Source organism: Bacillus inaquosorum KCTC 13429 (genome assembly GCF_000332645.1).
Taxonomy (GTDB): Bacteria; Bacillota; Bacilli; order Bacillales; family Bacillaceae; genus Bacillus; species Bacillus inaquosorum.
Map to the genome: position 1 here is coordinate 173,015 of NZ_AMXN01000001.1, position 57,671 is coordinate 230,685.

55 protein-coding genes (2 of these 55 running past the window's edge) are annotated in these 57,671 nt (G+C 40.6%); 7 read left to right on the top strand and 48 right to left on the bottom strand.

Going from position 1 to position 57,671, the window contains the following annotated elements; genetic code table 11:
* The 3 genes from BSI_RS19835 to BSI_RS19825 form a co-directional block, all read left to right on the top strand.
* Window positions 1-1,000: the 3' portion of a PEP/pyruvate-binding domain-containing protein gene (locus tag BSI_RS19835; RefSeq protein ID WP_003235425.1), read on the top strand. The gene continues 1,496 nt to the left of window position 1, outside the view; the window shows 1,000 of its 2,496 coding nt (coding positions 1,497-2,496); its start codon lies off the left edge, out of view; it ends in the stop codon at window positions 998-1,000.
* A gap of 76 nt (window positions 1,001-1,076) precedes the next feature.
* Window positions 1,077-1,646 carry a TetR/AcrR family transcriptional regulator gene (locus BSI_RS19830; RefSeq protein WP_003235426.1) on the top strand — a complete coding sequence of 190 codons (570 nt, stop codon included), beginning with the start codon at window positions 1,077-1,079 and terminating at the stop codon, window positions 1,644-1,646.
* Between the two features lie 30 nt (window positions 1,647-1,676).
* On the top strand, window positions 1,677-3,011 hold the full coding sequence (locus tag BSI_RS19825) for an MFS transporter (protein ID WP_003235427.1): 1,335 nt from the start codon (window positions 1,677-1,679) through the stop codon (window positions 3,009-3,011).
* Between the two features lie 47 nt (window positions 3,012-3,058).
* On the opposite strand, the gene minJ is transcribed toward BSI_RS19825, so the two are convergent.
* The 30 genes from minJ to degS all read right to left on the bottom strand — a co-directional run bounded on the left by minJ (window position 3,059) and on the right by degS (window position 29,251).
* Window positions 3,059-4,255, bottom strand: a complete 1,197-nt coding sequence (gene minJ / locus BSI_RS19820; protein WP_003235428.1) for a cell division topological determinant MinJ — start codon at window positions 4,253-4,255, stop codon at window positions 3,059-3,061.
* 78 nt (window positions 4,256-4,333) lie between these two features.
* Window positions 4,334-4,687, bottom strand: coding sequence for a swarming motility protein SwrAA (swrA, locus tag BSI_RS19815; protein WP_015251121.1), 354 nt, complete (start codon window positions 4,685-4,687; stop codon window positions 4,334-4,336).
* Window positions 4,688-5,070: 383 nt separating this feature from the next.
* Window positions 5,071-6,513 carry a carboxy-terminal processing protease CtpB gene (gene ctpB / locus BSI_RS19810; protein WP_003235429.1) on the bottom strand — a complete coding sequence of 481 codons (1,443 nt, stop codon included), beginning with the start codon at window positions 6,511-6,513 and terminating at the stop codon, window positions 5,071-5,073.
* Between the two features lie 140 nt (window positions 6,514-6,653).
* Window positions 6,654-7,544: a permease-like cell division protein FtsX gene (gene ftsX, locus BSI_RS19805; protein ID WP_032731804.1), complete on the bottom strand. Its 891-nt coding sequence runs from the start codon at window positions 7,542-7,544 to the stop codon at window positions 6,654-6,656.
* A complete protein-coding gene (ftsE, locus tag BSI_RS19800; RefSeq protein ID WP_003235431.1) occupies window positions 7,537-8,223 on the bottom strand; it encodes a cell division ATP-binding protein FtsE in 687 nt (228 codons plus the stop codon). The genes ftsX and ftsE overlap by 8 nt, the downstream gene beginning before the upstream one ends.
* A gap of 234 nt (window positions 8,224-8,457) precedes the next feature.
* Complete coding sequence (cccB, locus tag BSI_RS19795; RefSeq protein ID WP_019259594.1) at window positions 8,458-8,796, bottom strand: cytochrome c551; 339 nt, start codon at window positions 8,794-8,796, stop codon at window positions 8,458-8,460.
* A gap of 48 nt (window positions 8,797-8,844) precedes the next feature.
* On the bottom strand, window positions 8,845-9,690 hold the full coding sequence (locus BSI_RS19790) for a YitT family protein (protein ID WP_019259595.1): 846 nt from the start codon (window positions 9,688-9,690) through the stop codon (window positions 8,845-8,847).
* Between the two features lie 165 nt (window positions 9,691-9,855).
* Window positions 9,856-10,957, bottom strand: a protein-coding gene (gene prfB, locus BSI_RS19785; protein WP_100206186.1) for a peptide chain release factor 2 whose coding sequence is annotated in 2 segments (ribosomal slippage) — window positions 9,856-10,884 and window positions 10,886-10,957 — 1,101 coding nt in all. Because the reading frame shifts where the segments join, the coding sequence is not laid out codon by codon here.
* 68 nt (window positions 10,958-11,025) lie between these two features.
* Window positions 11,026-13,551: a preprotein translocase subunit SecA gene (gene secA / locus BSI_RS19780; RefSeq protein WP_003235435.1), complete on the bottom strand. Its 2,526-nt coding sequence runs from the start codon at window positions 13,549-13,551 to the stop codon at window positions 11,026-11,028.
* 168 nt (window positions 13,552-13,719) lie between these two features.
* A complete protein-coding gene (gene hpf / locus BSI_RS19775; protein ID WP_003235436.1) occupies window positions 13,720-14,289 on the bottom strand; it encodes a ribosome hibernation-promoting factor, HPF/YfiA family in 570 nt (189 codons plus the stop codon).
* Between the two features lie 189 nt (window positions 14,290-14,478).
* Window positions 14,479-14,856, bottom strand: coding sequence for a DUF8042 domain-containing protein (locus BSI_RS19770; RefSeq protein ID WP_003235437.1), 378 nt, complete (start codon window positions 14,854-14,856; stop codon window positions 14,479-14,481).
* Between the two features lie 9 nt (window positions 14,857-14,865).
* Complete coding sequence (gene fliT, locus BSI_RS19765; RefSeq protein ID WP_003235438.1) at window positions 14,866-15,207, bottom strand: flagellar protein FliT; 342 nt, start codon at window positions 15,205-15,207, stop codon at window positions 14,866-14,868.
* Window positions 15,204-15,605 carry a flagellar export chaperone FliS gene (gene fliS / locus BSI_RS19760; protein ID WP_003235439.1) on the bottom strand — a complete coding sequence of 134 codons (402 nt, stop codon included), beginning with the start codon at window positions 15,603-15,605 and terminating at the stop codon, window positions 15,204-15,206. The genes fliT and fliS overlap by 4 nt, the downstream gene beginning before the upstream one ends.
* Before the next feature lie 21 nt (window positions 15,606-15,626).
* A complete protein-coding gene (locus tag BSI_RS19755; protein WP_003235440.1) occupies window positions 15,627-17,123 on the bottom strand; it encodes a flagellar hook-associated protein 2 in 1,497 nt (498 codons plus the stop codon).
* Between the two features lie 17 nt (window positions 17,124-17,140).
* A complete protein-coding gene (gene flaG / locus BSI_RS19750; RefSeq protein ID WP_003235441.1) occupies window positions 17,141-17,470 on the bottom strand; it encodes a flagellar protein FlaG in 330 nt (109 codons plus the stop codon).
* Window positions 17,471-17,713: 243 nt separating this feature from the next.
* On the bottom strand, window positions 17,714-18,625 hold the full coding sequence (gene hag / locus BSI_RS19745) for a flagellin Hag (protein ID WP_003235442.1): 912 nt from the start codon (window positions 18,623-18,625) through the stop codon (window positions 17,714-17,716).
* A gap of 143 nt (window positions 18,626-18,768) precedes the next feature.
* Complete coding sequence (gene csrA, locus BSI_RS19740; protein WP_003235443.1) at window positions 18,769-18,993, bottom strand: carbon storage regulator CsrA; 225 nt, start codon at window positions 18,991-18,993, stop codon at window positions 18,769-18,771.
* A complete protein-coding gene (gene fliW, locus BSI_RS19735; RefSeq protein WP_003235444.1) occupies window positions 18,987-19,418 on the bottom strand; it encodes a flagellar assembly protein FliW in 432 nt (143 codons plus the stop codon). Before fliW ends, csrA begins: the two co-directional genes overlap by 7 nt.
* 32 nt (window positions 19,419-19,450) lie before the next feature.
* Window positions 19,451-20,014 carry a DUF6470 family protein gene (locus tag BSI_RS19730; protein WP_003235445.1) on the bottom strand — a complete coding sequence of 188 codons (564 nt, stop codon included), beginning with the start codon at window positions 20,012-20,014 and terminating at the stop codon, window positions 19,451-19,453.
* A 46-nt stretch (window positions 20,015-20,060) separates the two neighbouring features.
* Window positions 20,061-20,957, bottom strand: a complete 897-nt coding sequence (gene flgL, locus BSI_RS19725; protein WP_003235447.1) for a flagellar hook-associated protein FlgL — start codon at window positions 20,955-20,957, stop codon at window positions 20,061-20,063.
* A 9-nt stretch (window positions 20,958-20,966) separates the two neighbouring features.
* Window positions 20,967-22,484 (bottom strand): flagellar hook-associated protein FlgK, encoded by a 1,518-nt coding sequence (gene flgK, locus BSI_RS19720; RefSeq protein ID WP_003235449.1) that lies wholly within the window; start codon window positions 22,482-22,484, stop codon window positions 20,967-20,969.
* A gap of 18 nt (window positions 22,485-22,502) precedes the next feature.
* Entirely contained in the window at window positions 22,503-22,985 is a 483-nt protein-coding gene (gene flgN / locus BSI_RS19715; RefSeq protein ID WP_003235451.1) for a flagellar protein FlgN, read from the bottom strand.
* Between the two features lie 15 nt (window positions 22,986-23,000).
* Window positions 23,001-23,267: a flagellar biosynthesis anti-sigma factor FlgM gene (gene flgM, locus BSI_RS19710; protein WP_003235453.1), complete on the bottom strand. Its 267-nt coding sequence runs from the start codon at window positions 23,265-23,267 to the stop codon at window positions 23,001-23,003.
* Window positions 23,268-23,346: 79 nt separating this feature from the next.
* The gene (locus BSI_RS19705; RefSeq protein WP_003235455.1) at window positions 23,347-23,766 is read right to left on the bottom strand and encodes a TIGR03826 family flagellar region protein; all 420 of its coding nucleotides are present in this window, start codon (window positions 23,764-23,766) and stop codon (window positions 23,347-23,349) included.
* Window positions 23,767-23,838: 72 nt separating this feature from the next.
* A complete protein-coding gene (locus BSI_RS19700; protein WP_003235457.1) occupies window positions 23,839-24,561 on the bottom strand; it encodes a ComF family protein in 723 nt (240 codons plus the stop codon).
* Window positions 24,525-24,821: a late competence protein ComFB gene (gene comFB / locus BSI_RS19695; RefSeq protein ID WP_003235460.1), complete on the bottom strand. Its 297-nt coding sequence runs from the start codon at window positions 24,819-24,821 to the stop codon at window positions 24,525-24,527. The genes BSI_RS19700 and comFB overlap by 37 nt, the downstream gene beginning before the upstream one ends.
* A gap of 67 nt (window positions 24,822-24,888) precedes the next feature.
* Entirely contained in the window at window positions 24,889-26,271 is a 1,383-nt protein-coding gene (comFA, locus tag BSI_RS19690; protein ID WP_032731806.1) for an ATP-dependent helicase ComFA, read from the bottom strand.
* Between the two features lie 107 nt (window positions 26,272-26,378).
* The gene (gene fakB / locus BSI_RS19685; protein WP_003235465.1) at window positions 26,379-27,224 is read right to left on the bottom strand and encodes a fatty acid kinase binding subunit FakB; all 846 of its coding nucleotides are present in this window, start codon (window positions 27,222-27,224) and stop codon (window positions 26,379-26,381) included.
* A 97-nt stretch (window positions 27,225-27,321) separates the two neighbouring features.
* The gene (degU, locus tag BSI_RS19680) at window positions 27,322-28,011 is read right to left on the bottom strand and encodes a two-component system response regulator DegU (RefSeq protein WP_003219701.1); all 690 of its coding nucleotides are present in this window, start codon (window positions 28,009-28,011) and stop codon (window positions 27,322-27,324) included.
* An 82-nt stretch (window positions 28,012-28,093) separates the two neighbouring features.
* Window positions 28,094-29,251, bottom strand: a complete 1,158-nt coding sequence (gene degS, locus BSI_RS19675; RefSeq protein WP_003235467.1) for a two-component sensor histidine kinase DegS — start codon at window positions 29,249-29,251, stop codon at window positions 28,094-28,096.
* Between the two features lie 217 nt (window positions 29,252-29,468).
* On the opposite strand from degS, the gene BSI_RS19670 reads away from it, so the two are divergent.
* Together BSI_RS19670 and BSI_RS19665 are read left to right on the top strand one after the other, a co-directional pair.
* Window positions 29,469-30,122 (top strand): YigZ family protein, encoded by a 654-nt coding sequence (locus BSI_RS19670; protein WP_003235469.1) that lies wholly within the window; start codon window positions 29,469-29,471, stop codon window positions 30,120-30,122.
* Window positions 30,122-31,279, top strand: a complete 1,158-nt coding sequence (locus tag BSI_RS19665; RefSeq protein WP_003235471.1) for an LCP family protein — start codon at window positions 30,122-30,124, stop codon at window positions 31,277-31,279. The genes BSI_RS19670 and BSI_RS19665 overlap by 1 nt, the downstream gene beginning before the upstream one ends.
* A 71-nt stretch (window positions 31,280-31,350) precedes the next feature.
* Here the strand turns inward: BSI_RS19665 and BSI_RS19660 are convergent, their stop codons facing one another.
* The 10 genes from BSI_RS19660 to tarQ form a co-directional block, all read right to left on the bottom strand.
* Window positions 31,351-32,427 (bottom strand): MraY family glycosyltransferase, encoded by a 1,077-nt coding sequence (locus tag BSI_RS19660; RefSeq protein WP_003235474.1) that lies wholly within the window; start codon window positions 32,425-32,427, stop codon window positions 31,351-31,353.
* A gap of 144 nt (window positions 32,428-32,571) precedes the next feature.
* A complete protein-coding gene (tuaH, locus tag BSI_RS19655) occupies window positions 32,572-33,765 on the bottom strand; it encodes a teichuronic acid biosynthesis protein TuaH (protein WP_003235476.1) in 1,194 nt (397 codons plus the stop codon).
* A 28-nt stretch (window positions 33,766-33,793) separates the two neighbouring features.
* Complete coding sequence (gene tuaG / locus BSI_RS19650; RefSeq protein WP_003235478.1) at window positions 33,794-34,552, bottom strand: teichuronic acid biosynthesis protein TuaG; 759 nt, start codon at window positions 34,550-34,552, stop codon at window positions 33,794-33,796.
* Between the two features lie 23 nt (window positions 34,553-34,575).
* The gene (gene tuaF, locus BSI_RS19645; RefSeq protein ID WP_003235479.1) at window positions 34,576-35,256 is read right to left on the bottom strand and encodes a teichuronic acid biosynthesis protein TuaF; all 681 of its coding nucleotides are present in this window, start codon (window positions 35,254-35,256) and stop codon (window positions 34,576-34,578) included.
* A 28-nt stretch (window positions 35,257-35,284) separates the two neighbouring features.
* Entirely contained in the window at window positions 35,285-36,751 is a 1,467-nt protein-coding gene (tuaE, locus tag BSI_RS19640) for a teichuronic acid biosynthesis protein TuaE (RefSeq protein WP_032731654.1), read from the bottom strand.
* An 85-nt stretch (window positions 36,752-36,836) separates the two neighbouring features.
* Complete coding sequence (gene tuaD / locus BSI_RS19635) at window positions 36,837-38,222, bottom strand: UDP-glucose 6-dehydrogenase TuaD (protein WP_080030784.1); 1,386 nt, start codon at window positions 38,220-38,222, stop codon at window positions 36,837-36,839.
* 61 nt (window positions 38,223-38,283) lie between these two features.
* Window positions 38,284-39,453: a teichuronic acid biosynthesis protein TuaC gene (gene tuaC / locus BSI_RS19630; RefSeq protein WP_003235489.1), complete on the bottom strand. Its 1,170-nt coding sequence runs from the start codon at window positions 39,451-39,453 to the stop codon at window positions 38,284-38,286.
* Window positions 39,450-40,901, bottom strand: a complete 1,452-nt coding sequence (gene tuaB / locus BSI_RS19625) for a teichuronic acid biosynthesis protein TuaB (RefSeq protein ID WP_032731808.1) — start codon at window positions 40,899-40,901, stop codon at window positions 39,450-39,452. The genes tuaC and tuaB overlap by 4 nt, the downstream gene beginning before the upstream one ends.
* A 55-nt stretch (window positions 40,902-40,956) precedes the next feature.
* Complete coding sequence (locus BSI_RS19620) at window positions 40,957-41,616, bottom strand: sugar transferase (RefSeq protein ID WP_003235493.1); 660 nt, start codon at window positions 41,614-41,616, stop codon at window positions 40,957-40,959.
* A 234-nt stretch (window positions 41,617-41,850) separates the two neighbouring features.
* Window positions 41,851-43,755 (bottom strand): (poly)ribitol-phosphate teichoic acid beta-D-glucosyltransferase TarQ, encoded by a 1,905-nt coding sequence (gene tarQ, locus BSI_RS19615; RefSeq protein ID WP_003235495.1) that lies wholly within the window; start codon window positions 43,753-43,755, stop codon window positions 41,851-41,853.
* Window positions 43,756-44,249: 494 nt separating this feature from the next.
* Here tarQ and tagU point away from each other — a divergent pair, with 494 nt between their 5' ends.
* Window positions 44,250-45,170, top strand: coding sequence for a polyisoprenyl-teichoic acid--peptidoglycan teichoic acid transferase TagU (gene tagU / locus BSI_RS19610; protein WP_003235497.1), 921 nt, complete (start codon window positions 44,250-44,252; stop codon window positions 45,168-45,170).
* Window positions 45,171-45,458: 288 nt separating this feature from the next.
* Here tagU and lytC read toward each other — a convergent pair whose 3' ends face one another.
* The 3 genes from lytC to wecB all read right to left on the bottom strand — a co-directional run bounded on the left by lytC (window position 45,459) and on the right by wecB (window position 48,908).
* On the bottom strand, window positions 45,459-46,949 hold the full coding sequence (gene lytC, locus BSI_RS19605; RefSeq protein ID WP_003235498.1) for an N-acetylmuramoyl-L-alanine amidase LytC: 1,491 nt from the start codon (window positions 46,947-46,949) through the stop codon (window positions 45,459-45,461).
* Between the two features lie 278 nt (window positions 46,950-47,227).
* Window positions 47,228-47,530, bottom strand: a complete 303-nt coding sequence (lytA, locus tag BSI_RS0120685) for an acidic lipoprotein LytA (protein ID WP_032731657.1) — start codon at window positions 47,528-47,530, stop codon at window positions 47,228-47,230.
* Between the two features lie 235 nt (window positions 47,531-47,765).
* Entirely contained in the window at window positions 47,766-48,908 is a 1,143-nt protein-coding gene (gene wecB, locus BSI_RS19600; RefSeq protein ID WP_003235500.1) for a non-hydrolyzing UDP-N-acetylglucosamine 2-epimerase, read from the bottom strand.
* Between the two features lie 203 nt (window positions 48,909-49,111).
* Between wecB and galU the strand changes: the two genes are divergently transcribed.
* Window positions 49,112-49,990 carry a UTP--glucose-1-phosphate uridylyltransferase GalU gene (galU, locus tag BSI_RS19595; RefSeq protein ID WP_029316912.1) on the top strand — a complete coding sequence of 293 codons (879 nt, stop codon included), beginning with the start codon at window positions 49,112-49,114 and terminating at the stop codon, window positions 49,988-49,990.
* 38 nt (window positions 49,991-50,028) lie between these two features.
* Here galU and tagH read toward each other — a convergent pair whose 3' ends face one another.
* The 5 genes from tagH to BSI_RS19570 all read right to left on the bottom strand — a co-directional run.
* Window positions 50,029-51,612, bottom strand: coding sequence for a teichoic acids export ABC transporter ATP-binding subunit TagH (gene tagH, locus BSI_RS19590; protein WP_003235504.1), 1,584 nt, complete (start codon window positions 51,610-51,612; stop codon window positions 50,029-50,031).
* A 19-nt stretch (window positions 51,613-51,631) separates the two neighbouring features.
* On the bottom strand, window positions 51,632-52,459 hold the full coding sequence (gene tagG, locus BSI_RS19585; RefSeq protein WP_003235506.1) for a teichoic acids export ABC transporter permease subunit TagG: 828 nt from the start codon (window positions 52,457-52,459) through the stop codon (window positions 51,632-51,634).
* Between the two features lie 174 nt (window positions 52,460-52,633).
* Complete coding sequence (gene ggaB, locus BSI_RS19580; protein WP_003235507.1) at window positions 52,634-55,336, bottom strand: poly(glucosyl N-acetylgalactosamine 1-phosphate) glucosyltransferase; 2,703 nt, start codon at window positions 55,334-55,336, stop codon at window positions 52,634-52,636.
* Between the two features lie 133 nt (window positions 55,337-55,469).
* Window positions 55,470-56,807, bottom strand: coding sequence for a glycosyltransferase family 2 protein (locus BSI_RS19575; RefSeq protein ID WP_003235510.1), 1,338 nt, complete (start codon window positions 56,805-56,807; stop codon window positions 55,470-55,472).
* 23 nt (window positions 56,808-56,830) lie between these two features.
* Window positions 56,831-57,671, bottom strand: partial view of a CDP-glycerol glycerophosphotransferase family protein gene (locus BSI_RS19570; protein ID WP_003235512.1) — the 3' portion only. It continues 344 nt past the right edge of the window; only the last 841 of its 1,185 coding nucleotides appear in the window; its start codon lies beyond the right edge, outside the window; the stop codon is at window positions 56,831-56,833.

The following is a 57,671-nucleotide window of genomic DNA, read 5'->3' on the forward strand; positions in this document are numbered from 1 at the left end:
GAATCTGCTGGCGATTTTTGAAAACAACAAGCCGGAACAGCTGCAGGAGAAATTGGAACAAACAGATGTGGGCAGACACTTCCTGAAGAACATTCATGAATTTTTACAGGAATACGGGTGGAGATCTGTTAAGAGCCATGACCTGATTGAACAGATCTGGGCAGAAAATCCGTATTTTGCACTGGCCAATATTCAAAATTATGTCCGCAATGGCTATCATTTTGACAACGAATTTCAGAAAACGAGAGAAAAACGAGAGAAATTATACAATGAGTTCTTGGAAAACATAGAAGATCCCGCTTTGCGTAAAGAATTTGACCGTTACTATCAGTGGACGCTGAGCGCTGCAAATATAAAGGATGATCACCACTTTTATATTGACGCCATGCTGGATGCCAAGGCAAGAATCTTTCTGCTGAAGGTAGGTGAACTTCTGGCGGACAGCGGTGTCATTCAGGATCGTGAAGACCTTTGGTTCTTATATGATGATGAAGTGGAAGACGCGCTTCTTCACCCTGTATCCCTGCAAAAAAAGGCTGAAAAACGCAGACAGGTCTTTCACGAATATGAGCTGGCCCAAGCCCCTGCCTATCTCGGCACTCCGACAAAAGAACAGCTCAAAGCTGCTGAAGAAATTGTCGGCGCTGTCATAGAGGATGAAAAAAACACGGAGAATCATATTTTTGGCATTGCGGCATCAAGCGGCATTGCAACAGGTCCGGTTAAAATCATTCGGGACGCCAGTGAATTTTCTCAATTCGCGCCTGGGAATGTCCTCGTTTGCAAAATGACCACTCCGCTATGGACCAGCCTGTTTCAAGACGCCAAAGCGATTATTACAGATACGGGCGGCATTTTGTCTCACGCTGCGATTATTGCTCGCGAATATGGCATTCCCGCCGTTCTCGGCACACGCACAGCAACAGAAAGACTTCAGGACGGAGACATCATCACTGTTGACGGAAGCAGCGGCAAAATCACAGTTGTCAGCCGGGCCTGATGCGTCCTGCCTCTTTCTTATACAAGCGGGGCAGGTGTATACTTGTCCTGCCAGTATATTCGTGAGGTGAAACGTATTGAGACCGACAAACAAGCGAATCCTTGACGCTGCCATGCAGCTGCTCGTCAAAAAAGGATATCGCGCAACGACTACAAAAGAAATCGCAGAAAAAGCAAATGTAAGTGAAGCGACGATTTTCAGGAATTTCAAAAACAAACAGGGACTAGTTGAGGCTTTGCTTTCTCAGCATCCTCCAAACAGAAGCAGCATTTTGGAACAAACAGAAGGCGATTTGTACAAAGACCTGCTTCATATCGGAACCTGTCTCTTGGAGGAGCTCGAACAAAGAAAAGATATGATTAAAATCAGCTTTCGTGAACCAGCCATGTTTCAGGATGTCATCAACCACGTAACTGAATATCCCCAATCTATGAAACAGCTATTGGTTGATTATCTCAAAACGATGGGCGAAAAAGGGGTTATTCAGACAGGAGATGAAGCGGAGCATGCCGACGTGTTCATGTCGATCATTTTCGGTTATTTTATTCACCGTCTCCATTTAGGAAACCGTGTGATTTCAATGCCCCAGGAAAAAATGCTGGAGCATAGCACCGCTCTATTTGTCAAAGGAATTTCTGCTGATTAACTCCTTGGCATAACAAAAAGGAGGATCCCAATGAGCTCAAGAAAAGAATGGGCGCTGATCGTCTCGCTATTATTGGGGGCCATCCTGGTTCCCATTAACTCAACGATGATCGCGGTCGCGCTCTCATCTATATCCCATACGTATAACGAGTCCATCGCAAGCATCACTTGGGTGGTTACCGTTTATTTAATCGTAATGGCAGTCACACAGCCAATTGCCGGAAAACTCGGTGACATGTACGGCAATAAAACAATGTACTTATGGGGCGTCGGCCTTTTTCTTATCGCATCCTTAGGCTGTGCACTCTCACCGAGCCTGGTGCTGTTGATTGTCTTTCGGGCATTGCAGGCTGTCGGCGGCGCACTGCTTACGCCAAACAGCATTGCCATTATCCGTCACGTTGTTTCTGAAAAACGCCTTCCGAAAGTGTTTGGATTTTTCGGACTTGGCGCAGGACTTGGGGCAGCACTCGGACCTTTCATCGGCTCTATGCTGATTGACAGCTTCAGCTGGCATTCAATTTTTTGGGTCAATATCCCGTTTCTCGCCATAACTTTATTTACGGCATTAACGATGTTCCCTCAATATAAAGAAAACAAATCTAACGCGCCGCTGGATATCATCGGCTCTCTCTTGCTTGCAGGCAGTATCGTTTCGATTATCCTGCTGACGAAAAATGAAGCTTCATGGGGCTATGCGGTATACAGTGTATTGATACTTCTTTTTGTCCCGCTTTTTTTCAGAAGAGAAAAGCGTACACAGCACCCAATTATTGACTTTACACTGTTTAAAAGCTCAACCTTTACAAATGCCAATCTATCAGTCTTATTAAGCAATCTGATGATGTATGCCGTCTTATTGATCATGCCGTTATTCATGACGAACCAATTTGGGCTTAATACGTCTAACAGCGGCATGGCGCTTTCTGTATTTTCGATCTTTATGTCGGCCAGCAACTGGGTGGGCGCACAGCTCCATCACAAATGGGGAGCAAAGAAAATCATTTTTCTTTCATTTGCGATGATGGCTGGAGCGAATCTATTATTTTTGTTCTTAAGCAGCTCTCACTCGGTCTTATTCCTGATGATTTCTCTCATCCTGGGAGGGCTCGCATCCGGAGTCGGACTGACCAGCATGCAGGTATCGTCCCTTGCCACAGTAGACCCCGGCATGTCAGGAGTCGCGTCCGGCATTTTCTCGACCTTCCGTTATTTCGGAAGCATCATTTCATCAGCCTTAATCGGCCTGATTTCAGGATATCACACCCTATTTATGATTCTCTTTGCTGTATCCATCATTGGCGTTTTTGTTTCATTGGGCATCAAATCTGATGAAACCGCACGAATGGAAAAAAACTCAGCGTAACACAAAACAGCCCGGCACCACATCTTCTTGCGGTGCCGGGCTGTCTTTTATGATCCGGACAAAGCGGCTGCTTCGTCTTCACGGTCATCCTTTACGAAAAGGATACCCAATTCATGGTGTTCTCCCTCATACGAAGCTCGCTGATCAAAGCGAATTTCTCCATTCAAACCGATAATTTCAAGCTTTACATATGCACGGTTATGCTGGAGTGCTTCATAAAAATCAGATACGTTCTTAACAGGTATGCCATTGACTTTCGTAATGACTTCCCCGATTTTCAATTCCAGGTCCTCAGCTGGCGTATTTGGTATAATACCAAGCACCATTAAGCCCTGATCACGTTTCGAGAAATAAAACGGAGCCGCGTTATCATTCACCCTTTGCTTAATGGATAGAAAAATACGTCCTAATACAGCCACACAGACGGCTGCACCCGCAAGCGGCGTCCACAGTAAGCTTGCTGCACCGAGAGCTGTGACGACAAGGCCGAGAATACAAACGCGTTTCGCTGTGATCCTTATGCTCGTTTCAGGCAGCGATCCCTGCACCCTTTGCCCGAATCCGACAAAGTAAGGAATCCATAGAAAATGAAATGACCCGCCGGGAACAGTAAACACAGGCCACCAGCTGAAGTGCGATTCTAATCCATTACCGGGTACGAGAAGGAACAGCGGCAAAAGCCATATCCGGTTTGCCAGCTGCTGGCCGATCGGCAAACCGCGGCTGCTCACGACAAGTGCCGGCGATGTTCTTACATGTGCAGAGCGATAAGCAACCGCTCCTTCAATGATAATCAGCAAGCCTAAAAACACAGCCATAGCCGGCCAAACGACTGCAAATCCTTGCGGGAATCTCTCCAGGAAGGGTTCCGCCTGACTCATTTGCAGCCCAAAACCTATCAGCATACTCACACTGACGATATATGCAGCAGACATCCAGTTTGCGCGAAGAGTGAGCGCTGCCGCTGCAGTGATAACGGCAATAATCGAAAGTATACCGAGAGGAATCGAGATCCCGAGTACGCCTACAACAACTGACAAAAGGAGACCAGGGATCAGTCCCTTAGTATAAGTAAATTTCAGTTCATCATAAATATCTGCTATTCTTGTATGAAAGGTTTTTCGTTCCCGTTTGATTCTTACATAGCCAAAAGCCAGGCTTATGATGATAAAAAACCAGAAAAGCGGGTGTAAGAAGAACAGGCCCGCACCTTTTAACAGTTCAATTCCCCATTGAACAGACACTATCTTTCACCGCCTCAAGCCAAACATGTTACTCATATTCTATCAAATATTAAATGGCTTGGATATCCTCAGGAGGGTTTATCTCTCTTGCGTCATCCACAGCGTGACATTCGATAGTGAAAAATCCTTTAAATAATGGTTTACATCCACATCCAATAGCCCGCTGATCAGATGCATCGACCTTTTTATATCTGTCAGATTGATTCCTAATCGCTTATGGTTTTTCATTAAGTAATTAAAATAATGTTTGGCACATTCTTCATTGATGTCATTTACTGATTCGACATTGGTGTAATTGACCAAATACCTGCTGAATAGCATAAGAAGACTTAGTGCTTTTGTAGCCGAAAATGTTACGTCTTGTGTTCTGTCTTTTAATTGTTCCACTAATTCATAATATTTTTTTTCACGCACAATACTTGCCCTCTTCAATTGTGAACCCCCATTTTCTTTATACAGATAAGCACGGGCCAGTATAAGCAGCAGTACTGGAGTGCTAACAAGCATTCTCGCTAACGTTACTCTTTAAATACCTGTCGTTCAGCTGCCATAAACCTGATTACTGTTCTTTTTAGAACCTTCTTATATTGTATGAAGTAAACAAAGACTAGGCAACTTGCAAAAGTTTCATTTTAAATGCATATTATCTCGTTAGAAAGTCTCTCTCATATATTGATATCGGGTAATCACAGTCCTTTATAAATGTTTATTTGTGAAAATTTTTTTAATTTCTTGTCAAAAACTCAATTTTTATGTGACTTATGATCCATTTTCTCTTTAAGCATAAAGAAACAGGAGATGGAATACCATCTCCTTTAATTGACAAATAATGATTTCAGCGCTGTTTGAAGCTGCAAGTCATTTTTTTCATCGGATTTTTTCTTTTCTACCTGCTGATTTAATGCCTCTGCAGTGCGAGTGTCGATTACACCCGTTTTATCCAGCTTGTTTTGATCCTGAAAAGCCATAACCGCTTTTTTCATGTCTTTGCTGAAATATCCATCGTTACGTCCAGGATCAAAGCTGAGGCCTTTTAATAATACCTGTGCATGCTTGACGTCTTCATTGTTCATATCCACTTTAAGCGGTTCCTTAAGCTGCAAGGGCCCGGCGAAAAAATAATCAGGCTGCTTAATTGCAATGGTCGGCTCAATTCCTTTCTTATGAATCCAGTTCCCATTCGGCGTCAGCCACTTGTAAAGCGTTAATTTGATGTTGCTGCCGTCTCCCATCGGAACAGCCTGTTGAACCGTTCCCTTACCAAAAGACGTATCGCCTACAACATCATAATGCCCTGCTTCTTTTAATGCACCGGCAAGGATTTCCGATGCGGAGGCACTCCCTTTATCCGTGATCACATTGACAGGATACGCTTTTTTATGGGTCAATGTTGAAAAATACCGTTTTTTATCTCCATTGCGTTCAGCAATCTGAATATACGGCTGATCCTTTGTGACGAAGTGCTTAAGAATTTCTTCCACACTTTGAAGATATCCGCCCGGGTTGCCGCGTACATCTATGACGAGGCCTTCTATTCCTTTTTTCTCAAGATTCCCCAGCGCTTTTGCAAAATCCTCTGCTGTACGCTCAGAAAAAGTAGAGATGGCGATATACCCGACAGAATGCCCCTGTACTTTTTTCTCTGAAGCAAAAACCGTTTCGAGCGGAATCTCAGCTCTCTTGATCCGGAATGACAGCTGCTTCTTCGTCCCAGGCCGCTGAATCTTTATTGAAACGCTGGACCCTTTCTTTCCTCTTATTTTTAACACCGCTTGGTTTAAATCCTTGCCGGCCATCGATTCTCCATTGATGCTGATAATTTCATCATTGGGCTTGAGCCCTGCTTTTTCGGCTGGTGATTGTTTAAATGGAGAAACAATAATAATTTTGCCGTCTTCCATTCCAACCTCAGCCCCGATGCCTTCAAACGAGGAATCAAGAGAATCAGAAAATTGCTTAGCCGTCTGCTTGTCCATATAGACAGAATAAGGATCATTTAGCGTAGACAGCATTCCTTGGATGGCTCCCTCGAGCAGCTTTTCTCTATCAACTTTTTCTACGTACTCATTCGAAATTAACTCATACGCTTTTTCGATTTTGTCCATAGCCTTATGCCGTTCAGAGTCAGCTTGTGCCGTCGCAGGAACAGCTGCAGTCTGGGGCTTATCCATCTCAAGCAGGTTCATTCCCGCATATACACCGGCGCCTCCGAACAGCATGCTCCCCGCTGCGATCACAGCCATTATCTTTTGATTCATCCTTTACTCCTCCTGTATGCCAGACTGTCTTTATCAAAACCTAGAGATAGTATATGTAAAGGATGGAGATTTCATGTAATCATAGAAGAAAAAGAAGGCAAAAGAAAAGCCGCCCCGGAAGCGGGACGGCTTTTTTCTCTTTATACTCGCAGAAACTTGCGGATGGAAGTCAGACTTCCCCATACTCCAATTACTGCGCCGATTGCAACCAGCACTAACGAAACTTGGAATACAAATGGATTATAAGGAAGAAGAGAGACAAATGATCCTTGAACCTTTGGAACGACCCATCCGATGACGTATTGATAAGTGCTCAGCACCAGTGCGATCGGAATCACAGAACCGAATACGCCAAGCAGTAATCCTTCAAGGAAAAACGGCCAGCGGATAAACCAGTTCGTCGCGCCGACAAGCTTCATGATTTCAATTTCTTTTCTTCTTGCGAAAATCGTAATTTTAATGGTGTTGGAAATTAAGAACATCGCCGTAAATACCAAGCCGATAATTAACGCGATTCCGATGTTGCGGGAAACGCCGACCACTTTAAATAAACGGCTGACCTCTTCTTTTCCGTAAGTGACTTTATACACATGATCCATTTTTTCAATCTTTTTGGCCACGTTCGGCGTATCATGCGGATCTGTAGTTTTGACGACAAACGCATCATTAAGCGGGTTCTCCTGATCCTGCATCGTCAGGGATTTTCCGCTGTCACCAAAACTGTCAACCAGCTGGTCAAGCTCTTTTTCTTTTGATGAAAAAGTGACACTCTGAATGCCTTTCAGTTCCTTAATATCGTTCTGCAGCTTGTCCTGTGCCTTCTGATCTGCAGTCAGATCAATCAAAACTTTGATTTCGACTTGTTTTTCAGCATTCGTGGCCATGTTATTCAAATTCAGCATAATCACTAAAAACACGCCGACTAAAATCAGCGTAACGGTTACAGCACTAATGGATGCAAACGTCATCCATGTGTTTCTCCCGAGAGATTTAAAACTCTCACGCAAGTGGCGCCCGAGAATTTTAATCATATGAACCATACTCCCCTCTTGACTCATCACGCACAATGATACCATCTTCGATTGCAATGACACGTTTCTTAATGGTGTTTACGATTTCTTTATTATGTGTCGCCATCACGACTGTTGTCCCGCGGTTATTAATTTCCTCCAGCGTCTTCATGACTTCCCAGGACGTATCCGGATCAAGGTTTCCTGTAGGTTCATCAGCAATGACAACATCAGGATTGTTCACAATTGATCTGGCAATAGATACACGCTGCTGCTCCCCGCCTGAAAGCTGGTCAGGAAATTGTCTCGCTTTATGCTTCAGCTGCACGAGATCAAGCACTTCAAGCACCCGTTTCTTAATGACAGACGGCTGTTCTCCAATCACTTCAAGGGCAAATGCTACATTTTCAAAAACAGTAAGTTTCGGCAGAAGTTTAAAATCCTGGAAGACAACGCCTATTTTACGGCGCACAAAAGGAATCTCTTTTTCTTTAATTGTAGCGAGATCTTTATGATTAAGTAAAATTTGTCCTTTTGTCGGCTTTTCTTCTCTGTATATCATTTTAATAAAAGTAGACTTACCCGCTCCGCTCGGACCGACAACATAAACAAACTCGCCGGGATGAATGGCAACAGAAATCCCATTAAGCGCTTTTACGCCGTTCGGATAGGCTTTGTATACTTCTTTCATCTCTATCATGAAATCACCTAATCTTTTATATCATTTTATGTATCACACGGTCATACTCTTCGAATGCATTCGACAATTTATGACCCACTCATTTGTTAAAAGATGAAAAATCTGAAAGTTTCATTTTTCAATACACTTCATTATACGTCAAATTTAGACATAATACTATTACAGTTTCTTTTCATTCATATTGTCATGGCATAAAAAAATCCTTGCCTGCACTGCGGCAAAGATTTTCTCATCTTACTTTTTGTCTGACAGCCATTTGGCAATAACGGCGGCTTCCTTATCATCTACAAGCCCCTTCGGCATATTGCCGCGGCCGTTTTTAATAATGCTTTCAATTTTGTCTTCGTCGTATTTGCCTCCGACCTCTTGAAGATTAGGCCCTGACACACCTTCTAAATCCTTGCCGTGGCAGCCTACGCAGCTTTGCTGATATAATTCTTCCCCTTCAGATGCAGAGGCTTCAGTCTTGCTGCCTGTATCTGTCTTCTCTTCTTTTGCATCATTTGAACCGCAGGCAGCCAACAGAACAGAAAGCGTAAATACAAGCATTAGTATCGATAACTTTGATTTCATGTTGAGAAGCACAACTCCTTTACGATCTCTTCCATATTATAACCTCGTTTAAGCACGTTTGAAACCCTCGCCCAGCACCTCACTTGCATCCGCCACAATCACAAAAGCTGACTCATCAATCTGTTTGACGATTTGTTTCAATTTGGTGAATTCAGTTTGCCCAACCACGCACATTAAAATTGGGCGGTCATCGTCAGTATATCCGCCGACCGCGGAAATTTTCGTCACGCCTCTGTCAATCTTCTGCAAAACGGCCTCCTTGACAGCCTGCTCCTGCTTTGTAATAATGAGCGCCATTTTTGAACGATTGAAGCCGACTTGAACGACATCAATGGTTTTGCTGGACACAAAGACGCCAAGCATGGCATATAAGCCTTGCTCAATATTAAATACGATCATAGCCGTAACGACAATCAATCCGTCAATGATTGCGAGACACGTCCCCAGCGACAGACCGGAGTACTTATGAATGATCTGTGCAGCCAAGGCCGTTCCTCCCGTCGAGCCTTTCCCTAAGTACACAATGCCAATTCCCACACCAATGCCGACACCGCCAAAAATCGCTGCAAGGAGCTCATGATGGGTGGCGGGCTGAATATCCCTTGTCAAAAACACAACAAGGGGCAAAAAAACAGAACCCGCAAGCGTCTTAAGCCCAAATTTACCGCCGAGCAAAATGACACCGGCAATAAATAAAGGAATATTAATAATCCACTGTACAAACGCTGCTTCAAAACCATATGACTGCAAAATCGTACTGATTCCGCTGACACCGCCGGCTGCAATCTTGTTTGGAAGCAAAAATACATTAAAGGACACGGCTGTAATCGCTGCTCCTATTAATATGTATACATAATCCCGCAAAACCCGAAGTGTTTGATTCCGTACATCCATCATATATCCTCCGTTTCTTCCAATGCTCTCCGATAGCATTTTAATCCTTCCCTGATTAGATGTAAATAACACCCAAACACAGTGGTAATATGCTAAAGCAGCAGTGAAATCAAGGATATGAAGGAATTAAAAAACACACCTGTATACATCAGGTGTGTTTTCTGCTTATGAAAGCTTAGAACGCAGGTAGGCATCAATAAATGTATCAATGTCTCCGTCCATTACCGCTTGAACGTTACCCATTTCTGTATTGGTCCGATGGTCTTTTACCATGGAATACGGATGGAATACGTAAGAACGGATTTGGCTGCCCCAGCCGATTTCTTTTTGTTCACCGCGGATTTCATCCAGCTCTGCCTGCTGTTCTTCAATTCTGCGCTGATACAGCTTGGCCTTCAGCATTTTCATGGCTCTTTCACGGTTTTTAATTTGTGAGCGCTCCGTTTGGCACGTCACAACCACATTCGTCGGTAAGTGAGTAATCCGAACGGCTGAATCCGTCGTATTGACGTGCTGTCCGCCCGCTCCGCTTGCACGGTACGTATCAACTTTAATATCCTCCGTACGGATATCAATATCGATCTCATCGTTAAATTCAGGCATGACTTCACACGATACGAATGATGTATGGCGGCGGCCTGAAGAATCAAACGGGGAAATCCGCACAAGACGATGAACGCCTTTTTCCGCCTTGATATATCCGTAAGCGTTGTGGCCTTTAATCAGCAATGTGACTGACTTAATTCCGGCCTCATCACCTGGAAGGTAATCGAGTGTTTCCACTTTAAAACCGCGGCGCTCAGCCCATCTAGTGTACATTCTGAGAAGCATAGAGCCCCAATCCTGTGACTCTGTACCGCCCGCACCCGGGTGCAGCTCCAAAATTGCGTTGTTTTTATCATACGGTTCACTGAGAAGAAGCTGAAGCTCAAATTCGTTGAACTCCTTAGTTAATGCCTTTAGCTCTTTCTCAAGCTCTAGCTGGAGATCCTGGTCCGGCTCTTCTTTCAGAAGGTCATGAGTCATTTGCAGTTCTTCATGGGATTCATTCAATTTTTTATAGGAATTGACATAATCCTTTAAACCATTTGCTTCATTTATGACCGTTTGGGCTTTCTGCTGATCATTCCAGAATTCCGGATCAGCCATTTGTTCATCTAGCTCAGCAATGCGGGCCTCCTTTGATTCGAGGTCAAAGAGACCCCCTAAAGTCCGCTAAACGAGAAGCCATATTTTCGAGCTCTGCTCTGATTTCTGATAATTCCATTCCATTCACCTCATTAAAAGATCCGCGGGCGCCACAGGCGCCGCGGTCAGTACCCTTGCCTGAGCGAACTATTCAGTCCGGCCGCAGCAATTTTTATATTTTTTCCCGCTTCCGCAGTGGCATGGCGCGTTTCTGCCGATATCAACCACTTTGCGAACCGGTGCTTTCTTCGCTTTTTTGTTTTCATCGCCTTCCTGAGGCTGATGAGCCGTCGTTTGGCCTTGTACAACCTCTTCGCGCTCCAGATTGTTTTCAATCTCAGCTTTCATCACAAATTTTGCGACCTCGTCCTCAATTGATTCAATCATATGCTCAAACATCGCAAAGCCTTCCATTTGATACTCACGCAGCGGGTTCGTTTGCGCGTAAGCACGAAGGTGAATCCCTTGGCGAAGCTGATCCATCGCATCGATATGGTCCATCCATTTTGAATCGACGGCGCGAAGGACAATGACTTTCTCAAATTCGCGCATTTGCTCTTCACCGAATTTTTCTTCTTTTTCATCATATTTGGTCATGATGCGATCCATGATGAGTTCATGCATTTCATCCGGTTCTTTGCCGAAGATGTCACTCTTCTCAAGTGCGCCTTCATCAAGATAAGTCGCGTTAACAAGCTCAACAAGACCGTCAAGCTTCCACTCCTCAGGAAGCTCTTCTCTTGGCGTATAGGTAGCAATTGCCCGTTCGAGAGAAGACTTGATCATATTTTCAACGATTTCACGCAGGTTTTCAGAGTCGATTACTTCAAAGCGCTGCTTATAAATGACCTCGCGCTGCTGGCGGAGAACGTCATCATATTGCAGAAGCTGTTTACGTGAATCGAAGTTATTTCCTTCAACGCGTTTTTGAGACGATTCAACCGCGCGGGATACCATTTTGCTTTGAATCGGAGTGGAATCATCCATACCAAAGCGGTCAAGCATCGCCATTGTCCGCTCAGCTCCGAATCTGCGCATCAATTCATCTTCCATAGAAAGATAAAATTGAGTGATCCCCGGGTCTCCCTGACGTCCAGAACGTCCCCGGAGCTGGTTGTCAATCCGGCGTGATTCATGGCGTTCCGTTCCGACAACAGCTAGGCCTCCAAGCTCTTTTACACCTTCGCCAAGCTTAATGTCCGTTCCGCGACCCGCCATGTTTGTCGCAATCGTAACTGCGCCTTTTTGGCCGGCCTCTTCAATGATCTGCGCTTCACGTTCATGGTTTTTGGCGTTTAATACTTGATGCGGGATCCCTTTGTTTTTGAGCAGCTTAGAGATCAGCTCAGACGTTTCAACAGCAACCGTACCGACAAGAACAGGCTGTCCCGTCATGTAACGCTGTGCGACATCCTCCGCAACCGCCTTAAACTTTCCTTCCATCGTGCGGTAAATTAAATCCGGACGGTCGTCACGGACAACAGGCTGGTTAGTAGGAATTGTGACAACCTGCATGTTGTAGATGTTGCGGAATTCCTCTTCCTCTGTCTTAGCTGTACCCGTCATACCGGCAAGCTTTTCGTACATCCGGAAGTAGTTTTGGAACGTAATCGTCGCCAAGGTCATGCTCTCATTTTGAATTTCAAGCCCTTCCTTCGCTTCAATCGCCTGGTGAAGCCCCTCACTGTAGCGGCGGCCTTTCATCAGACGTCCCGTGAAGGAATCAACAATAACAACCTGTCCGTCTTCCACTACATAGTCAACGTCCTTTTGCATCGCAACGTGAGCTTTTAAGGACTGGTTGATATGGTGGTTGAGCGCGACATGCTTCACATCAAACAGGTTATCGATGCCGAATGCTTTTTCCGCCTTCGTCATTCCTTCTTCAGTAAGCTGAACAGCTTTTGTTTTGATATCATACGTATAATCCTTCTCTGCTTTTAACGTACGGACAAAAGCATTTGCCTGCACGTACAGCTTAGTGGATTTCGCAGCTTGTCCAGAAATGATAAGCGGTGTTCTCGCTTCATCGACTAAGATAGAGTCAACTTCATCTATTACCGCAAAATGAAGCGGGCGCTGAACCATCTGCTCTTTATATAGAACCATATTGTCACGCAAATAATCGAAGCCAAGCTCGTTGTTTGTGGAGTAAGTAATGTCAGCAGCATAAGCTTCCCGTTTTTCGTCTTTTGACATTGAGTTTAAATTCAAGCCGACTGTCAAACCGAGAAACTCGAAAATTTTCCCCATCTGCTCAGCATCACGGCTTGCCAAATATTCGTTGACAGTCACGACGTGTACGCCTTTACCTGTTAACGCATTTAAATAAACAGGCAGAGTAGACGTTAACGTTTTCCCTTCCCCTGTTTTCATTTCCGCGATATTTCCGTCATGAAGCGCCACGCCCCCCATGAGCTGGACTTTGAACGGAAACATGCCGGTTACGCGGCGTGAAGCTTCCCGAACAACAGCAAATGCTTCCACAAGAAGATCATCAGTTGTCGCCCCTTTTTCAAGGCGCTCTTTAAATTCAATTGTTTTATGTTTCAGCGCGTCGTCAGAGAGATTTTCATAGTCTCCGCGAATCGCATCAATATCGTTAGCTATTTTTTCGTATCTATTCAGCGTACGTTTTGTTGGATCAAACATTTTATTTAAAATTCCAAGCATTTATAACGCTCCTCTATCTTCACATGCCTGTTTTTGCAGGCATGTATAAATAATTTACTAGTCCATGTATACCTCTCATTATCATATCATACCTTTTGTTATTTCCAAAGAATTTGCAAATAAGAAAAACAAAAACCTTCCGCGGACATCACGGAAGGCTGCTCTTCATTATTCAGTCGGTTCAATCAAGCCATATTTCCCATCATTTCTGCGGTACACGACATTTGTAAGGTTTGTTTCCGCATTTGTGAAAACAAAGAAATTATGGCCGAGCATATTCATTTGCAAGATCGCTTCTTCACTATCCATCGGCTTTAAATTAAAGCGTTTCTGACGGACAATGTCCAAGCTCTCATCCTCTTCTATTTCATCCTGAACCGCAATATCTGTATCAGAGTCAAGGCCGTTTGCCAATAAATATTTTGGAGAGCCCTGCTCACGGAATTTACGGTTTACTTTCGTTTTATGCTTACGAATTTGACGTTCCAGTTTGTTTGTTGCGAGATCAATTGCGTTGTACATATCCTCGTTATGCACCTCGGACCGAAGCGCCAGATCTGTCATTGGAATCGTAACCTCAACTTTAGACTCCTTGTCATTGTAAAACTTCAAGTTGACGTTCACATCGGCATTCACGCTATGGTCAAAATAACGCTCCAGCTTGCCGATTTTCTTCTCGACATGATCCTTTAACGCGGGTGTCACTTCAATATTTTCTCCTCTGATGTTATAGTTCATCAAAGAACGCCTCCCTTTTATTAAGGATATGTATCTATTTCTCCTTTACCCTTCACAATTCCTGCTGAAACGTAAACTTTTTGTGAAAATTCAGTGAACTTTGTCGAATTGTGTTGTATTTGCTGCTATATCAGCGGTTCGGAGGTATATGTATATGCTGATGGTACGAAACAAATACCTCACCCTCGCCTAATTGATTACAAAGGGCTCCATGCATTTATGAATGGACAGCATCCATTTTCTATAATGAATCAAAAAATGTTCTTTTAAATACTCACAGAACTCATGGGAGGGAAAAGAGAAAGAAACCAATTGATCAAACTCCGCAAAAATTTCGTCAAATGCTTTAACGCAAATTTCAGCGCACCGCGTATTCATAACAAAGAGAAGTGTTGAATGTGTTGAATCCAAATGAAAAAAGGCTTGGATCAGATCTTGGTAGATCCGATCCCCTTCTGTTTTTGATAAATTCTGTTCAGCCTCTATCAAATAACACAGCCCTTCCTCAATGGTAAAAAGAAGATGATAATAAGCTGATAAAAGCGTATAATCTTCAATGCTTTTCAAGGCACTCACCTATTTACGCTTGTCATAATATCTGCCGTCAATCGTGATGTTGTTATAAGGATTTAAATACGTCGTATGCATCGCACGTTTTCTTTTTACCTGCTGGAGTTCTGCTGCGATTGACTGCTTCAGTCTCTCCATTTCCTTCACAATTTGCTGATCCCATGTCAGGACTAGCTTCATCTGCTTTTGTTCCTCTTCTGAAAGCGGCAGAGATATCTCCTGAATAAGTTCAGACCGTTTAGCAACAAAGTCTTCAATTTGCTTTAAAAGTTCATCGCTTTCCGGTGTATCTTGTATGTGTGACAGCATACTCTTCGTCTCAGTGTATAGTTGATCTATGTTTTTCATGCGATCCCGCCTGATCCGTGCCGGTCCTTCCGTTCACTTTGCATAGCTTGTTTCCAAGCATCGCGAAAATCTGTTACATAACCTTCAACCTCAGCCAGCATACTCGTATCATTTTTGATATTTGCCTGTACCAATCTTCGATACATATAATCGTACATCGCACCCATGGAACCGGAAAGCTCTATGTTACGGTTAAGTGTAAAATTTAATTCCTGAATGATATTTTGCGCTTTAATCAGATTTTCATTTTTACGTTCCATATCATCATTCTCAATCGCCTGAGATGCAAGTCTTATAAATTTCAAACAACCATTATATAGCATAAGCGTCAGTTCACCGGGTGTAGCGGTATTTACTGAATTTTGCTGATAGGCTGTATAAGGATTTTGGATCGCCATGTGTCATCCTCCAAATTACATTTATTGTACAAGAAGCTGTGATAAATAGGACGCTTGTTCGTTCATCTTTTGAATCGCAGAATCCATTGCACTGAATTTTTTATAATAGCGGTTTTCTATCGTATTCAATCTGTCCTGCATTTTGGTGATATCCGTACTAATCGTATTTAAATTTTTGCCGATTGAGTAGTCATTGGTTCCCATTGTCGAGTTACCGGCTTTTGCTTCAATGCTTTTCACTGTACTTTTGAGTGTGTCACCGATGCGTTTCATAATTCCTTTTTCACTATAGTTGCTGCTGTTCGTTCCGCTTGTAAATAAAGCGGCGACACTTTGCGGATCTTCTTGTATTTTGGCTTTCAGTTTGTCTTCATTAATCTCCAAATGTCCTCGCAATTGGTACGCACTTGAGGTTGTGATGCCAAATTCAGTTAATTGATAAGTTTTCCCATCCGTATTTACTTGAGAATAAAAATCAGACCGCATTTGGTTCGTACCAGTGCTTATGCTGGTATCATTTCTCAGCAAACCGCTTTTTGCCTTCTCCTCCCAGAGTTCTACCTCTTTATCGGACATTGCTTCTTTTTGTTCACTCGTCAGCGGAGTATAGTCTCTGTATTTCTCTTCATGCAGCTTTTCATTTAGGCTGTCAACCAATTCATTGTATTTATCTACAAACTCTTTAATTTGGTTATAAATTCCGTCAACATCAGTCGAAACAGAAGTTGTAACAGGGCCTGTGGCTGCAGTTGTATTTTTAATTGAGTAGGTAACGCCATTAACCGTGAAATTGTTTGTCAGCTTCTCCATTTCAAAGCCATTAATAGTGACTTTTGCATTTGTTCCTTCTTTGTAAGCAGTGAGCTTATTATCAGCGTCCAAAGAAAAACCAAGCTGACCTGACATAAAGCCTGCTGTAGCAGAGTCTGCTGCCTGTATGCTGCCTCCTGCGCCTGTTGATTTAGAAGAAAACGCTATCGTTTCTACATACTCTGTACCATTCCAAATTTTATCTTTAAATGCTGATATTCCTAGATCTGAGCTGTTAATTTTAGAAATCACATTATCAATCGTATCAGCACTCGTCACACTGATGTTTACTGTTTTTGCCGTTGTCTCGCCAGGCGCAACAACGTTAAATGCCAAATTATAATCGCCTTGTGTGTATCCCGTATAATTATTTGCCTTATACGTTGCTGCGGTTGCCAAGCTCGCTACTTCAACAGTAGAAGAAGAGTTTGGTGCACTTGCGCTTCCTGTAGCAGTTAACACAGACTCATTGGAGCTGGTCACAGTTTTGCTCTGATACGTACTCGGATATGTCAACGTATTTTTAGACATATAATCTTGCAATTCTTTTATTTTTGAGTTTACTTCACGATAGCTGTCACGCTGCCATTCAAGAGTCTGTTTTTTTTGTGTCAGCTTATCAAGCGGCGCTCTTTCTGTCTGCATCAGCTTTGATACGATATCATCTATATCCATTCCTGACGCCAGACCTGTTATTCTCGTGACCATTTCAAACCACTCCTAATCTACTTTTTTTCATCTACAAATAACCCAAGAAATTCAGTCATAGCCGCATAAAAATCAAGCCACCGTTTCGGCGGAATTTCGCGGATGACTTCATTTGTAGAGTCCTCTATTACCTTTACATAGTATTCATTTAACTTTTCATGGAGCTCAAACTTCAGATGAACTTGCGAAGGTTCCAAAAGCTTGTTCATTTCCCCTACCATTTCAGCAAGATGGGTATATGAAATTTGATGAACAGGAACCTCACTCTCATGATCTTTCTGGTTATGTATTTGAGTATCATAACGATCAAAAACAGGTTGTAACGTAGTGAGCCTTTCAATATTCAATTGATCATCCCCTATGCCCCAATCTATCGTTTATATCGACTAAACCGAGATAAGATTACACATATTTTTGGAAAAAAACTCATTCGTTTTAAATTTCTTGTTTGGAAATACATTTATAAAGCAGGTGGAGAATTCGATTATTATATCATGAGCTAACGAAAGGTTAGAGACAGCAAGGGGAATGATTAGGAGTTAGAAATATAAAATAAAAGACCCCGGCTAACGCCAAGGTCTTTTTTAAAATTAACGTAACAATTGAAGTACGTTTTGAGGCTGTTGGTTCGCTTGAGCAAGCATCGCTTGAGAAGCTTGAGAAAGAATGTTGTTCTTTGTGAACTCGCTCATCTCTTTAGCCATGTCAACGTCACGGATACGAGACTCAGCAGCTGTCAGGTTTTCACCAGAAGCGCTTAAGTTGTTGATTGTGTGCTCAAGACGGTTTTGTACCGCACCAAGTTTTGAACGTTGAGTAGAAACTGTATTAATAGCATCGTCAACGATTTTAAGCTGTTCGTTGAATCCGCCAGCTGCGTCCGCTGCAGTAGTCGCAAAGTTTTTCACATTGATATTTGAAACTGCTTGTCCAGCAACAAGAGCTCCACCACCATCTACTGCTCCGATAGCAGTAGCAGCCATGCTTTCGATATTAACAGAAAGCTGTTGACCACCGTTTGCTCCAATTTGGAATGTAAGCTTATTAGTACCAGTAGAACTGAAAGTACCGTCTAAAAGTTTTTTACCGTTAAACTCAGTACGATCGGAAATACCATTTGCTCCACTGCCACCGCCGATTTCTTCAACAAGTGAAGAGATCTCGTCTTGGATTGCTTGAAGGTCAGTACCATCTTGAGTACCTGTGTTTCCTGCTTGAACAACTAGTTCACGAACACGTTGAAGAATAGAGTGAGTTTCAGTCAATGCACCCTCAGCTGTTTGGATAAGAGAGATTCCGTCTTGAGAGTTTTTAGAAGCCATTTCAAGACCTCTGATTTGTCCTCTCATTTTTTCAGAGATCGCAAGACCTGCTGCGTCATCTCCTGCACGGTTGATACGAAGACCTGAAGAAAGTTTCTCCATGTTTTTTTGGCTCGCACTGTTGTTTGAAGACAAACGGTTCAGTGTGTTAAGTGCTGCGATATTGTGGTTAATTCTCATTGTTTTGTTCCTCCCTGAATATGTTTTTAGGCACGTCCTTGTGCCTCATTTTTTGTAACTGGCGGAGTATTTGCGTCTCCTCCCGGCTACATCATTAATATCGGATTGTCTCTGATTTTGTTAATACAAAAATAAAAAAATCCTCACTTTTTTTGTGAGGATAATGCGGAGATCACATCGCTGGATAACGCTGCTGCACGGTTATTTTCTTCCTGAATGGTCAAGTAAATTTCTTTTCTGTGAATATCAATATGCTTTGGGGCTTCAATTCCAAGTTTCACTTGATCACCCTCAACCGCAATCACTTTTACTTCAATATCAGCACCTATTTGAATCGCTTCATTTATTTTCCGCGATAAAACTAGCATGATTCTCCTCCAATCGGATGCTTTGTCGTATATGAGGAGTCGTGTAAAACGACTTGCTTAGCCATCATGTTCTTGCGATTCACAATAATGGGGGCCAATAAATTGGCAGTAGATTTTTCGAATGGCTCTGCCATGGTCAAGATTGTCATAACTTCTACGTCTTCAATATTATCGATATCCAAAAGTTCAGCAGTTGATTCATCAAGATCAAACTCATAATTCTTAAAAAAGATGAACGGACTTACAACGATGAACGCAAGATGTTCTGAAGTGACGGACTGCAGTGCCACGAATGGAGAGTCTTCTGAAAGCGGAAGAATGACGAACTGTTTTTCTTCTAAAAAGCCTGGAATCCCGTTTTCAAAAAGAATGATTTGTTCTTCTTTTACGTTCATTTGGCCATGGTACTTAGTATGAATGATCATTGTTCACGATCCTTTTCTTTTTACTTTTCGAGTTATTCTTTCGGGTATTCTACATCTATATTTAAATCAGGGTATTGGAGCATGTCAACCTTAACGTTCCCCGGCGTATATTCAACAATTGGTTTATGCGGTTCAGCCTGAATAACAGGCTTTCGCGGCGTAATCTGAATATCAAGCTGTGACGGGGTATATTGTATTTTCACCCTTGAAAGAGAAGGAGCATAATTTTCGCCTAATTGAATTTGGTGCATCTCAGAGTTCCTCTTTGCTTGTGAAGCGATTGGGTTCCCCTTATTTTCAATTCTCATAAGCTCGTCCCCTTCTTCTGCAGTGCGGGCTATTCCCTCCATGACATCCTCATGTCCTTGCTGGGCGGCTTCTTCGATTCTTTTGAATATATGTTTTCTGTCTAATTCTTCCCATGCTTGCGTTTGGTCAATCGTGAGTTTTCCAGGTGTCACTGATATTTCCATTTCCGCGCTTGGCTGTTCGATATCTAAATCGGCTTGCGGCTGCTCCATTTTTAAGCTGGCAGGCGTCGTTGTTAAACCAATTTTCCCTTGAACACTATGCATAATCAATCTGGGAATTTGCATCACTCTACCTCCTAAACTATAAAAAAAGCGAACTCCTAAGAGCCGCTTACTTTAAAAAGTCAATCAATGTAGGCTGAACAATTTGCGCATTTACAGCCAGAGTAGCCCTATGCACGCTTTGCTGCGCAATAAATTCAGTTATTACTTCTTCCAGTTCTACATCTTCATTGTCTGATAACACTTTTGTAGCTGTTTCTTCCTGAGCTGAGAGTCTTGTATTAATCAGTTCAAGACGATTATACCTCGCTCCAAGATCAGAACGTTCAGCACTCATGCCCTCAGAAAATTGTTCAATATCATTTAAAACGCTATCCATGCCATCTAGTGAACCTGAACTAAGTGCTTTCTCAAATGAGTCAAGCATTTCAAACACATTCTGTCCGCTTTCAGAAGTGCCCCCAAAAGCTGACTTTGGATCTGAATTCACTTTTAATGTCATATTATTAGAGATATTGACAATGACATCAGCAGTATCAGAGATTGTAAAAGTTCCGTCTCCGTTATCTGTAACGGGAGGCTTGTCTGAGTTTGTGCCATTAAAGATATATCTGCCGTTCACTTGTGTATTCGCAATATTTAAAAGCTGTTCCTTTAACTGCTTCACTTCTACACCAATTGCTTGCCGCTCCGCTTCACCATTTGTGTCATTTTGAGCTTGAACAGCTAATTCTTTGACTTTTGATAAAATGTCAATTCCTTCAGTAATGTTCGTCTCTGTGTTTTCGAGCCATGTAAAGGCCTGAGAAGCATTACTTTGATATTGCTGCACTTGAGACAATTGCGTATTATATTTTAAGCTTTTCATTGCTACTACAGGATCGTCGGACGCTTTTGAGATTTTTTTCCCTGATGAAATCTGTGATTGAAGTTTATCCAGCTTCGAGTAGCTTGAACCGATATATCTCAATGAGTTTTGCTGAATCATGCCTTGTGTTACTCTCATTTGATCTACCTACCTTCCTCCGACACCCATGCCATTGATCACTTTATCGAGTATTTCGTCTTGTAAAGTGACCATTCTCGCAGCAGCATTGTATGCGTGTTGGAATTGAATCATATTCGTCATTTCTTCGTCTAAAGAAACTGCGCTCATTTGCTGACGGTTTATGTCAGCGTCATTAAGCTGTGTTTCTGTATTAGACGCCAGGCGATTAGCTTCTTGTGCTTTAATTCCAAGCTCGCCAATCAGCCCTGCATAGTAATCTAACACACTTGTTTTTTTACCATTAATGGTTATATCACCGGTTAAAACATTCGCTAAATTTGTTGCATTTGAATTATCGTTGGCTGCGCCAGTCAGTGAGAAAGCAATGTTTGCGCCTTTTGAATCTAATATGCTGTCAGCAACTTTAATCTTGCCTGCTGCTCCTTTTGCAGTTTCACCACTGGTAAAATCAAAAAAGTCCCCGCCTTGTTCGCCGCTCTTGGTCAAACCATTTCTGTGCACCTCATTAAAAGCTTTTGCGAATTCAAGCGCCATATTATCAAGGTCAGAAAGCATGTCCGGGTATATGCCTTTTTCTTGGCCGTCTGCTGTTACATACCCGTAAGACTCTATAAATCCTAAAAGGGATCCCTTACTGTTGAATGACTCAGCCTGTACAGTAGTGTCTCCGATTGAAATACTTGATACTAACCCAGTTTCATTATCATAGTTGGCTGCAAGTTCTGAAACCTCGTAATTTTTACCGTCCAAAACAGTTCCCAGAGACTGTTTATTCTTATCAAGGATTTCAATGGAAACAGTCCCTTCAGCAGAAGCAAGCGCATTCCCGCCTGATTTGTTGTAACTGACCTTGATATCAACCATTGAGGATAATTTATCTATCAGCAAATCTCGCTGATCATATAAACCATTCGGAAGAAGCCCGACCGGTTCTACTTGTGCAATTTGTTTATTTAAACTGTTTAATTGAGAAAGCAGAGAATTGACATCCAACACAGTCGTATCTAGCTCTGCTTTTAAGTTCGATTGAACATTTGTAAGTGATTCAGAAATATAATTAAACGTTTCTGCTACAGCTTTCCCTTTTTGAGCAACAACAGAACGCGCGCTGTCTTCGTTTGTATTATTCGATAATTCCTGCAGGGAATTCCAAAACGAATTGAGCACACTGTTTAAGCCGCTGTCATCCGTCTCATTTAAGATGCCTTCCATTTGGGACAGAGCTTTAGCTTTCGTGTCGTAGTATCCGGCACTGTTGTTTTGAAGACGGTATTGGTAGTCAAGAAAGATATCTCTTATTCTCTCAACTGACTTCCCTTGTACACCGGTTCCCATTTGCCCTGCGGTTTTTTCTGCGTTTTTAGATACAGCAGGGAAATAGTCAGTTGCCTCTAATGAGACTCTCTGTCTTGTATAACCATCAGTATTGGCATTTGCCACGTTATTTGCAGTAGTGCTTAACGCTGCCTGCTGAGCGCTTAACGCCCGCCTTGCAGTTTCAAGCCCCATAAAGGTAGATGTCATATTCTGAATTCCTTTCTGTTAAGCTTTTGAATCAAATAGTTTCATTCGGCTGCTTTTTGGAAGCTCAGCTTTAATTGATTTGCTATAATTGAAGTTGTTTTCCTTAGGAACCAGCGTATCGTATGAAATAGAGATGAATTGCAGCGCATCTCTCGTCAGCTGCCTATTCATCTCATTCACTTCTTTCAGTCGTCCGAGAACTTTAGAAAGAGATTCATATAGTTGTTCCAGCTCTTCCTTTTCACTGCCAGAGGTTTTGGCGATACATGCGGAAATGGTGTTATTTTCGCTGTATCCGAGAAAGGCAGAAGTTGCTTTGATCCGGTCATCTTCTGTCTGCCCAATAGCTTGAATATATTTTTGCTCTTTTGTCAAAATATTAGAAAGCTCTTTTGTTTTACCGCCTTTGAGCGCTTCAGTCTTTTCCTCAGACAGCGTGAGCAGGTGCTCATGCAGAACGCAAAGTCGCTTCAATTGTTCAATAATTGGCTTTGCTGACATGGGCTTTCTCCTTTTTTATTGCTTTTTATAAAAATTAATCATATTTTTCGCTACATGATTTGCGTCTACTTTGTATGACCCGTTTTCAATTTGCGCTTTAAGCTGCGCAATTTTTTCCTGGCGTGAACCAGTGACTGCGTCGGATGCATTTTGCATTTCTTTAGCCTGTGATGAAATTTCAATTTTATCTTGAGGCTGTGCAGCAGTTTTTTGCACCGCTTGCTTTTCATAATTTTTTTGGTATGGATTAACGGATTGTGTTCCAAATTGATTGATTTTCATAGGATTCCTCTCGCTTTCCGTTGCAGTCTTTAAACAATCTAACCCTTTTATCGACTGCGTTTTCAGTTAGTTTAGGGAATCAATTGTTTTTGGTATTATAGGCATAGTATGTGTCTTTTTTACTATTTTCTCTCTCTGTTTTCAGTGCGTCCTCGTGGTCCAAATGATCCATTTGAGCCTTTAAATCGGACTGACAAGCCTTACAGAACTTGCCTTCCCGAATCGATGTCCCGCATCTTTCACAAGGGTATGCCAAATTGGGAAGATGAGTGATTTGAATGCGTTTTTGCCTGATGAATTTCAATATCAGCTCTTCTTCTACACCTGTTTCCTCGGTTATGCGGCTCAAAGTTGATTGCCGGTTTTCCTGTTTCCTTAAAAACTTATATACAATCTCAAATGATTTTTCTTCTTCCTTAATACACGCCTGACATACGGTTTGCAGCTTTGTTTTTAAAAATAAAGCATTGCATTTCGGACAATTCGCCAGTTCTCCCATCTTTTTTCTCCTTATTCGATAATATGCCTGTGTTATTTTCTAGTGATTATATCGGCATAAAAACAGAATCATTTAGCTTCTGATCAAGGTAAAAGATGCCACTGAACGGGCTTTTCCTTTCTCTAATAAACAGCGGGCTGCAAAATTCAAAGTGGCGCCTGTTGTATAAAGATCGTCTATTAAAATGATATTCATACCTTCGGCTGAGTTGTTTTTTGTATCAAAAATACGCTCCGAAAGCAGGCGTTCTGTTTTCTTTTTCTTAGACTGTTTCTCATTATTCAGGCGGATGAGGGGATGGTGGATAGGACGGTCTAAGCATTCTGCCAGGAGCTGCGCCTGGTTAAATCCACGCTCTTCTTCCCGTTCCTTGCTCAGCGGAATAGGAACGAGAACAAAATGCTTATCGGGGTAAACCTCTGAGAAGGCTGAAGAAAAATCACTTTTAAATGCATTTATGATTTCTGCATCTCCTCTAAATTTAAAACGGGAGAGCGTTTCTTTCATCATTTCATTATATGTGTAAACTGAACGGTTTTGGCGGAGCAGCAAACTGTCACTGACCCTTGATTTCCACACCTCGCAATCTCTGCATACCGCATGAACGAATTGAGGTCTGCCGCACAAGGTGCAGATTTGTCCTGTGATTTTCTTAAATTTGCTTCTGCAGGAATGACAGACCGTTTCGTCCGGCTTTAATAAAAAAAGGGCGCTCCATGTAACAGCTTGAGAAAATTGTGAATCGCACAATAGACAGATCAGTTTATGAATGCCTCCTCCTGCTTCGTTTGGCATAAATCGCTTGGACTCTCTGATACCACAGCAGCAGATTCAGCCAAAATTACAAGCATAGCCGTGTTTTTTTGTTTATCTACCAGCTCAGCTTTCGTATATGCGATCTTTTTAAGATCAGTGACATAGGATGGCTTTACTTTGTTTAAAGAAAGTGCCAATACATCGTTTTTACATACTTGGCAAGTGCAAGTCATATGAAGCTGGTCCATATATCGATCGAGCAGTTCTTTCATTACGATTTCTTTTGAATTGACAAGCATTTTTACAGCTCCTCATCGTGGTTATATGAGTATACTGTACCATGTTTTCAAATAATGACTAGTCTGTTCATTCATTTTTTGCTGTCAAGTCATTCATTTCTTTTATATGCTTTCTTGCATCCAGCATACTCTTAGTTTTTCCGTAGTGAAAGAAAATGACATCACCATCCGCATGCTCTTTATGACGCCCGGTTCTTCCTGCGATTTGAACAAGTGCGCTTTCCGTAAAGATAGGCGATTCCGCACCTAATACACCTGTCTGCACCTTGGGAACCGTAACGCCTCTTTCTAATATTGTTGTTGTGATTAAGAGATCAAGCTGACCGTCTCTGAACTGCTGTACTTTTTCTTTTCTGTGCTTATCTTCCGCATGCACAAACGCTGTTCGGCAATTGACATCTTTAAAGCAGGAAGCTGCCTTTTCCATAACAGAAACGGAGGGAACAAATAAAAAAACAGGCCTCCCTTCTTTCACATGAAACGCTATCCATCTTTTTACAGCTAACGGAACTTTGTTTCGGTTTAATTTCTTTTTCCAGTTTCCGCACCATACAAAGCGCGGTTCTGGCAAAGGTTTTTTGTGGTGTCTTGCTGGAATCCGAACTGAGTGTAACTGTCCGTTCAGTGTTTTTCTTTTTAATTCTTTAGGGGGTGTTGCACTTAGGTAAACAAGAGTGCTGTTTTTCTTTCTTGCTTTTTGAACAGCGAATTGAAGAGTTTGATCAGCAGAATACGGAAAAGCATCAACTTCATCAACGATCATGACGTCGAATGCGTCTTTATATCGCAAGAGTTGATGTGTAGTGGAAATCATAAGCGGAGATAACCGCCCTTTGTCCTCGCTTCCTCCATAAAGCGCTGAAATGTCAGCACCCTGAAAGGCAGCCTTGAGTCTCGGAGCTAGCTCTAATACAACATCGGTGCGGGGTGTGGCAATACAAACACGCAGTCCTTGATTTAACGCGGATTCTATACCGGGGAATAGCATCTCTGTTTTGCCAGCGCCGCAAACCGCCCAGATGAGGAGCTCTTCTTTTTTTGATATGGCCTCAATTAAGACATTGGCAGCTTTTTGCTGTCCGCTTGAGAGCTGGCCATTCCACGTAAGCTTGATAGGCTGCCAATTGGGTTCAACCTCCTCTATCCATGAATATAAAGGAACATCTTCACTCACTCTGCCCATCATGACACAAGAACGGCAATACAGCTGATTCTTTCCAGATGAATGATAAAAAGAAAAATACCGCTGGTCATTTTGGCCGCACCTATTACACCTATACCCCAGCTTATTTACGGATATAGAGTTTTGAGCAGCGATATAGCCATTTTTGATATGCCATTCAATCATCTCATCGGAAAATGGAAGTTCAGTTCTGAGCAACTGACGGCTTTGAAGCGTCTGCTGCAATTCTTTTGAGAAAGAAATGTTCTTTTCAGCTGGCATAATCAGCATAGCACCGCCTCCTTTCGAGACAGTATGCCTGAATGAATATTTTCTGTCCAGCAATCAAAATAAGAATATAAAAAAATCTCCGCTGCTAAAACGGAGATTTTGCGTTATTCAAAACACCAGCAAATTCCTAGCGCGCCCTCACCCAAATGAGTGCCAATTACCGCGCCAAAATAGCTGTTATAAAATTCAACATGAGGATATTTTGCAGAAAGCTCTTCAATGATTTTCGCTGCTTCTTCTTCTCGATTAGCGTGGATAACAGCAGCACGCATAGGCAATCCTTTACTCGCATCTTCGTCTAAAAGCTCATAAATTCGCGAAATTGCTTTTTTACGTGTGCGAATCTTCTCAAAAGGCACAATTACCTTATTGTCAAAATGAAGAATAGGCTTTACCTTTAGAAGACTCCCAATGAAGGCTTGAGCGCTGCTTAATCGTCCGCCCCGCTGAAGGTGGGCTAAATCATCTACCATAAAATACGCCCGAACTGTTTTTTTCATTTCTTCCAGTTCTTTTATAATATCTTCCGGCGATGATGCTCCATTTTTGATTAATTCAGCAGCTTTAAGAGCATAAAAGCCTTGAGCCAAACAGCTGATCTCTGAGTCAAATGGATACACGTCAATATTGTCGACCATAGTGTCAGCCGTTGCTGCACTGCTGAACGTACCGCTGATTCCGCTGGAAAGATGGATACTGATGACCGCATCATAAGTCTTGCCAAGCTCTTCATACAAAGCAACCAGCTCGCCGATTGGCGGCTGAGAAGTCGTCGGAAGCTCATTATGTTTTTTAACTTCTTCGTAAAAGCTTTTCCAGTCCAGTTCGATTTCTTCACGGTAAGTTTCTTCCCCAAAAACAACCTGAAGGGGGATCATATGTATCTGATGTTGTTCACGCATTTCTTTCGGAATATATGCTGTGCTGTCTGTTACTACTGCAATATTCATAGCTTCGATACCTGCCTTATTGCTTTATAACTCTATTGTAAGGGAAACAGCGACCTAAAAAAAGACCTGCCTAGTAAAAGGCAAGTCTCATTTTATACTATCTCATTTCTACCCAGCCATTTTTAATGGCGACCACAACAGCTTGCGTCCGGTCGTTCACATTCATTTTTTGTAAAATATTGCTCACATGGTTTTTCACGGTTTTCTCACTGATAAACAATGATTCACCAATACCGCGGTTGCTTTTTCCGTCTGCAAGCATCTGCAGCACTTCACATTCCCGCCTAGTTAAAATATGTAATGGTCTGCGGATTTCAGGGTAAACCTCATGCTGAGGATGTGCAGAAACTCCGCTTGTTGCAAGACGGCGGAATTCGTTAACGAGGTTGTGAGTAACCTTCGGATGAAGGTAAGAACCGCCCTCGGCAACTACTTTAACCGCTTCAATTAATGTATCAGCATCCATCTCTTTCAGCAGATAACCTCTTGCGCCTGTTTTCAGGGCATGTGTTACATAATTTTCGTCATCGTGAATTGATAGAATAATTACTTTAGATTCAGGATACAGCTCTACAAGCTGTTTTGTAGCTTCCACGCCATTTACGTTTGGCATATTGATATCCATGATCACAACATCAGGATGATAGTGCTCTACAATACGAGCCGCTTCGTCTCCGTCGTCACCTTCGGCTACCACTTCAAAGGTAGGTTCAAAATCCAATATCCGTTTTACACCTTCACGAAATAACTGATGGTCGTCGATAATAACAATGTTTACTTTAGTCACAAGCCACGCCTCCTTGTATTATTGTTCTATATACTCTATCATTCAGTCAATATGCCTTTTGGCTCTATTTTACAAATCATAGTCAAAGAGATAACGGAACCTTAATCATAATAAATGTCCCAAGACCTATTTTCGAATCTATTGTCATGGTTCCTTCCAATAAATCTACTCTTTCTTTCATGCCCAGCAAACCGAATGATTTGTTTTTCTTCTCTTTCGCTTCCTTCAGGTCGAACCCTTTGCCGTTATCTTTAATCATTAAAATCACAAAATCCTTTGTGATCTCAACTTTGACTGTAATTTCTTCAGATTCAGAATGCTTTAGCGCATTAGACACAGCTTCCTGTGCAAGCCTGAAGAGCGCAACTTCAAACTGGGGCGCTAGGCGCTTATCCTCTGTTTCACCGATGCACTGAAAATGTATTTTGACCTTCCCGTTATATTCCTCGGTTGTATATAGATATTTTCTTAAAGTTGGAATCAGGCCTAGGTCATCAAGGGCCATCGGTCTTAAATCATATATAATCCTTCTCACTTCGTAAAGGGCATTCCGCACATTTTGACGGAGATTTTTAATTTCTTGGAATCCGTCCTCAGCACCCCGGTCACGGAAAATCCGCTCGATTAATTCCGATCTCATCATAACATTTGCCAGCATTTGAGCAGGTCCATCATGAATTTCTCTGGAGACTCTTTTTCGCTCTTCTTCCTGCGCCTCAATAATTCTTAAGCCGAAATCCTGTTTTGCCTGAGCATCAGCAAGCAGCAGTCCCACCTCGCGCAAATCCTGATTCAAGTAGTTGAGCACAACTGTAATTTGGCTTACTAATGATTCAGACCGCTCAATGATTTCCTGAAGGCCTAACAATCTGCGTTCTAAATCATCCCGGCGTTCTCGCAGTTGCTTCTCACGCTGCTGGATCATCGTCAATTCTACCTGCAGCTTATGGGCTTTTTCGTAAGCATTGCGGATTTCTTCTTCACTGAATCTATGAAAATTGCGGCTGACCTCAGATAAACGGTTTCTCGCATGGCGGGTTTGCACTTCAAGTTTATCGCCAAGCTCGATAACTTCATACACCTGCTGTTTAATTTGTTTCAGTTCTTCAACCAGCTGTTCATACTGCTGGCGTGACTGCTCCCCGATTTGAAAAACCTCGTCCTTGCTCCCGTCAACGGTTTTCAGCATCTTCATCAGAATAGAATCCAGCACTTTGGAATCCATCTTTGTTTTATTCATAATTTCCCTCCGTCACGGCGTTGTCATATATTTTTATTATAAATGTAATTGATCTGCAAATTGTGTCGAATTATAATGAAAGAATGCGTATATTCTAGAAAAAAACAATTTTATATACCTTCTTACTCTTTATGATAACAAAATACGCACAAAAATTCTAAAGACTGTACGAATTTGTATAGACAGTCTTTTATGCTTAGCAGGAGGGTCAGCAAGCATGCTGCACAGCTATTTTACTGTGAAAGAAGCAGGAGAACACGAGATTGTTATAGAAAAATCGCGTTTTATCTGTCATTTAAGCCGTGTTTCTACCGAACAAGAGGCACAGGAATTTATACAGAAAATAAAGAAACAGCACTGGAATGCGACTCATAATTGCTCGGCTTACGTAATTGGCGAGAACGATCATATCCAAAAAGCCAATGATGATGGAGAACCAAGCGGTACAGCGGGAGTGCCGATGCTCGAGGTATTAAAAAAACGCGGACTTAAGGACACTTGCGCCGTCGTTACACGATACTTCGGAGGCATTAAACTTGGGGCCGGCGGATTAATTCGCGCTTATGGGAAATCAGTGTCTGAAGGATTAAATCATATAGGTGTTGTAGAACGGAAACTTATGCGGGTCATGCATACTTCCGCAGATTACACTTGGCTTGGCAAGATTGAAAATGAATTAAGAGAATCACAATTTCTCTTAAAGGAAATCCATTATGCGGAAAATGTTGAATTCGAAACATACGTGGAAGAAAAAGATACAAACGCATTTTCTGAGTGGATGACAGAACTGACAAATGGAAAAAGTGATATTAAAGAGGGAGAGTTGACGTATCTTGAAAAAGCCGTCAATCACTTAAAGGAGACTGAATAATGGCTGAACGCGTTAGAGTGCGTGTGCGAAAAAAGAAAAAGAGCAAACGCAGGAAAATCTTAAAAAGAATTGTGTTATTGTTCGCCCTTGCATTATTGGTAGTCGTTGGGCTTGGAGGATATAAACTTTATAAAACCATTAGCGCTGCGGATGATTCATACGATGCTCTTTCCCGCGGAAATAAATCAAATCTTCGCAGCGAAGTTGTAGATATGAAGAAAAAACCGTTTTCTATTTTATTTATGGGAATAGAGGATTACGCGACCAAAGGACAAAAAGGGAGATCAGACTCTCTTATTGTAGTTACCCTTGATCCCAAAAATAAAACCATGAAAATGCTGAGCATTCCGCGTGATACACGGGTGCAATTAGCCAGTGACACAACCGGAAGCAAAACAAAGATTAATGCCGCTTACAGCAAAGGCGGAAAAGATGAGACAGTTGAAACCGTTGAAAACTTCTTGCAAATCCCGATCGATAAATATGTCACAGTTGATTTTGACGGATTTAAAGATGTAATTAATGAAGTTGGCGGTATTGATGTAGATGTGCCTTTCGATTTCGATGAAAAAAGTGACGTAGACGAAAGCAAACGGATCTACTTCAAAAAAGGCGAGATGCACTTAAACGGCGAAGAAGCCTTGGCGTATGCCCGCATGAGAAAACAGGATAAACGCGGAGACTTCGGCCGTAATGACAGACAGAAACAAATTTTAAATGCACTGATTGACCGAATGTCAAGTGCAAGCAACATTGCTAAGATCGATAAAATCGCAGAAAAAGCCAGCGAGAACGTTGAAACCAATATTCGCATTACTGAAGGTTTAGCGCTGCAGCAGATTTACAGCGGCTTTACCAGCAAGAAAATCGACACTTTGAGCATTACAGGATCTGATTTGTATTTAGGGCCTAACAACACGTATTATTTTGAACCGGATGCCACAAATCTGGAGAAAGTCAGACAAACGCTCCAAGAGCATTTAGATTATACTCCAGATACAAGCAGCACTGACACTTCCGGTACCGGAAGTTCAACATACGGCACTGGCACGGAAGAAAGCACAACAGACGGTACGACGAGCGGAAGCAGCTATTCGAATGACAGCAGCACAAGCTCAAACAGTACAACGAATTCGACAACTGATTCATCCTATTAAAAAAAGCCCGGTCCTTTAGAGGATCAGGCTTTTTTGTGCAGAAAAAAACTCCGGCAATTCAGCCGGAGTTTTTAATTCCTTTTCAATAGCCGTTTATAAAATTTCGTAAACGGCTTAAATTTTTCATTCACAAGTCCTGTCACTTCTGCAATAATCTGCATAAAAATAATTAAAATGAAGATAATAAACAAAGAAAGCCAGATTGTGGCACTTTTAAGTACAATTGCACTTATGCTGAAAATAAATCCAATTAGATAAATCACAATGACCGACATCCGATGTGAAAGGCCAAAGGCCATCAGTCTGTGGTGGATATGCGACTTATCTGGCGCCGAAATGGGCTGTTTGTTTAATATTCTCCTGATGATTGCAAATGTTGTATCAAAAATCGGTACGCCCAATATAATAATCGGGATAACGATACTGAACAATGTTACGCTTTTATACAAGCCTAATAATGAAAGAATCGAAATACTATACCCTAAAAAAAGTGATCCTGTATCACCCATAAAGATTTTTGCCGGGTGGAAGTTGTAAAACAAAAATCCAAGCGTACTGGCGATCACAACCAATGAAAGTGACAGAATCAGTACTTTTCCGCCCGATAGTGCCATGACGGCGATCGTTGACAGGCCGATAACAGAGAGACCTGCGGCAAGACCATCTAATCCGTCAATCAGGTTAATCGCGTTTGTGATGCCGACAATCCATAAAACTGTCAGCGGATAAGCCATCCATCCTAACTCAAATCGTTCTGTTAAAAAAGGTACTGAGAAAAAGTCCATTTTTAAGCCAGTGCTTACAACCATAATGGCTACACCTAATTGAATCAAAAACTTAACTTTTGCACTTAATTGATATTTATCGTCAAGAATACCCAACACAATAATGATGAATGCCCCGACTGTAATAGCCGTCATTCTTGTTTCTGTGTATATTCCGGATGCAAGCACGCCTGCAACCACCCCGATAAATATGGCCAGCCCGCCCATCCGGGGCATGATTTTGTCATGTACTTTTCGATTGCTGGGCTGGTCAACTGCACCTATTTTAATCGCAATCCTTTTTACGATTGGGGTTATGATTAAAACTGTAAGCAGCGAGACAATAAACGCAACAACAATGCGAATCATGCGTTCGTCAAGCATAAAGAAGTCTCCTTTGGAATTAAATGAAGTCTTTATTTATATAGAGAACCGTTCCTTCCATTATACCTTCTCCTTAGTTATTATAACAAGCTTCATCAAAAAGAAACACGTATAATCAAAAAACGCGCATCCCAATTTATAGGACTACGCATGTTTTTGAATCCCTGTATATTTCATGATTTGTTTAAATAAGCAATTCCAATCTTGCGCGCGGGCAATATTTCGGCGCATTTCTTTATACGTTTCATCTTCGTTTTGACTGAGCACTTTTTCGCAAGCGACTATAAAATCAATCGGATGATCGCCTTCTACATATTCGTATACATACGGCTGTTTCATTTTTGAGGTTGACGGAAGATTAGAGCCGACGACAGGCTTTCCAGCCGCCAAAAATTCAAATAGTTTCAGCGGAAACACAGCTTGATTATACGATGATTTTTTATATGGCATGATACCGATATCGATAAGCTCCATATAATGCGGAACTTCTTTTGGATCTGCCGGGCCGGTCCATATGACATTGGGAAGCCTCAAAAGCTCTTGAAACGAGACATCGCCGTTGGTGGCATCCGGACCAACCCATAAAAATGTCCAATCAGGCTTTTGCAGCGCAGCTTCTTCAATCATTTTAAAATCGAGTTTAGGTTTGATCCCGCCGATAAAACCTAATACTGTTCCTTCTCTTCCCTGCAATATGCTGCGATCGGGAGCTTGTTTATTTGCAGAAAACAGCTCATATTCAACACCGTTTTCGACTGTATGAACCTTTTCTCGTCCTGCTGTCAGTTTTTTGTCTACTTCTTTGTGAAGATAATCCGATGAGCAGGTAATGGAATCTGCACGGTCTATAATTCTCAGCTCCGCCGATTTAATGACTTTTCGCCGAAACTCAGACAGCAGATTTGAACGGCCGCTGATCGGCGCTGCCCATAAATCACTGCAATCATAAATGACCTGATCCCAGGGATACAGCGAAGACAGCAGCGGGAATCCAGGGAACGTGTACCATAAACAGCAGCGTTCACCGTTTGCAGAAGCAGATGTCAGCTCATCAAGTAAAGGTTTGAGCTTATGCCTGTAAAAGACATCTGTATATCGTCCGAAACGAAACATTTTTTTCTCCAGCAGGTCTTTGACAGCAAATTGCCTGATGCCTGAATGAACTTGCTGAAATTCATTTCCTTGGGGGCGCGGAGCCGGACACACCCAAATGACTTCCTTCGTTTCCTCCTGAGCGGCTAAAAATTCTGCCAGCCGGTGCCTTCTGTATCTCAATTGGTCTTTTCCCCATTCAGCAGTGGCAACGATGACATGAATGATTGCTTCTTTTGTTTCCACCTTCATCACCTTTTCTCTCTGTCTGCGGCTATAATCTTTTTTTCACCGCGTTTTTTGCATATTGAACAAAACACCATGTGGCTTTGATGAAATGAAGCCGTTCGATCTCCCTGTAGACAAACCACGTTTTTTTCGCAGCCTTCCATTTGTTGCTGGATATCGAGTTATCTACAAGCCGATATTCAGCTAGGCATTCATTCATTCCATAGGCGGTAAATCCTTTTTTCAAAAGTGACAGCCATGTGGCCAAGTCCTGTCTCGTTCTAATATTCGGCATTTGGATTTGTCCCGTTTGCTCCCTGTCAATCATCACGGTCAAGCAGCCGATAATCGTATTTTTCAGAGCGTCATCGTACGTCAGGCTTTCCGGTGCATGAATACATTTATCGAGCGGGGTTCCGTCCTGCGCCATTAAGCTGTAGCCTGTGAAAGAAAACGCACAGGAACGCTCCATCATAAAATCAAGCTGCTTTTCCAGTTTGTCTTTTTTCCATTTATCATCACTGTCCAAAAATGCTACATAACGTCCTTGAGCGCGCTCCAATGCTTTGTTTCGAGCAACCGCAGCTCCGCTGTTCTCTTCCAGATACACGACATGAATTCTTTCATCTATTTTTTCATACTGCTTTAAAATGTCGCGTGTCCCGTCCGTTGAGCAATCATCCACGATAATCATTTCCCAATGAGAATGGCTCTGATCTAACACTGAATGAATCGTGTCTTCAATATAGTCACGCGCATTATAAGAAGGTGTAATGACAGATACGAGAGGTTTCCAATTGGTCATGATCACATCTCCATCGTATGATTTTAAAAGGATTCCCTGAAAAATTCAGGAATGACAACGAACATAAAGGCAATCGTGAGGCCGATCATAGCGCCAAGAACCGCTTTCTTTTTCGGGGACATTCCGCCGCCTGCTGCCTCACTTACGGTTTCAGAATCAGTGACACTGGCCGGTTTCAGATTAAGCTGCGTGTTTTTCAGCTCATACAAAAATCTCTCTTTATCCACTTTGGAATCCTCGCTTACCGTCTCACCTTCGAGTGCATCTATGCTGCGGCGGATGACGGCTTCTCTTTCTGAATACAGCTTTTGATCGTTTTTGAGAAAGGCGGAGGAAATGGCGTTTAAGATGGATTCCGTTCTATCCTTATCCTCGTCGCTATAGCTCAAGGTCAGTAACGATTTAGATTCCGCTTTGATGGTAAGCTTCTCTTTGATCACTGCCAAATCTTCATCCTTTTCGTCAGGAAGCGCCTCCTTCAAAAAAGAGTCACTCTTGAGCAGAAGCGGAATCTCCTCTGTACTGTTATAAACCGGATGATCATAGCTCCCCACAGCCAAAGTGTCCTCGGCTGTATAGCTCTTTTGATCAGCGATCTGTGACGGCAGGATATAACCCGCCGCACCTAATATAATTGGCACTGCTATGATCCAAATGATATTTTTTTTAATACGCCGGGCTATTCTTATCAATATATCGTTCATATAAGTCTCCCTGCTTTTTGTAGTCTGTTTATCTGTACAGCGGTTCAGGCATCTGTCTGGATCGCCTTAACACATTCACGGCGGCGATGACGAGCGCCAGAAACACCCAATGGAAAAATAAATTTGAAACAGAACTTGGGCTGATACTGGATACCAGGAAACTGACCAGTGCCGTAATAAGCCCTTCTGTGATCAGTTTTGACTGATTTCCCAATTTTCTTTCATAAAATTTGTAAAGCACCCAAATGAGGTAAGCATAAACGGCCAGATATCCCAGCATGATGAACAAGCCAAAGTTAGCAAGGATTTCAACAAGCCAGTTGTGCACCTCTGTCACGTTGTCAGTATCATATAAAGCATGATGCTCAAGATAATAGGATACATTCCCTGCTCCGACTCCGAATCCGTATGAATCAAGGAAAAAGTGCCATGCGTTTTTCAGCAGATTGGCCCGGGCCACATTTGACGGAAGCATGTCATGAAATGAATGCAGCGTCTGCGGGGCCAGAAACAGCTCCCAGAACTTTGAATAAATTCGGCCAGCGAAAAGAACTGCAAAAATGGTGATTCCTGCCCCAGACAGCCAAATGGCCATTTTCTTTAGAACAGGCGGCAATACAATGAAGATGTAGACAGCAGCGCCGGCAAAGATGCCCAGAAGGCTGGCTCTTGAACCGGTAGCAAAAATTAAATACAACGCACAGAGCGAGAGCAAAAGGCCAATCGCCTTGATGTATCCATTCTTTATGTTTTTCACCAATGTAATGTAAAAAAAGAAGCTGATCGATAAAAATGTTGCAAAGTCATTTTGATTAAAAAAGACCGATGTCGGATAATGCTGCTTATATTCCGGTCCGCTGTATAGCGTTGAACTCGGGAGATGATGATGGGTCATATGATTGTAAAAACCAATGATCATCAGGAATACTGTCATCACCAGCCAAATGGTATAAACAATCATGAGCCGCTCCATTTTTTGCACGTACATGACAATGAGGTAAATGAAGAAAATTCCCATTGCCAACAAGGCCAAATATTTGATGCCGGCTGTCACCGATTTGGCCCACAGCAGAGAAACAAGGCCGTATATAAACCAAAAAGCGAAAAAGAGCAAAATCCCTTTCACTTGCAGTCCGTTCCATCTTTCAATATGTGTTCGATTCCGCACCACACCGATCACATGGAGGCACCCCGCTGCAATGAGCAGAAGCCTGTAAAGAAACAAACTGAAAAATCCAAGATGAATCGCGAAAAATGCATTATTTAAAAAAGTGCAGGCGATCAAAATATAGATTACAGCCATAAAGAGCCGTTCTTTTGTTGTAAATGCGGTTGCAAGCGTCAGTACAAACAGACCAATTGCCAACACCGCAAGCACGGCAGCCATCTGTATTAAACCTATATCTGTACGGATGGCTCCCAGCAATAGGACGACTCCAAATATGGCAGCGGCCAGTAACGAAAGCGTATGGACCGCTGAACGTTTGATACTCACATGTTTAACCCCTTTCCTGATGTTTCAGGAGCCGGCGGCCGAGCCTAAGCAGCCAGCAGCTTTAACCAAGTAACACTTTTTCTTTTTATAGGTTGACGCTCCCCAAGTCTTTAGCCAATTCCTCGAGCGGCAAGCCCGGAAAATACTTGTCAGAAGGCTCCGCTCCCCGAACAGCAGGACGGCCGATGGAGTGATAAATGTATCCGGCTGCCTGCATCTCTTCAAGTGAAAATAAATTTCTGCCGTCGATGATGATTGGCTGTTTTAAGAGGGTTTTCACTTTTACAAGCTCCATTTCTTTCACTTCCGGCCAATCCGTTAAGATCAGGCATGCATCAGTGTCCTCAATCACATCATACACATCTGTGTAATACTCGACCTGTTCGCCAAGGATCGCTGAGGCTTCAGGAATAGCAATCGGATCGTATGCTTTTACATGTGCGCCCAGCTGCTGCAGCATCGGGATAATATCTAGAGCAGGAGCGGATCTCACATCGTTTGTATTTGGCTTGAAGGCCAATCCGAGAACGGAAATGGTTCTTCCTTTGATGCTTCCCATAACAGTTAAGAGTTTATCTACAATGTGAACGCGCTGCTTTTCGTTCGTTTCAATGACAGCTTCTATAAGCTTAAATGGATAGCCGGCCGATTTTGCGATTTGAAGCAGTGCGGTTGTATCCTTAGGAAAACAGGAGCCGCCAAACCCAATACCCGCTTTTAGGAACTTTCTGCCGATACGGCTGTCAAGCCCCACGCCATCAGCAACTTTTGAAACATCTGCGCCGACTCGCTCACAAATGTTTGCGATATCGTTGATAAAGGAAATCTTTGTCGCCAGAAACGCATTCGCGGCATATTTAATCATTTCTGCACTTTCTAAGTTTGTTTTAATGACAGGAGCGTGGAAAGGCTGGTGCAGATCCTCAATGATGGCAGCGGCTTTATGACTTGTTGAGCCAATCACGGCACGCTCCATATTCATCGTGTCATGAATCGCTGAGCCCTCCCGAAGGAATTCAGGATTAGATACAACATCAAATGAGTATCTTCCCTTTGAAGCTTTTTGAACGATTGATTGAACCAGTTTTCCTGTTCCGACCGGGACTGTGCTTTTATTTACGATAATTTTGTAGCCGTTGAGGTGCTCACCGATTGTTTTCGCCGCCGCTTTGACGTACGTTAAATCAGCTTCACCTGTTTTGGACATCGGAGTTCCGACTGCAATATAAATAATGTCTGACGCCCGAATGGCGGACGGGATATCATTAGTAAAGGACAGACGCTGATCCAGCACATTTTTTTCAACTAAGTCTGCAAGCCCTGGCTCATAGATCGGGATTACTCCATTTTTCAGACTTCTGATTTTTGATTCATCGATATCACAGCAAACAACTTTATTGCCGATCTCCGCAAAGCAAGTGCCTGACACGAGTCCTACATAACCTGTTCCAATTACAGCTATTTTTTCCACAGCGCTCATCCCTCTCCTGTAAAATTACCTTCTTATTTATATTGGTCTCAGTTTCTTACGATTAAACGGACGTTTTCATGACCGTCTGATACTGATGATGCAAGGTCTTGGCATTTTTTCCGGCGTCAAATTGCGCCTGCACGATTTCATACAAATCATCTGCAACTTCCGGTTTCCATATTTGCTCATGTTCGTACAGAGTGATCGCTTCCGCCAAGGCTTGAGCAGATTTCGGTTTAATCAGCAAATGCTGATGCTTTCCGAATAATGATGCCACACCGCCAACATCTGTACAGATGACAGGAACTCTTAGCGCCAGCGCCTCAATCACGACAGTCGGCATCCCCTCACTGTAAGAAGGAAGCACGAACATGTCTGCCGCAAGCAAATAGTCTCTTACCTTATGATTGGGCACTTGACCTGTGACGATATGTCCCTTCTGGATCAGCAATGATTTTGCAGGACCATCCCCGACAAAGACTGCCTTAGGAGGTTCCTTCAACGATTCGATGGCTTCAGACAGTTCAAAAATGCCTTTCTCCCTGACGAGCCGTCCCACATAGACCGCCAGACGCTGATCGAGCGGAAGCCCGAGTTTTTTTCTGATTTCTTCTTTTGTTTGCTCATTCTCCTGAAAGCGGCTCAGCTGTATGCCGATCGGCAGAACCGAGCTGTCAAAGCCGGAAAGCGTTTTGGTTTCTTCCTGGAGCTTGTGGCTGACTGCTAAAACGGCTGACGCGGAACCAACCGCACGATTGAAGGCTTTAAACGCCCCTTTGCTGTAATGCGGATAGACATTCACATCACTGCCGTGCAAGGTCAGAACATAAGGAATTCGCTCTGACTCCGACACGACTGCCGCAGCCCCGCCCGATGGCATGGCAAAATGCGCATGGATCAGATCCGGATGTATGTCGCGCTGTTTCATCGTTTTTAAAACGGCTGATGCGATTCTCCGGTGAGGCTGAGCCCACTTCAGCTGGCCGGGAACTGCTCGATAGAAAGGCCGGTGAACCGGTACCCCCTTCCTAATCTCATACTCCGGTCTGGCATCCTTTTTTCGATATGCCTTTTTCAGCATGCGGACAGGGGCCGAATGAAAAGGCCTTGGGCATATCACGGTGATATCTAGCCCGAGTTTTTGCAGCTCTTGCACCTGAGTCTCATGAAACACACCCTCACCGGGTTTCAGACTGCTCGGATATACGCTTGTGATCCACAAAATCTTCATGACAAACGTCCTTTTCTTAGTAGTTTGCTTTTCGTTTGAGGGTACGCTTTTACCAAAAGAAAGAGATAGCACAGCGCCCCGGCCGCCACTGAAATGGCCAGTCGCATTTCTGCCTGCAGACTGAAGTGTTCTGTACCTAGACTTACACCAAACGCGATGATGCCCATCGCGGCTGTGATCAGAAACGGCTTCATAATAGACTGGAAATAAGCCGAAAGGTTAAGCTTAATGACATATGACAGGAGCCAGCGCCCGATCAGGAAATTGAAAACGCTGATGATGGCATATACCCATGCGACTGTCTGCAGATTTCCCGTTTGTACAGCTGCAAACAGTGACAAACCGTAAAGCAGCAGCACACCGGAATCCCAATAAAACGCTAAGTCCGCTCTTCCTTTAGCAAGAAGTACAGATCCATTTGGATTCATGAGTACTCGAAGTATCCCGACAATGGCCAAAACATTTAGAACCGGAACAGCAGCAAGCCATTTTTCTCCAAATACCGCTGCGATAAAGGCGTCTGACACAGACACAAGCCCGATTAACAGAGGAAACGACACTAGCGCCAGCATTTTTGTCATATTCAAAAATCCTTCTCTGATCACGCTGTTTTCATATTTGTTTTTTGCGAAAACAGGGAATGCCACCCGTGTCACAATCGGATTGATCTTCAAAACCGGAATGGTAACAATCTGGTAAGCAAGGTTATAAATCCCCAACGCTTCAGCACCGATAAACCGTCCGATCAAAATCATATCGATATTCGCTCCCAGCCTGTTCACAAGACGGGATGAAAGCTGAAAGGCTCCAAAGGAAAAGAACTCCTTCATTCCCCTCAAGTCAAAAACAAAAGCGGGGTGCCATTTTTTCCGGTATACGGCCCAATATAAAAGCCCTTTACTGGACTGCAGCAGCACTTGAGAAATGACGTATGCCAAAATCGCATCCATCATAAAAACCGCTACCGCTAAATATCCGAAGGACAATACATTTGAAAAAATCTCAATTTTACTTAACGTATTAAAATGCAGCTGCTTTTGCAGCATATACTGATACTGTTGTCCGATTGGCGCGATTAAAAACATAATCGCCAAAATCCGAATCAGAAACACCAGCTCTTCCCTTTGATAAAATCCCGCAATGACGGGACTGCTCACATATAATAGAACAAACAGCAAAACGCCGGTCATAATATTAAGCCAATACAGTGTTGACAGCTGTCGCTCCGTCGCATCATCTCTCTGAATTAACGCTGCGCCAAAACCCATATCAAGCACAATCTGGGCGAATACTGTAACCGTTGTGATCATGCCGACGAGTCCAAATTCCGTTAAGGTCATCATATTTCCTAGCAGAGCAAACTGAACGATTTGTATGATTGTAATACACATGGTTGAAATACTTGTCCACTTTGCCCCGCTCATGATTTGTTTTGTAATACTTGGCATCATATTCCCTACTTCTTTTTAAGCTCAGATTGATGGTGAATACAGGCATTCAGTTTTATCTTGCACCATCACCTGTCCAGACTACTTTACAAGTTTTTAACATAATTTTTAATTCTAAAGTGAAAGTCAGATTGCGAATGTAATATAAATCAAATATCAGCTTTTCCTTCGGCGTCATATCGTAACCGCCGTTCACCTGAGCCCAGCCGCTCAATCCCGGTTTAACAGCCAGACGCTGTGTAAAGCCTGGAATTTCATTCTGGAATTTTTCCGTAAACACGGGACGTTCCGGACGAGGGCCAATCATACTCATATCGCCTTTCAGCACATTAAATAGCTGAGGAAGCTCGTCAATTCTCGTTCTTCTGATAAAAGCTCCGATCCTTGTCACCCGCGGATCTTGCTTCTGCGCCCAAACAGCCCCGGACTTCTCGGCATCTATTTTCATGGAACGAAGCTTATAAAGCTTAAATGGTTTTCCGCCTTTCCCTACGCGTTCCTGCGTATAAATGGCAGGCCCCGGCGTCTCCAAACAAATCAATATTGAAAATACCGCAATCATTGGCAGCGCAATCGCCAATCCAATGAGCGCAAACCAAATATCCATTACGCGCTTTACTGCCAAATAACGAGTCGTCTTTTCAGATAATGTAAAAGAATTTATTTGCTGAACTGAGAATTCACGACTCACATTCATGCTTTTCTCTGCACTCACTGACACACACCTCACGATTTGTTTGGGATGTTATGATGACCTATGCCAGTCAGTTTAGCAGACGGATGTTAATTGGATGTAAATGGTATGTTAAGAAGTGTGAATTTGTTATTTTTTCTGACATTTAATCGTAAACTTTTTATTGTTTTAGACATTTTTTTTAAAAATTAAGCATATTGTATAAAAAAAGAGACAAACCATTTTACAGATTTGTCTCTTTTCGCTGCGAGGCATTTAATATTGAAAATAAAATTTTGATTTAGAGGTTAACAGCTTATATTGAACCTCAACCGTTTTACTAAAGAATAACATGGATTTTCGTTCCACGCTCTTTGTGTCCAGGATAATTGCTTGATTATCCACTTTTGCACTGATTTTATTTTGAGAAGTGTTTATCGCAAAATCAATTAATCGCTCTTTCTTTACATGAGCTAGCTGTTCAAGCAAACTCTGCATGTTTACCGTCAATTTCGTACAATTAGGCTCTAAATCAATGCGTTTTACCGGTAATGAGATTTCAGACTGTCCGGTATTCACAATGATTTTTGATTCATTCGGCAAACAGATTTGCTTATCTTTAAAAATAAATGATAAATCTTTTGATTCTGTTTCATAAGAAAGTTCAGCTTCTGTATATGCATGTTTCTTTATATCAATCGAAAGATTATCATAGTTCATTGTGAAGTATGGTCTGGCACTGTAGACAAACAAAGCGTTATGCCCTAAATATACTGTATTTGTTGAATACTTGTATGCAGCACGCTTGTTTCCTATTCTTGCCCTTAATTTATAGCCGTCTATTGACGATTCAATAAAGAAATCCCACACACCTAAATCTTCTTCAGCAGATGCCAGTTCATCAAACTTGCACTCAAATGTAAATGTTGAATTTTCATATGATGCCGGCGAAATGTACTTTTCCGCCTTTGTATCGCGATGAACAAATACTCCCGTCAGAGATTGATTATTATTCGTTTCATCATTGACCAATTTGTGTTTAATGGTTCCTTGAATGTTGAGGCTGTTATCGCTAAATTCAATATTCTGCAGATAATGTTCAAGCTTATTTTTATAATTCACTTTTAACAGTTCTTCAGAAATTGGATACCGCTCCAAGCTCGGATAACGTGCAATTAACTCCCCATTATTTACAGTACAGAACTTTTTAATGTCCTGTTCCTCCCGCTCAAACTGGGTTAATCCTTGCAAATCATTATTCCGAATAAACAGCAGCCGCAATTTGATATGCGGAAGCACAAATTGATCAGCCTCTTCAGGTACTGCATGAATGAATGATGACAAGTATTTAAACCATTCAGCTCTTTCTTCATCGGTTTTCATTTTAATCGTAACATTTTTTGTCCGGGAAAAATCAAAATGCCTGTTTAAAAATACTGCCATCAGCTTAATTTTTCTCGCTTCTTCCAGTTCACTTGCCTTGATAGCAGAGATAATATCTTCCATTGCTCCATAAAAGTTCTCTGGAGGAACATAAGCAACACTCATATGTTCACCGTCTCTTTTGACCAGATAGTAATAATCATAGTCAGCTGAAACAGAAATCTTCTTTGCTTTCAAATAAGCGTTCATTGTGAAGACTTGATCTTCCGCTGCTTTTATGTGAGTAGGGAAGGTTATTTGATTTTCCTTTAAAAGTGAGGCTTTAAACAGTTTTTGGGGTCCCAATGTAAAAACAATTTTGGAATCAACCAAATCAACATCCGGGTTCGTTTCCTTAAACATTGATTTGGGAACACCTCTGCCGTTTATCCCTTTTAACTTTCCTAAAGTAATATCTGATTGATTCTCTTTTGAGAAATTATACCACCTTAACAATGCTTCATTTCCTATATAGTCATCGGAATCAACAAATAGAATGTATTCACCCTGGGCAATTTTTATTGCATCATTTCTCGGAGCACCTGGACCGCCTGAATTTACCGTTCTTTCAACAACAACAATATTGTCATATTTCTTTTTATATTGATTCAAAATGTCTAAAGATGAATCTGTAGATTTATCATCGACACATATAATCTCATAATCCTCTTTTGGCATCGTTTGATTAACTAAGCTGTCAAGACATTCGGAAATAAGATCTTCTGAATTATATACAGGGATAACAATGCTTATTTTCATCGATTACCTCACTACCCTAATGGATCGGTTATATTTTTGCCTGATAATTATATCAAAAACATCTGTCAATAAGAATAGGCCTAACCTTAAATTTTGTTAAACTTTTACATAGCATGTGTAGTTTTAATTTTTCCTATCAATGTCTCTTTACTACAATTGTATTTTCACCGTTAATTTTCCTATTTTCTTCATTCGCCTATTTCCTTCTGTCCACTTTTGTCTTTGAACTTAATCAGTTTTCAGCTATTTAGTATACACTAACAAACTTACAGCATGTAGGTCATCGAATTATCGATTTTAATTTCCTATCTAATCTTTCAAGTGTATTTTAAAACTTTTTTCAAAACAACGAAAAATTTTTGCGGATTTTCTTAAAATACCGAAACATTTGTTACAAGCAGCCGTCTATTGTAAAGAATCAGACAAATTTTAGTTGTTTTCAAATATTAAGAAACTTATAATCTTACTAGATTACAAAAAAGCGAGGACTTTATATGAGAGCTGAAAAAAGAAAGAAAAAAAGAAAAGCGTTACTTGTCATTTTAGCCATTGTGGCCGTATTTGTGCTCGGAACAGGCGGCTACGCATACTACTTATGGCATAAAGCAGCTTCAACCGTGGCAAGTATTCATGAAAGTATTGATAAATCTAAAAAGAGGGATACTGAGGTCAACATCAATAAAAAAGATCCGTTTTCCGTCTTAATCATGGGTGTGGATGAACGCGACGGCGATAAAGGCCGTGCCGACACGCTCATTTATCTGACCGTTAACCCAAAAACGAATACAACTGACATGGTCAGCATTCCGCGTGACACATATACAAAAATTATCGGGAAAGGCACAATGGATAAAATCAATCATTCATACGCATTCGGCGGTACGCAGATGGCGGTTGACACGGTTGAAAACTTCCTCGATGTTCCAGTTGATTATTTTGTAAAAGTGAACATGGAAAGCTTTAGAGACGTTGTTGATACACTTGGCGGCATCACAGTAAACAGTACATTCGCGTTCAGCTATGACGGTTATTCGTTCGGCAAAGGAGAAATCACGCTGAACGGAAAAGAAGCGCTCGCCTATACCCGGATGAGAAAAGAAGATCCGAGAGGCGATTTCGGCCGCCAGGACCGCCAGCGCCAAGTGATCGAAGGAATTATTAATAAAGGCGCAAATATTTCTTCTATCACGAAATTTGGAGATATGTTTAAAGTCGTTGAAGATAATGTGAAAACGAACTTGACCTTCGATGACATGTGGGATATCCAGTCCGACTACAAAGGCGCGCGTAAAAAGATTAAACAGCACGAACTAAAAGGTACAGGCACGAAAATCAACGGAATTTACTACTACCAGGCTGATGAAAGCGCACTTTCCGATATCACAAAAGAGCTGAAGGAAAGCCTCGAAAATTAAAACAAAAAGAAGCTTCGCACAGTGTGTGCAAAGCTTCTTTTTGTTTTAGTTTTCTTGACTGTTTCACGTAGTTAAAACCAGAAAAATTCTCCTCTATATACCTGTTTAAATTCGATATCTGCAATCTTCTTCAACGAATGGTCACGTAAAACAAATTCAACTTTGCAAATAGAAAAGTTGCATGTTAGAAGCGGTAGATATAGAACGTTTCTTTGAAATCTCTCTATAATAATAAGAAGATATATATTCTAATAAAAATAAAGCTTTTGAGTTTTTTCACATAAGCTTTTATTTATAGTAAGAAACTGTGCCGTCATATATAGCTTGGGCAGCTTTATCCTTATAAACCGACTGTTTTAGTTTACTTGCATCGGATGAGTTTGTAATAAAAGCAGTTTCAACTAAAACACTTGGCATTCTAGAATATTTAATAACATAGAAACCAGCTCGTTTCACTCCACGATTCCTTGTTTTAAGATAAGTTGCAAGTTTAGGCTGAATTTGATCAGCTAATCTTTTGCTTTTCGTTGCCTGATAAGTTGTATCGTAAAACGTCTCACTTCCATTAGGAGATGAACTATCATTTGCATTTCCATGAATACTGATAAATAAATCTGCTTGAGTAGAGGCAGCCTTACTAACTCTTTCTTGTAGAGAATAAAAAGTATCATTAGACCTCGACATTACCGAAAGAGCACCAGAAGCATTCAGTTTCATATTGACTCTTTTCGCTATATCAAGGTTAATTTCTTTCTCGAGAAGACCGTTTGCGACTGCACCTGAATCTTGGTCACCGTGACCAGGATCGATAAAAATAGTTTCACCCACAACAGGATTCTTCAACTGATTAAAAACTTTAGTGCTAATAGCGGGGGGGGTTCCTATAACTGTAAAATTAGACGCATTTTCACTTCCTATGATTTTGCGAGTCCCGACAGATAAATTTTGACCATCTGTAACAATAAGAGATTGTTTATTCATAGCTGCTAATAGAGCCCCTACGATGGCGTCAGAATAACTGTATCCGTTACTTACGTATACCTTGCTCGTTGACAAATTAAGCTTCTGTACAATATTTGCAGCCAGCTCGTATCTATTTGATCCGCTGATCCTTGTTGGAGAGGGCAATTTTTTATTTACCGAGTTGCTAATACTTTTGGTACTTCCGACAATTATAGAACTTCTGATCTTCTTATCCTTGATCACTGCTGTTGTTGCACTGTTTATATAAGTTTTGTTTGTAAAAAGAATTGGAAAACCATTTTTCGCTGCGTAAGGGATAATTGCTGGAGCATCTTCATATAAGAATCCATTTAAAATAATAACCTTTGAAGGTGCGGTCATTGCTTTTGCCACTCTTGCAGATGTTTCAAACCGATTGCTTCCTGCTATACGTTTGATACTAATTCCCATTCTTTTAATCTGATTTGCAGTATTAGAAGAAACAACTGGTGTCCCGCCTACTATAATTACATTTTTAGTACGCATATCTTTTAACCTTGTTTTTGTTTCATATGAAAGTTTGTCAGTAGTTGTGTACAAAAGCGGTGCATTCTTCTGATAAGCTAGAGGTGCCGCTACTATCGCATCTGCATATGCATTGCCACTGACAATTACTGCAGTACTGGCTGTTGAGTAAGTCTGCTTTGATATTTCAACCGCAGTCCCATATCTGCTGTTTCCTCCGACTCTTTTAACTGAGTTATCAGCCAATGCTATTGGCACAAAAAGAATGAGTCCGAAAAAACACATTGACAGGACTTTTATATAAGAACGCAATTTATTCTCCTCCTTAAATGCCCTTAATAGGCAAAAAACAATCCCGCAGATTGAAAACAGCTACTTTATTAAATATCATCTAAATCAAGTAACTGGAACATCAATCGCAAGTGTATTCTATAAATTTAAGACTTGAATTCTTTTTTAAACACGTATCGGTAATGAGAGTTTATCTATGAGCTTTCTTTAGTATGCAATATTTAAGTTTGTTGCTTTATTTTTCACAGCAAACAAACTCATTAATTGATATGACTTTAAAGTTTAAAATAATATCAAAGTTAATGAGTTTGTTGAATCTTTTTTAATAAAAGCTGACCCTTATTATTTTTTTCGTATTTAACAGTGACTTCATCACCACTATCTAGATTACTTACATCACTTATCGATTCGTCAGTAATATCTAGACTAATAGGTTCGCTATCTACGATCACTTCAATAGTGTGAGTATCTGCTAAACCCACAAAAACACCTTCTTTTGTCACGATGTTACTCTCTGACACATCTTCTCCTTGGTTTTGATTATTAGTCCCACAACCTGCAAGTAGCAATATAAAGAACATTAAAACAATCCAATTTTTCATTTTTTCACCTCAATGTCTTTATCGTCACAATCTAAAGAAAATTGAGAACATAGTAAAACTTTTTCAAAGCTCAATCGACTATCCCAAAATTTATTTCTTAATTAAAAAAGTTATAAATAATCCTTAATACTCTACAAGCTAATTGAAGCGCCCTTTATGATATTTTAAAAAAGTTTGAAGGAAATATAAAAAATTTAATAAAAAAAAGCTTCGCACAGTGTGCAAAGCTTCTTTTTTATTTTCCTGTAAATGAGTCCGGATGGTCTTGCCGATATCCGTAATGAAACAGCAATTCTTCCACGATCCGGCGCGAAGCCTCTCCATCTCCGTACGGATTAGAAGCGTAGGACATTTTCTGGTACTCATCATCATCAGTTAACAGCTGTTTTGCCAGCTGATAAATGTTTTCCTCATCCGTCCCCGCAAGCTTCAGCGTCCCCGCTTCCACTCCTTCAGGCCGTTCCGTCGTATCACGCAGCACAAGCACCGGTTTCCCGAGAGATGGTGCTTCCTCCTGCACGCCGCCAGAATCTGTCAAAATGAAATGCGATTTTGCCGCAAAGTTATGGAAATCAATAACTTCTAAAGGTTCAATCAGATGCACTCTGTCAGAATCGCCAAAATGCTTCTGAGCCGCTTCCCGGACAACAGGATTCAGGTGCACAGGGTAAACGACCTGTACATCTTTAAATTCCTCAACAATTCTGCGGATGGCCTTGAACATGTTTTCCATTGGCTCACCTAGATTTTCCCGGCGATGCGCGGTCAGCAGAATCATTTTATCCTCGCCCACCTGATCGAGGACAGGATGTGAATAGCCGTCCCTCACCGTTGTGCGGAGTGCGTCAATCGCTGTATTGCCCGTTACAAAAATGGAGTCTGCCTTTTTATTTTCTTTTAATAAATTGTCTTTCGCCTGGCCTGTCGGCGCAAAATGCAAATCAGCAATCGCACCGGTCATCTGGCGGTTGAGCTCTTCCGGAAATGGGGAATACTTATTCCCCGTACGGAGCCCAGCCTCCACATGGCCAACAGCAATTTGATGATAAAAAGCGGCCAGGCTTCCGGCAAATGTCGTCGTCGTATCACCATGGACAAGCACAATATCGGGCTTGATGTCTTTAAACAGCTCATCCAATTTCACAAGTGCGTTGGACGTAATCTCTGCCAGCGTCTGCCGCTCCTTCATAATGTTCAAATCGAAATCAGGCTTGATGTGAAACGCATCTAAAACCTGATCGAGCATTTGTCTGTGCTGTGCAGTGACGGTCACATAGGAATCTATTTCAGGATATTTTCTCAATTCAAGCACAAGCGGTGCCATCTTGATCGCTTCCGGCCTGGTCCCGAAAATTGTCATAACCTTTATTCTTTTCATTATTATTCACCTGTATCCTCTAAAATTTTAATTGTATAGATACGATTCTACATTAAATTAGATCCCGTTTAAATTGAAAATTACTATTTGCGTTTAAACTTGTTTAAAAATGCCTTATCCTATATGATTAAATGTGTGAAAATTATATTTCCGGGTAAAGAGAAATTAATTATAAATTTATTGATAAGGAAGGTGCTTTGACATTGAAAAAAGTACGTAAAGCCATAATTCCAGCAGCAGGCTTAGGAACACGTTTTCTTCCGGCTACGAAAGCAATGCCGAAAGAAATGCTTCCTATCGTTGATAAGCCTACCATTCAATACATAATTGAAGAAGCTGTTGAAGCCGGTATTGAGGATATTATTATCGTAACAGGAAAAAGCAAGCGTGCGATTGAGGATCATTTTGATTACTCTCCTGAGCTTGAAAGAAACCTAGAAGAAAAAGGAAAAACTGAACTTCTTGAAAAAGTGAAAAAAGCTTCTAACCTGGCTGACATTCACTATATCCGCCAAAAAGAGCCTAAAGGACTCGGACACGCTGTCTGGTGCGCACGCAACTTTATCGGTGATGAGCCGTTTGCGGTTCTGCTTGGAGACGATATTGTACAGGCAGAAACACCAGGGTTGCGCCAATTAATGGATGAATACGAAAGAACACTTTCTTCTATTATCGGTGTTCAGCAAGTGCCTGAAGATGAAACACACCGCTACGGTATTATCGACCCGCTGACAAGTGAGGGCCGCCGTTACCAGGTGAAAAATTTCGTTGAGAAGCCGCCTAAAGGCACTGCACCTTCTAACCTTGCCATCTTAGGCCGTTACGTATTCACACCTGAGATCTTCATGTACTTAGAGGAGCAGCAGGTTGGCGCCGGCGGTGAAATTCAGCTGACAGACGCCATCCAAAAACTGAATGAAATTCAAAGAGTGTTTGCTTACGATTTTGAAGGTAAGCGTTATGATGTTGGCGAAAAGCTCGGCTTTATCACAACAACTCTTGAGTTTGCGATGCAGGATAAAGAGCTTCGCGAGCAGCTCGTTCCATTTATGGAAGGTTTACTAAACAAAGAAGAAATCTAAACAAAAAGGCTATTGGACATTCATCCAATAGCCTTTTCTTATTTCGACATCAAGGTCAGCGTATGCTCTTCATTATCAACTGCAAAAACCAGATCAGCTGTATTTACAAGAAAACGATTCTTGCTGCTGTCATACAATACATCGCTGTCACTTAAAGATAGTGACGCCGGAGTAACGGGAGAAATGTTATGAAAGATAAGCTCTGATGCTTTATCATTCTCCAGCACATAGCTTATTTTTTCATAATCAAAATCCAACGTTTTTCTGCCGTCAGCTGTATCTCCTTCAGTATATCCATTCAATTTCGATTGAATGCTGCCGCTGCTGTCTCCCAAGAATTTCAGGAAGTATTCATAGGAAGACGCTGCTGTTTGCGGAACATAAGGCGTAAAGGCCGCAGCCTGCAATTCAGCATGTTTCACGTTTGTTGCAACAGCGCTCTGTTTCACAAAATAAGACTGCCCGTCAAACTTTATTTTCGCTGCTTTTTTGCCTTTTGCAGCTACCGTCACCTCGGTACCGAATGGCAGTGTAACGCCAGCCTCCTGCTTCAAATCTTGATCCTTATAAACAGACGCTTTTTCAGCTGCTATAACCCCTTGCTTATTGACTGCAGTTAAGTGTTCCTCTGCTTTGCCCTTTGCATCGCCATCATGCTTCTTCACTTCATTTTGCGGAATCGCGCCAAACGAAGCAATTGTACGAAGCGGGGCATTAAAGAACATCGTTCCCGCAGCAAAGACCGTCAGGATAGACAAAATAGCAATTTGAACAGCATTAGCCAGTGATTTCGGCTGTTTCTTCTTTTTGCGGAAACGGGCAAACGCTTCAGGATCTTCTTTCTTCCGCTCTTCCGTTTGCTCTTTTTTATATGTTTCTTTTTCTTTTTTCGACAGCTTATTAAACCAGTCAATAAACGCTTTGTACTCTTTGACAACAGTTTTTGTCTCATCAAACATACGAAGCTCGCCGTAGTGCATCCAAGCGACGCGGTCACACATCTTTTCAATCTGGCCGATGGAGTGGCTGACAAAAAATATGGTTTTTCCTTGCTTTTTAAACTCATTTATTCTGTCTACACACTTCTGATAAAACGTTTGGTCCCCTACGGAGAGCGCTTCGTCAATAATTAATATGTCAGGGTCAATATGAACGGAAATCGCGAAACCGAGTCGCGATTTCATACCGCTGGAATAGTTTTTAACCGGCTGATTAATAAAATCGCCAATCTCTGCAAATTCAACGATACTGTCATACATGTCATCAATTTCTTTATTGGTTAACCCCATCATCAAACACTTGAGCCGGACATTGTCCCGGCCCGTCAGTTGATTATTTAAACCGGCAGCAATCGCAATCAGCGACGGCTGGCCGTTCATTTCAATTTCACCGCTGGTCGGCGGAATAATTTTAGCCAGCAGGTTAGACATGGTCGATTTCCCTGACCCATTTATCCCTACAAAGCCGATTGTCTCTCCCTCATACACGTCAAAGGAGACATTCCGCACAGCAAAAAAACCATTATCCTTAGCCGGAAAAAACAATCCTTTAATCTTGTCCGATTGTTTTTTATACAAATGATACTGCTTTGAAACATTTCGAAACGAAACTTTTAGTTTCATCGTACAATCTCCTTACGTATTAAAGAAAGTCAACAAACTTATCTCTGAATTTCATATGCAGGATAGAACCTACTAACAATAAAAGGAATGTGAACAGCCAAAAGTATAGCGTGTACTTCATGTCTTGGAAAAACCATTTTCCGTCTAAGAAGCTGTTCCGGAATCCTTCTATCAGATAAAAAATCGGATTCAGCTTAAGCACAGGCAGAAGGTTCGGGTGATTTTTCCCGAGCTGCTCTGAGATATTCCAAAAAATCGGAAGTAAAAAGAACAATAATCTGGTTACGGCCTGCAGCAGAAATTGATAATCTCTGACAAGCACACTGATTGTAGAGTTAAACAAACTAAATGAAAACATAAATACAATCATGCAGATTAAATAGTAAATATATTGTATCCAATGCAAGCTAGGGTAAATACCGCTTGCTAAAAGGACAATGACATAAACACCCATCATTACAAAATAACTAAATAAATTTGAAGCAATCACAACAGAAGGCAGTGAACTGATCGGAAAATTCATTTTCGCAACCATATTGATCCGCTTAAACACACTGTTTGATCCATCAAGAATCGTCGGGCTAATAAAAAACCATGGAATCAACCCAGCCAGCATCCAAACAATAAAAGGCACTTCTCCGATACCTGTTATGACCGGCTTACTGTTGCGAATCCCCATACCAAATACAAACCAGTACGCCAGCATTTGAATGAGAGGATTTAAAAACTGCCATAATACACCAAGATAATTCATCTGATACTGAGACTTTGTCTCATACGAAGCCAAGCGCAAAATTAAAGGAAACGATGTCACTTGCTCTTTTACGATTCTTACTAATGCATTCATTGTTTATCTTCCTTAGACTTAAATGATTTTTTGGATCTTTCGGTTAAAGAAATTTGAAAGCACCGGTGAATATTGTAACAGATGTTGAGTTTTTTTTCACTTTTAAAATGTTGGGAGAAGTCCCACAGAACTTCTCCCAACATTTTGAAGTGTCAATATAGAGCAAAGCCAAACTCATTTAGCAACTTTACTATTGTCTAATTGCAAAATAGCATTATAAATACGATCCCTATTATTTTTATCAGTATATGCAAAAAAGTTATTTACTCTTTTTCTATACTTATCTTCCATACGACTATTATTTTTCATATAATAGATAACTTTATCAACTAAACTATTATGATCTTCTATTACATCACCAAAGCCCATTTTCTTATAATCATAGTAATCAAGTTTAAAATGGTATGACTTTTCGTATTGATAATAGATCACAGGTTTTTTCTTGTATGCAAAATCAAATGCAACAGATGAAAAATCAGTAATCATTATATTAGAAGAATTAAATAACATTTGATAGCTGCTATTATAATCTGCAAACTCTACATACTCATGCTTTTCAAAATCTACCATCTGTTGTTGAATGTCCGGGTGCGGGAAAAAGGTTATCTTATAATTATTATTCCTAGCAAATTCGATTAGCCGTTCGTCATTAATCAAGGCATTATACCTAGCAAAGTATTCACTTTCTTTAAATTTCGGATTGTACGGTCTTACTCCTTTTGCCTGATCTTTAGGTAATACAATATCTTTTCTCCATGTAGGCATTATTAGAAGCTGCTTTTCCCCTTCACTCTTCTTAAGATTATCGTATCTCGGAAATCCACCCAAAAAGATATTTTCTTTTTTATAATTGTAATTCCCTTTCACAATAGACCGATATTCAGGTTTCGCCGAAGTGACTAATAATTTGATATTCTTGCTGTATTTGTTTAACCATTCAGAATGATCCGCCATTGTTATTCCATGCTGTAAAAAGACAAACTCAAAATTAAATAAATCTCTAAAATAAATCTCCATATTGAAAAATGGATTTACAACCCATATATCTGCATGTGTCGATATTACCTTGGAAGAGGATAAGGTTAAAATTTTATGTCTAAAAGATCTGTATGGTATAACCTTTCCGTATTTTTTAATTCTGTCGTAATCCTTGCTATCTTTTTTTATTATAAAGTATTTTTTTACACCATCATTCTTATTGATTGCATATTTAAAGAGGTGCTCGGCATTATCATCAGCTTTATCTTGTCTATCTATGAATAACCACACTGGTTTTCTATTAAAAATAGTGAAAACATGGTGTGCCATTCTTGCCAGCATAGCTTTCTTAATAGCTGATTTTCGTTTCTTTGATTTACCCCCTGATTTATGAAGGGAATTTAAGAAACGCAACTCTTTTATAAATCTATTTTTAACATTATTTTTTTCGAACATTAATTTTTTATAATTATAATAAAAGATATAATCTTTTTTAGCTGCATAAGAATGATATAGATCATTTGACAAACCTGAATACTTAAAAAAGCGAAGTTTTGTTTTTTTTCTTTTTTTACCCTTAGTTATAAAAAATTCAATATAGTGATTGTCTGCTAGATAGCTTTTGGGAATATCTATAGAAAAACCAGGATATTTTTTTATTACTTCTCCTAAACTTATATAATCATTATGCTGTCTTTTTATATTCTTTGCTTTTATCTTTGTTTCTCCAATTTTAGCATAAAAATTAAAACCTTTAGAATTAAACAGAGAGCTCCAAAAACCTTCTAAGTGAATAGAATCCTCATTTTCTTCTAAAATCTCAATAGTTAGAGTTTGATCCGATAATTTCGAAACAATTTTATCTTCTCTGTATAAATAATAATCCTGTTCAGTTTCTCTTTCATATACATACCTACTATAATTTTCACCGTGTTTTATTTTTAAAGCATGATATAGATAGAAATGGCTGACACTTTTTGTTTCAATGATGACATCGTCGTCAATATACGACAATACTTCTCTAATCAATGTTAAAAATTCACGGTATTCATTTTCGTCTAAAGGTGTTTCACTAATATCCTTAATTAATAATTTCCACTTCAAATCATGCATAACCATATATTGAAGAAACAAAGGTATCTTCTGTTCATGATTTTTTGTGATATCGATTAAATTCTTGGAGAAAGTGATAAGTGAATGATTAAACCAATTCTTATTTGCTTTAGCAGTCTGCATGGCAGATGATCCATCTTCTCTAACTCTATAATGGTATTTTGCCTCTTTAACCAGACCATACTTTTTCTTTTGCGATATAATTAAATTAACTAGTTTGGCATCTTCACCTATTTTACAATTTTCATCAAACCTGATATTTTTCAAGGCATCTTTTTTTATAAATGTAGAACAGCAATGAGTTAATATATGATGTGGTTCTTTTTCCACATCCAATATTCTTGTAGAAGAAAACTTATTATTTAGATTATGTTCTCCAGTTCTTCCTTCTTCAAAAAAAATAGGGATTGCTACAATATCAATTTCATTCTTATGTCGATTAAAGAAGTTTAAAACATTTTCGAATGTTTCTTCTGAAACTAAATCATCCGGATCCAAAAATTGAATATATCTACCTTCAGCATACTTTAAACCATAATTTCGAGCACTGCTCACTCCGCCATTCTGTTTCTTTACATACACAATATTTTTTGGATATTTTTGAGCATATTCTTTACAAATGATTTCACTTTTATCGGGGCTATCATCATTCACAAGTATTAACTGAATATTCTCAAAACCCACAGTCTGGTTAATGACGCTTTCTATAGCATCAGTTAGATACAACTCAACATTATAAATCGGCATTATAACACTGAAATCATAATTAAAACTCTTTTCGTTCATAAAAGATTACTCCTAACAAAATGTTTATATGAATAAGAATCCGGGTAAATAAAAGTAAAAAAACAAAGAGAGTGCTAAATTTTCGAAAAAACATGATTTAATTTAATAAAATGTATTAAAAAGCATTCCTTACTTATTTTTTGAAAACTTTTGCAAGCAAACTTTTAAAAATGTTTACATGGTTAAGTTCTAAAGCATCATTTGGTGTTTTTAGGACAAAGTCAAATGCAAAGGCCCAAATCGGTATTTCAACAACAAAGCCAGCATATCTAAAATCTCTTAATTTATATCCCCATACTTCAATTGTTTTTTTCAGTTCTTTTCGTTTGCATTTTTTTAATCTATTAAAATATTTTATATATACATCATCATTTTCTTGCATCTCATAATACTGATTAATAAAGTGTCCTGTTAATTCAAGTTTAAGCCCTTTTATTTTTGTCGAAGTAACAGTACATGAACTTTGTAGTACTCTTTCTTTTTTTATGTTTTCAAGAGCTTCTGTATTTGCTTCTAATAAGTGATACATAAATTCTTTATAGTACATGGGCATATCTTGTTCTTTTATAAATTGTGGTTCAATAAATCTTAAAATTTCAATAAAATCTTCAACAAAATCTTTTTGTTCTTGATGATTTAAAACAGACTTATAAATATCTCTATAATTTGGATATAAAAACAGTTTCATATGGTATACAATTAAAAATTGCAAATAAGGCAGAACTATATCATATTTTTTTATTGAATCCATCAACAAAGTCATGTAACATGCATTCAACAAATACGTGTACCTTTTTTTGTTAAACCATGAACGATCAACTAATGAGTTCTCTTCTTTTCGTTTTCTATAAAAATACTTTCCTTCTGCAACTGCTCCGTATCTTTTTTCTTTCAGCAATAACTGGTTAAAAAAGATAGCGTCTTCCCAAAACTTTATAGATTCATCAAACAGGGCGGTACTATTTAATGTATGTCTTCTGTAAAAAGTGCCGCCAATATAAAAATGAATAGCCTTATACTCATTGAGAATATTTATAACTCTAGTTCCATTTTCAAATCTATTATTTAATTTATGTTCGCCTTCTTTTTCACCTGTGTAATAAACAGGTAATACGGCAATATTTACATCTTCGGAATCACAAAAAAAGTCATAAACACTTCGTAGCGCATTTCCGGAGAATGCATCGTCAGAATCTAGAAAACCAATGAATTTAGATTTTCCACTTACATTTAGTAATCCACAATTTCTTGCAGCAGAAGGCCCGGAATTTTCAATTTTTAAGAATTTAATATTATTAGGATATAAGTTTTTAAAGGATTCACAAATTTGAGGACTGCTGTCAACACTGCCATCATCTATTAATATAAGTTCTATATTTTCCTTAAAACCAATTGATTGGTTAATGACACTCTCTATTGAGTCCCTTAAATAATTCTCAGAATTATATATTGGCATTATTATAGAAAACATGTTAGTACCTCTTTATTTAGAAGTTAAAGGATCGTTTCAATTACTCTTTTAGAAGCCTTGCCATCTTCTAAATTACAAAATTCATTATAAAAATCCTCATAGTTATGATCTATATATGGATTATGTAACAACTCTTTTACTGTTTTTATAAGTTCTTCACTTGTTTGAACCAAGTTCCCTGGCGTTTTCTGTTGAAAATCAAAGTAAAAACCTCTGATGGAGTCTCGATAAGCCGGGAGATCATATACAAAAAATACAATGGGTTTTTTCAAATTCATATAATCAAAAAAGACAGAAGAATAATCCGTAATCAATAAATCACTAATTAAATATAAATCTCGAATATCTTTATATAAAGAAACATCTTTAACAAAGTCTTTATATTTCCTTAAATTAAATTTTTCTGATACTAGATAATGCATTCTTAAAAGGATAACTACAGAGTCCCCAAGTTCCCTCTTCATTTCCTCTAGGTCAAATTGGAGTTTAAATTTATACTGGCCAACTTTCTTAAATTCATTGTCCCTCCAAGTTGGAGCATATAAAATAATTTTTTTACCTTCACCAATTCCTAACTCTTGCTTTACCTTATTTATTAATGATTCCTTATTTAAAGAATATAGAATGTCATTTCTCGGATAACCAGTTTCTAAAATTTGTTTTTTAAATTGAAACGCACGTTTAAAAATTTCAGTCGAATAAGCATTAGGAGAAATCAAATAATCCCATTTGCTTGCTTCCTGCAGAAAATTCTGTTTATACTTTTCAGTTGTGGTTCCGGGCATGTGCACTTCGTCCATATCATTAGCAAGTTTTTTTAACGGAGTGCCGTGCCACGTTTGTACATACAATGTGTTTTTGGGT

Excerpts from the sequence above, each read along its gene's own strand:
- BSI_RS19825 (WP_003235427.1), top strand. The coding sequence starts at position 1,677 with ATGAGCTCAAGAAAAGAATGGGCGCTGATCGTCTCGCTATTATTGGGG.
- ctpB (WP_003235429.1), bottom strand. The coding sequence starts at position 6,513 with ATGAATCAAAAGATAATGGCTGTGATCGCAGCGGGGAGCATGCTGTTC.
- ftsX (WP_032731804.1), bottom strand. The coding sequence starts at position 7,544 with ATGATTAAAATTCTCGGGCGCCACTTGCGTGAGAGTTTTAAATCTCTC.
- ftsE (WP_003235431.1), bottom strand. The coding sequence starts at position 8,223 with ATGATAGAGATGAAAGAAGTATACAAAGCCTATCCGAACGGCGTAAAA.
- cccB (WP_019259594.1), bottom strand. The coding sequence starts at position 8,796 with ATGAAATCAAAGTTATCGATACTAATGCTTGTATTTACGCTTTCTGTT.
- BSI_RS19790 (WP_019259595.1), bottom strand. The coding sequence starts at position 9,690 with ATGGATGTACGGAATCAAACACTTCGGGTTTTGCGGGATTATGTATAC.
- secA (WP_003235435.1), bottom strand. The coding sequence starts at position 13,551 with ATGCTTGGAATTTTAAATAAAATGTTTGATCCAACAAAACGTACGCTG.
- hpf (WP_003235436.1), bottom strand. The coding sequence starts at position 14,289 with ATGAACTATAACATCAGAGGAGAAAATATTGAAGTGACACCCGCGTTA.
- fliT (WP_003235438.1), bottom strand. The coding sequence starts at position 15,207 with ATGAAAAACATAGATCAACTATACACTGAGACGAAGAGTATGCTGTCA.
- fliS (WP_003235439.1), bottom strand. The coding sequence starts at position 15,605 with ATGGCGATCCAAAATCCTTATACAGCCTATCAGCAAAATTCAGTAAAT.
- BSI_RS19755 (WP_003235440.1), bottom strand. The coding sequence starts at position 17,123 with ATGGTCACGAGAATAACAGGTCTGGCGTCAGGAATGGATATAGATGAT.
- hag (WP_003235442.1), bottom strand. The coding sequence starts at position 18,625 with ATGAGAATTAACCACAATATCGCAGCACTTAACACACTGAACCGTTTG.
- csrA (WP_003235443.1), bottom strand. The coding sequence starts at position 18,993 with ATGCTAGTTTTATCGCGGAAAATAAATGAAGCGATTCAAATAGGTGCT.
- fliW (WP_003235444.1), bottom strand. The coding sequence starts at position 19,418 with ATGATCATTCATACTAAGTACCATGGCCAAATGAACGTAAAAGAAGAA.
- BSI_RS19730 (WP_003235445.1), bottom strand. The coding sequence starts at position 20,014 with ATGCAAATTCCCAGATTGATTATGCATAGTGTTCAAGGGAAAATTGGT.
- flgL (WP_003235447.1), bottom strand. The coding sequence starts at position 20,957 with ATGAGAGTAACACAAGGCATGATTCAGCAAAACTCATTGAGATATATC.
- flgK (WP_003235449.1), bottom strand. The coding sequence starts at position 22,484 with ATGACATCTACCTTTATGGGGCTTGAAACTGCAAGGCGGGCGTTAAGC.
- flgN (WP_003235451.1), bottom strand. The coding sequence starts at position 22,985 with ATGTCAGCAAAGCCAATTATTGAACAATTGAAGCGACTTTGCGTTCTG.
- flgM (WP_003235453.1), bottom strand. The coding sequence starts at position 23,267 with ATGAAAATCAATCAATTTGGAACACAATCCGTTAATCCATACCAAAAA.
- BSI_RS19705 (WP_003235455.1), bottom strand. The coding sequence starts at position 23,766 with ATGGGAGAACTGGCGAATTGTCCGAAATGCAATGCTTTATTTTTAAAA.
- BSI_RS19700 (WP_003235457.1), bottom strand. The coding sequence starts at position 24,561 with ATGCCAAACGAAGCAGGAGGAGGCATTCATAAACTGATCTGTCTATTG.
- comFB (WP_003235460.1), bottom strand. The coding sequence starts at position 24,821 with ATGCTTGTCAATTCAAAAGAAATCGTAATGAAAGAACTGCTCGATCGA.
- fakB (WP_003235465.1), bottom strand. The coding sequence starts at position 27,224 with ATGAATATTGCAGTAGTAACAGACAGCACAGCATATATTCCGAAAGAA.
- degS (WP_003235467.1), bottom strand. The coding sequence starts at position 29,251 with ATGAATAAAACAAAGATGGATTCCAAAGTGCTGGATTCTATTCTGATG.
- BSI_RS19670 (WP_003235469.1), top strand. The coding sequence starts at position 29,469 with ATGCTGCACAGCTATTTTACTGTGAAAGAAGCAGGAGAACACGAGATT.
- BSI_RS19665 (WP_003235471.1), top strand. The coding sequence starts at position 30,122 with ATGGCTGAACGCGTTAGAGTGCGTGTGCGAAAAAAGAAAAAGAGCAAA.
- BSI_RS19660 (WP_003235474.1), bottom strand. The coding sequence starts at position 32,427 with ATGCTTGACGAACGCATGATTCGCATTGTTGTTGCGTTTATTGTCTCG.
- tuaG (WP_003235478.1), bottom strand. The coding sequence starts at position 34,552 with ATGACCAATTGGAAACCTCTCGTATCTGTCATTACACCTTCTTATAAT.
- tuaF (WP_003235479.1), bottom strand. The coding sequence starts at position 35,256 with ATGAACGATATATTGATAAGAATAGCCCGGCGTATTAAAAAAAATATC.
- tuaC (WP_003235489.1), bottom strand. The coding sequence starts at position 39,453 with ATGAAGATTTTGTGGATCACAAGCGTATATCCGAGCAGTCTGAAACCC.
- tuaB (WP_032731808.1), bottom strand. The coding sequence starts at position 40,901 with ATGCCAAGTATTACAAAACAAATCATGAGCGGGGCAAAGTGGACAAGT.
- tarQ (WP_003235495.1), bottom strand. The coding sequence starts at position 43,755 with ATGAAAATAAGCATTGTTATCCCTGTATATAATTCAGAAGATCTTATT.
- tagU (WP_003235497.1), top strand. The coding sequence starts at position 44,250 with ATGAGAGCTGAAAAAAGAAAGAAAAAAAGAAAAGCGTTACTTGTCATT.
- lytA (WP_032731657.1), bottom strand. The coding sequence starts at position 47,530 with ATGAAAAATTGGATTGTTTTAATGTTCTTTATATTGCTACTTGCAGGT.
- wecB (WP_003235500.1), bottom strand. The coding sequence starts at position 48,908 with ATGAAAAGAATAAAGGTTATGACAATTTTCGGGACCAGGCCGGAAGCG.
- tagH (WP_003235504.1), bottom strand. The coding sequence starts at position 51,612 with ATGAAACTAAAAGTTTCGTTTCGAAATGTTTCAAAGCAGTATCATTTG.
- tagG (WP_003235506.1), bottom strand. The coding sequence starts at position 52,459 with ATGAATGCATTAGTAAGAATCGTAAAAGAGCAAGTGACATCGTTTCCT.
- ggaB (WP_003235507.1), bottom strand. The coding sequence starts at position 55,336 with ATGAACGAAAAGAGTTTTAATTATGATTTCAGTGTTATAATGCCGATT.
- BSI_RS19575 (WP_003235510.1), bottom strand. The coding sequence starts at position 56,807 with ATGTTTTCTATAATAATGCCAATATATAATTCTGAGAATTATTTAAGG.